Origin of the sequence: Vibrio halioticoli NBRC 102217 (assembly GCF_000496695.1) — a bacterium.
In the GTDB taxonomy this organism is placed as follows: domain Bacteria; phylum Pseudomonadota; class Gammaproteobacteria; order Enterobacterales; family Vibrionaceae; genus Vibrio; species Vibrio halioticoli.
Map to the genome: position 1 here is coordinate 1 of NZ_BAUJ01000024.1, position 57,671 is coordinate 57,671.

General features: G+C 43.3%; 55 protein-coding genes, 2 pseudogenes and 1 riboswitch. Of the genes and pseudogenes, 30 read left to right on the forward strand and 27 right to left on the reverse strand.

The features are described from left to right. The 14 genes from hypD to hypE all read right to left on the reverse strand — a co-directional run. Positions 1 to 1,072, reverse strand: a 1,072-nt coding sequence (hypD, locus tag VHA01S_RS08595) for a hydrogenase formation protein HypD (RefSeq protein ID WP_023403971.1), incomplete at its 3' end; no start/stop codon positions are given. Then, positions 1,059 to 1,307 (reverse strand): HypC/HybG/HupF family hydrogenase formation chaperone, encoded by a 249-nt coding sequence (gene hypC, locus VHA01S_RS08600; RefSeq protein WP_023403972.1) that lies wholly within the window; start codon positions 1,305 to 1,307, stop codon positions 1,059 to 1,061. The genes hypC and hypD, both read right to left, overlap by 14 nt. Before the next feature lies 1 nt (position 1,308). Next, positions 1,309 to 2,418 carry a hydrogenase nickel incorporation protein HypB gene (hypB, locus tag VHA01S_RS08605; protein ID WP_023403973.1) on the reverse strand — a complete coding sequence of 370 codons (1,110 nt, stop codon included), beginning with the start codon at positions 2,416 to 2,418 and terminating at the stop codon, positions 1,309 to 1,311. A 1-nt stretch (position 2,419) separates the two neighbouring features. Continuing rightward, positions 2,420 to 2,770 carry a hydrogenase maturation nickel metallochaperone HypA gene (gene hypA, locus VHA01S_RS08610; RefSeq protein ID WP_205530089.1) on the reverse strand — a complete coding sequence of 117 codons (351 nt, stop codon included), beginning with the start codon at positions 2,768 to 2,770 and terminating at the stop codon, positions 2,420 to 2,422. Further along, entirely contained in the window at positions 2,760 to 3,791 is a 1,032-nt protein-coding gene (locus VHA01S_RS08615) for a hypothetical protein (RefSeq protein ID WP_023403975.1), read from the reverse strand. The genes hypA and VHA01S_RS08615 overlap by 11 nt, the downstream gene beginning before the upstream one ends. Further along, the gene (hypF, locus tag VHA01S_RS08620) at positions 3,791 to 6,163 is read right to left on the reverse strand and encodes a carbamoyltransferase HypF (protein ID WP_023403976.1); all 2,373 of its coding nucleotides are present in this window, start codon (positions 6,161 to 6,163) and stop codon (positions 3,791 to 3,793) included. Before hypF ends, VHA01S_RS08615 begins: the two co-directional genes overlap by 1 nt. A 3-nt stretch (positions 6,164 to 6,166) precedes the next feature. Next, on the reverse strand, positions 6,167 to 6,409 hold the full coding sequence (locus tag VHA01S_RS08625) for a HypC/HybG/HupF family hydrogenase formation chaperone (protein ID WP_023403977.1): 243 nt from the start codon (positions 6,407 to 6,409) through the stop codon (positions 6,167 to 6,169). Between the two features lie 12 nt (positions 6,410 to 6,421). Beyond that, entirely contained in the window at positions 6,422 to 8,164 is a 1,743-nt protein-coding gene (locus VHA01S_RS08630; RefSeq protein WP_023403978.1) for a Kae1-like domain-containing protein, read from the reverse strand. 66 nt (positions 8,165 to 8,230) lie between these two features. Continuing rightward, positions 8,231 to 8,755 carry a HyaD/HybD family hydrogenase maturation endopeptidase gene (locus VHA01S_RS08635; RefSeq protein ID WP_023403979.1) on the reverse strand — a complete coding sequence of 175 codons (525 nt, stop codon included), beginning with the start codon at positions 8,753 to 8,755 and terminating at the stop codon, positions 8,231 to 8,233. Continuing rightward, entirely contained in the window at positions 8,752 to 9,456 is a 705-nt protein-coding gene (gene cybH / locus VHA01S_RS08640) for a Ni/Fe-hydrogenase, b-type cytochrome subunit (protein WP_023403980.1), read from the reverse strand. The genes VHA01S_RS08635 and cybH overlap by 4 nt, the downstream gene beginning before the upstream one ends. A 13-nt stretch (positions 9,457 to 9,469) precedes the next feature. Then, positions 9,470 to 11,173 carry a nickel-dependent hydrogenase large subunit gene (locus VHA01S_RS08645; protein WP_023403981.1) on the reverse strand — a complete coding sequence of 568 codons (1,704 nt, stop codon included), beginning with the start codon at positions 11,171 to 11,173 and terminating at the stop codon, positions 9,470 to 9,472. After that, positions 11,173 to 12,318 (reverse strand): hydrogenase small subunit, encoded by a 1,146-nt coding sequence (locus VHA01S_RS08650; RefSeq protein ID WP_023403982.1) that lies wholly within the window; start codon positions 12,316 to 12,318, stop codon positions 11,173 to 11,175. The genes VHA01S_RS08645 and VHA01S_RS08650 overlap by 1 nt, the downstream gene beginning before the upstream one ends. Positions 12,319 to 12,334: 16 nt before the next feature. Continuing rightward, the gene (locus VHA01S_RS18360) at positions 12,335 to 12,487 is read right to left on the reverse strand and encodes a hypothetical protein (protein WP_023403983.1); all 153 of its coding nucleotides are present in this window, start codon (positions 12,485 to 12,487) and stop codon (positions 12,335 to 12,337) included. Between the two features lie 30 nt (positions 12,488 to 12,517). Beyond that, positions 12,518 to 13,534: a hydrogenase expression/formation protein HypE gene (gene hypE / locus VHA01S_RS08655; protein ID WP_039970504.1), complete on the reverse strand. Its 1,017-nt coding sequence runs from the start codon at positions 13,532 to 13,534 to the stop codon at positions 12,518 to 12,520. A 254-nt stretch (positions 13,535 to 13,788) separates the two neighbouring features. Between hypE and VHA01S_RS08660 the strand changes: the two genes are divergently transcribed. The 9 genes from VHA01S_RS08660 to thiE all read left to right on the forward strand — a co-directional run bounded on the left by VHA01S_RS08660 (position 13,789) and on the right by thiE (position 21,209). Continuing rightward, a complete protein-coding gene (locus VHA01S_RS08660) occupies positions 13,789 to 14,445 on the forward strand; it encodes a cupin domain-containing protein (protein ID WP_023403985.1) in 657 nt (218 codons plus the stop codon). Between the two features lie 53 nt (positions 14,446 to 14,498). Further along, positions 14,499 to 14,596: riboswitch (TPP riboswitch) on the forward strand. Between the two features lie 69 nt (positions 14,597 to 14,665). Continuing rightward, positions 14,666 to 15,487 carry a bifunctional hydroxymethylpyrimidine kinase/phosphomethylpyrimidine kinase gene (gene thiD, locus VHA01S_RS08665; RefSeq protein ID WP_023403986.1) on the forward strand — a complete coding sequence of 274 codons (822 nt, stop codon included), beginning with the start codon at positions 14,666 to 14,668 and terminating at the stop codon, positions 15,485 to 15,487. 7 nt (positions 15,488 to 15,494) lie between these two features. Next, positions 15,495 to 16,298, forward strand: coding sequence for an ABC transporter ATP-binding protein (locus tag VHA01S_RS08670; protein ID WP_023403987.1), 804 nt, complete (start codon positions 15,495 to 15,497; stop codon positions 16,296 to 16,298). Between the two features lie 34 nt (positions 16,299 to 16,332). After that, positions 16,333 to 17,085: an ABC transporter permease gene (locus tag VHA01S_RS08675; RefSeq protein ID WP_373277890.1), complete on the forward strand. Its 753-nt coding sequence runs from the start codon at positions 16,333 to 16,335 to the stop codon at positions 17,083 to 17,085. A 31-nt stretch (positions 17,086 to 17,116) separates the two neighbouring features. Beyond that, complete coding sequence (locus tag VHA01S_RS08680; protein ID WP_023403989.1) at positions 17,117 to 18,070, forward strand: ABC transporter substrate-binding protein; 954 nt, start codon at positions 17,117 to 17,119, stop codon at positions 18,068 to 18,070. Positions 18,071 to 18,104: 34 nt separating this feature from the next. After that, positions 18,105 to 19,076, forward strand: a complete 972-nt coding sequence (locus VHA01S_RS08685; RefSeq protein WP_023403990.1) for an ABC transporter substrate-binding protein — start codon at positions 18,105 to 18,107, stop codon at positions 19,074 to 19,076. Positions 19,077 to 19,085: 9 nt separating this feature from the next. Beyond that, positions 19,086 to 19,751, forward strand: a complete 666-nt coding sequence (tenA, locus tag VHA01S_RS08690) for a thiaminase II (protein ID WP_023403991.1) — start codon at positions 19,086 to 19,088, stop codon at positions 19,749 to 19,751. A gap of 33 nt (positions 19,752 to 19,784) precedes the next feature. Next, positions 19,785 to 20,576: a hydroxyethylthiazole kinase gene (thiM, locus tag VHA01S_RS08695; protein WP_023403992.1), complete on the forward strand. Its 792-nt coding sequence runs from the start codon at positions 19,785 to 19,787 to the stop codon at positions 20,574 to 20,576. A gap of 9 nt (positions 20,577 to 20,585) precedes the next feature. After that, a complete protein-coding gene (gene thiE / locus VHA01S_RS08700; RefSeq protein ID WP_023403993.1) occupies positions 20,586 to 21,209 on the forward strand; it encodes a thiamine phosphate synthase in 624 nt (207 codons plus the stop codon). Between the two features lie 105 nt (positions 21,210 to 21,314). Here thiE and VHA01S_RS08705 read toward each other — a convergent pair whose 3' ends face one another. Continuing rightward, entirely contained in the window at positions 21,315 to 22,865 is a 1,551-nt protein-coding gene (locus tag VHA01S_RS08705; protein ID WP_023403994.1) for a DUF3612 domain-containing protein, read from the reverse strand. A gap of 210 nt (positions 22,866 to 23,075) precedes the next feature. On the opposite strand from VHA01S_RS08705, the gene VHA01S_RS08710 reads away from it, so the two are divergent. The 3 genes from VHA01S_RS08710 (at position 23,076) to VHA01S_RS08720 (ending at position 27,934) form a co-directional block, all read left to right on the forward strand. Continuing rightward, on the forward strand, positions 23,076 to 25,244 hold the full coding sequence (locus tag VHA01S_RS08710) for a malate synthase G (RefSeq protein WP_023403995.1): 2,169 nt from the start codon (positions 23,076 to 23,078) through the stop codon (positions 25,242 to 25,244). A gap of 39 nt (positions 25,245 to 25,283) precedes the next feature. Beyond that, complete coding sequence (locus VHA01S_RS08715; protein WP_023403996.1) at positions 25,284 to 26,882, forward strand: isocitrate lyase; 1,599 nt, start codon at positions 25,284 to 25,286, stop codon at positions 26,880 to 26,882. A gap of 449 nt (positions 26,883 to 27,331) precedes the next feature. After that, positions 27,332 to 27,934: a TetR/AcrR family transcriptional regulator gene (locus VHA01S_RS08720; RefSeq protein WP_023403997.1), complete on the forward strand. Its 603-nt coding sequence runs from the start codon at positions 27,332 to 27,334 to the stop codon at positions 27,932 to 27,934. Positions 27,935 to 28,411: 477 nt separating this feature from the next. Here the strand turns inward: VHA01S_RS08720 and VHA01S_RS08725 are convergent, their stop codons facing one another. Continuing rightward, positions 28,412 to 28,843, reverse strand: coding sequence for a hypothetical protein (locus tag VHA01S_RS08725; RefSeq protein ID WP_023403998.1), 432 nt, complete (start codon positions 28,841 to 28,843; stop codon positions 28,412 to 28,414). A gap of 395 nt (positions 28,844 to 29,238) precedes the next feature. Between VHA01S_RS08725 and VHA01S_RS08730 the strand changes: the two genes are divergently transcribed. Continuing rightward, positions 29,239 to 29,517 carry a hypothetical protein gene (locus tag VHA01S_RS08730; protein WP_023403999.1) on the forward strand — a complete coding sequence of 93 codons (279 nt, stop codon included), beginning with the start codon at positions 29,239 to 29,241 and terminating at the stop codon, positions 29,515 to 29,517. Between the two features lie 199 nt (positions 29,518 to 29,716). Further along, a complete protein-coding gene (locus VHA01S_RS08735; RefSeq protein ID WP_023404000.1) occupies positions 29,717 to 29,932 on the forward strand; it encodes a TIGR02450 family Trp-rich protein in 216 nt (71 codons plus the stop codon). A gap of 79 nt (positions 29,933 to 30,011) precedes the next feature. Here VHA01S_RS08735 and VHA01S_RS08740 read toward each other — a convergent pair whose 3' ends face one another. After that, positions 30,012 to 30,731: an SDR family NAD(P)-dependent oxidoreductase gene (locus VHA01S_RS08740; protein WP_023404001.1), complete on the reverse strand. Its 720-nt coding sequence runs from the start codon at positions 30,729 to 30,731 to the stop codon at positions 30,012 to 30,014. Between the two features lie 257 nt (positions 30,732 to 30,988). Here VHA01S_RS08740 and VHA01S_RS08745 point away from each other — a divergent pair, with 257 nt between their 5' ends. The 3 genes and pseudogenes from VHA01S_RS08745 to VHA01S_RS18790 all read left to right on the forward strand — a co-directional run. Then, entirely contained in the window at positions 30,989 to 32,419 is a 1,431-nt protein-coding gene (locus tag VHA01S_RS08745) for a coniferyl aldehyde dehydrogenase (protein ID WP_023404002.1), read from the forward strand. Positions 32,420 to 32,506: 87 nt separating this feature from the next. Beyond that, positions 32,507 to 33,118: a glutathione S-transferase family protein gene (locus VHA01S_RS08750; RefSeq protein WP_023404003.1), complete on the forward strand. Its 612-nt coding sequence runs from the start codon at positions 32,507 to 32,509 to the stop codon at positions 33,116 to 33,118. 56 nt (positions 33,119 to 33,174) lie between these two features. Beyond that, positions 33,175 to 33,418: pseudogene (locus VHA01S_RS18790) on the forward strand (RNA-binding S4 domain-containing protein); the annotation flags it as partial. A gap of 401 nt (positions 33,419 to 33,819) precedes the next feature. Here VHA01S_RS18790 and VHA01S_RS08760 read toward each other — a convergent pair. The 6 genes from VHA01S_RS08760 to rnb all read right to left on the reverse strand — a co-directional run bounded on the left by VHA01S_RS08760 (position 33,820) and on the right by rnb (position 41,381). Further along, positions 33,820 to 34,545: an amino acid ABC transporter ATP-binding protein gene (locus VHA01S_RS08760; protein ID WP_023404005.1), complete on the reverse strand. Its 726-nt coding sequence runs from the start codon at positions 34,543 to 34,545 to the stop codon at positions 33,820 to 33,822. Further along, positions 34,538 to 35,185 carry an amino acid ABC transporter permease gene (locus tag VHA01S_RS08765; protein WP_023404006.1) on the reverse strand — a complete coding sequence of 216 codons (648 nt, stop codon included), beginning with the start codon at positions 35,183 to 35,185 and terminating at the stop codon, positions 34,538 to 34,540. Before VHA01S_RS08765 ends, VHA01S_RS08760 begins: the two co-directional genes overlap by 8 nt. Before the next feature lie 176 nt (positions 35,186 to 35,361). Then, positions 35,362 to 36,099, reverse strand: a complete 738-nt coding sequence (locus tag VHA01S_RS08770; RefSeq protein ID WP_023404007.1) for a transporter substrate-binding domain-containing protein — start codon at positions 36,097 to 36,099, stop codon at positions 35,362 to 35,364. Between the two features lie 961 nt (positions 36,100 to 37,060). Next, a complete protein-coding gene (locus VHA01S_RS08775) occupies positions 37,061 to 38,209 on the reverse strand; it encodes an iron-containing alcohol dehydrogenase (RefSeq protein ID WP_023404008.1) in 1,149 nt (382 codons plus the stop codon). A gap of 134 nt (positions 38,210 to 38,343) precedes the next feature. Further along, on the reverse strand, positions 38,344 to 39,219 hold the full coding sequence (locus VHA01S_RS18645) for an AraC family transcriptional regulator (protein WP_023404009.1): 876 nt from the start codon (positions 39,217 to 39,219) through the stop codon (positions 38,344 to 38,346). 164 nt (positions 39,220 to 39,383) lie between these two features. Beyond that, the gene (rnb, locus tag VHA01S_RS08785; protein WP_023404010.1) at positions 39,384 to 41,381 is read right to left on the reverse strand and encodes an exoribonuclease II; all 1,998 of its coding nucleotides are present in this window, start codon (positions 41,379 to 41,381) and stop codon (positions 39,384 to 39,386) included. 464 nt (positions 41,382 to 41,845) lie between these two features. Between rnb and VHA01S_RS18370 the strand changes: the two genes are divergently transcribed. The 3 genes from VHA01S_RS18370 to VHA01S_RS08795 all read left to right on the forward strand — a co-directional run bounded on the left by VHA01S_RS18370 (position 41,846) and on the right by VHA01S_RS08795 (position 45,740). Then, positions 41,846 to 41,983, forward strand: a complete 138-nt coding sequence (locus VHA01S_RS18370) for a hypothetical protein (protein WP_156916965.1) — start codon at positions 41,846 to 41,848, stop codon at positions 41,981 to 41,983. Positions 41,984 to 42,283: 300 nt separating this feature from the next. Beyond that, complete coding sequence (locus tag VHA01S_RS08790; protein ID WP_039970513.1) at positions 42,284 to 44,185, forward strand: DEAD/DEAH box helicase; 1,902 nt, start codon at positions 42,284 to 42,286, stop codon at positions 44,183 to 44,185. 361 nt (positions 44,186 to 44,546) lie between these two features. Then, on the forward strand, positions 44,547 to 45,740 hold the full coding sequence (locus tag VHA01S_RS08795; protein WP_023404012.1) for an acetate/propionate family kinase: 1,194 nt from the start codon (positions 44,547 to 44,549) through the stop codon (positions 45,738 to 45,740). A gap of 94 nt (positions 45,741 to 45,834) precedes the next feature. Here the strand turns inward: VHA01S_RS08795 and VHA01S_RS08800 are convergent, their stop codons facing one another. Further along, positions 45,835 to 46,746: a LysR family transcriptional regulator gene (locus VHA01S_RS08800; protein WP_023404013.1), complete on the reverse strand. Its 912-nt coding sequence runs from the start codon at positions 46,744 to 46,746 to the stop codon at positions 45,835 to 45,837. A gap of 157 nt (positions 46,747 to 46,903) precedes the next feature. Between VHA01S_RS08800 and VHA01S_RS08805 the strand changes: the two genes are divergently transcribed. The 5 genes from VHA01S_RS08805 (at position 46,904) to VHA01S_RS08825 (ending at position 52,280) form a co-directional block, all read left to right on the forward strand. After that, entirely contained in the window at positions 46,904 to 48,100 is a 1,197-nt protein-coding gene (locus tag VHA01S_RS08805) for a glycine C-acetyltransferase (RefSeq protein ID WP_023404014.1), read from the forward strand. Beyond that, positions 48,100 to 49,131 carry an L-threonine 3-dehydrogenase gene (gene tdh, locus VHA01S_RS08810; RefSeq protein ID WP_023404015.1) on the forward strand — a complete coding sequence of 344 codons (1,032 nt, stop codon included), beginning with the start codon at positions 48,100 to 48,102 and terminating at the stop codon, positions 49,129 to 49,131. Before VHA01S_RS08805 ends, tdh begins: the two co-directional genes overlap by 1 nt. 296 nt (positions 49,132 to 49,427) lie before the next feature. Then, the gene (locus VHA01S_RS08815; protein ID WP_023404016.1) at positions 49,428 to 49,895 is read left to right on the forward strand and encodes a hypothetical protein; all 468 of its coding nucleotides are present in this window, start codon (positions 49,428 to 49,430) and stop codon (positions 49,893 to 49,895) included. A 236-nt stretch (positions 49,896 to 50,131) separates the two neighbouring features. Next, positions 50,132 to 51,727 (forward strand): DUF4145 domain-containing protein, encoded by a 1,596-nt coding sequence (locus VHA01S_RS08820; RefSeq protein ID WP_084309107.1) that lies wholly within the window; start codon positions 50,132 to 50,134, stop codon positions 51,725 to 51,727. 100 nt (positions 51,728 to 51,827) lie between these two features. Further along, positions 51,828 to 52,280 (forward strand): Xre family toxin-antitoxin system antitoxin, encoded by a 453-nt coding sequence (locus tag VHA01S_RS08825; protein ID WP_023404018.1) that lies wholly within the window; start codon positions 51,828 to 51,830, stop codon positions 52,278 to 52,280. Positions 52,281 to 52,288: 8 nt separating this feature from the next. Here the strand turns inward: VHA01S_RS08825 and VHA01S_RS08830 are convergent, their stop codons facing one another. After that, positions 52,289 to 53,080, reverse strand: a complete 792-nt coding sequence (locus VHA01S_RS08830) for a hypothetical protein (RefSeq protein WP_023404019.1) — start codon at positions 53,078 to 53,080, stop codon at positions 52,289 to 52,291. A gap of 56 nt (positions 53,081 to 53,136) precedes the next feature. Beyond that, entirely contained in the window at positions 53,137 to 53,379 is a 243-nt protein-coding gene (locus VHA01S_RS08835; RefSeq protein WP_023404020.1) for a hypothetical protein, read from the reverse strand. Positions 53,380 to 53,736: 357 nt separating this feature from the next. Here VHA01S_RS08835 and tnpA point away from each other — a divergent pair, with 357 nt between their 5' ends. The 3 genes and pseudogenes from tnpA to VHA01S_RS08850 form a co-directional block, all read left to right on the forward strand. Next, positions 53,737 to 54,048, forward strand: a complete 312-nt coding sequence (gene tnpA, locus VHA01S_RS08840; protein ID WP_023404022.1) for an IS66 family insertion sequence element accessory protein TnpA — start codon at positions 53,737 to 53,739, stop codon at positions 54,046 to 54,048. Further along, the gene (gene tnpB, locus VHA01S_RS08845) at positions 54,045 to 54,398 is read left to right on the forward strand and encodes an IS66 family insertion sequence element accessory protein TnpB (RefSeq protein ID WP_023404023.1); all 354 of its coding nucleotides are present in this window, start codon (positions 54,045 to 54,047) and stop codon (positions 54,396 to 54,398) included. Before tnpA ends, tnpB begins: the two co-directional genes overlap by 4 nt. Before the next feature lie 59 nt (positions 54,399 to 54,457). Next, a pseudogene (locus VHA01S_RS08850) lies at positions 54,458 to 54,817 on the forward strand (IS66 family transposase); the annotation flags it as partial. A gap of 200 nt (positions 54,818 to 55,017) precedes the next feature. Here the strand turns inward: VHA01S_RS08850 and VHA01S_RS08855 are convergent. Further along, positions 55,018 to 55,920: a hypothetical protein gene (locus VHA01S_RS08855; RefSeq protein WP_039970535.1), complete on the reverse strand. Its 903-nt coding sequence runs from the start codon at positions 55,918 to 55,920 to the stop codon at positions 55,018 to 55,020. A gap of 130 nt (positions 55,921 to 56,050) precedes the next feature. Here VHA01S_RS08855 and VHA01S_RS08860 point away from each other — a divergent pair, with 130 nt between their 5' ends. Further along, a complete protein-coding gene (locus VHA01S_RS08860) occupies positions 56,051 to 56,278 on the forward strand; it encodes a DUF3820 family protein (RefSeq protein WP_023404026.1) in 228 nt (75 codons plus the stop codon). A 137-nt stretch (positions 56,279 to 56,415) separates the two neighbouring features. Continuing rightward, positions 56,416 to 57,273, forward strand: a complete 858-nt coding sequence (gene yghU, locus VHA01S_RS08865; protein WP_023404027.1) for a glutathione-dependent disulfide-bond oxidoreductase — start codon at positions 56,416 to 56,418, stop codon at positions 57,271 to 57,273. Positions 57,274 to 57,671 lie beyond the last annotated feature (398 nt).

Genomic DNA, 57,671 nt, shown 5'->3' on the forward strand with positions numbered 1-57,671 from the left:
AAGCACCTTCGCTAGACACCATCAGCGCGCCCACAGGATTTTCCGGCGTACAACCTTTGGCAAATAGCGGGCAATCGGTCGGTTTGGCTAAGCCTTTAATGACGTTGGCACAGCGACATCCTTCAGGCTCTGCAATGCGGTTGGGGTTTAATTGGTATCGCAGTGATGCATCAAAGCTCTGATAAGCCGATTTTAGACTCAGCCCTGAGTGTTCTATATTACCCAATCCGCGCCAATCGCTTGATTCTGATAGAGTGAACACATCATTAATCGCTTGCTGAGCGATTTTATTGCCCGTTTCGGAAACGGCGCGTTGGTAGCAATTAACCACCTTAACTTGATGATTACTCACTTGGTCAACGATAGATTCTAACGCCATTAAAAAGTCCAGCGGTTCAAATCCGGCCGTTGCCACTGGCAACTGATACTCATCATTACAAAACTGATAATGCTGTTGCCCAGTCACAATAGAAACGTGTCCCGGCGCAACAAGACCATCTAGACGAACATTTTCGTCATCCAATACAGAACGCAGTGCTGGCTCAAGCAAAATATGATGGCAGAGTACCGAAAAATTGCTGATGTTTTGGCGTTTGGCTTGTTGCAAAGTCAGTGCAGTTGGGGGAGTGGTCGTTTCAAAGCCGATAGCAAAAAACACTATGTTTTTTTGTGGGTTCTGTTTGGCCAACTCAAGTGCATCGAGCGGTGAGTACACAATGCGAATATCGGCGCCGCGCGCTTTAGCCGCCAATAAGTTACCGTTTTCTCCGGGTACGCGAATGGCATCGCCATAGCTGCAAAAAATCACATCTTCTTGCTCGGCAATTTCAATGGCTTCATTGATGCGTTGACGAGGCAATACACATACAGGGCAGCCGGGTCCATGCACAAACTCAATGCCTTTATTGATTAACTTATCTAAACCAAAACGGAAAATGGTATGCGTATGACCGCCACACACTTCCATGATTTGCAGTGGTCGAGTAGGAGCGAGCTTATCGAGTTTGTCATTGATAGTGCTCACCAGCGCCATGACTTTTTCAGGTTGGCGATATTCACTAATGAATTTCATCGTTGCATCCCATTTGTTGTATGAGTTCAAGGGTTTCATTAGCTTCTTGCTCACTGACAATTGCTAGAGCAAAACCGACATGCACTAGCACCCATTGCTCGAGTAAGGTTTCAGGAGTTTCAGTCCACACACAGGCCGCATTGACGTCACGTTTAAGGCCGTTTAAGGAAACTGTCACCAGTTGTTGCTCTGCATCAGCAATGGCAATGATTTGTGCAGGTACGCCTAAACACATGTTATTTATCCCCTAGGATCCAGTTGATCCAGCGTTCCATTCCCTCGCCAGTTGTAGCTGACAGGCAAATCACTTCAATCTCTGGATTTACTTTACGTGCGTTTTCGATGCACTGAGCTAAGTCAAAATTCACATAAGGTAATAAATCGGTTTTATTGATGATCATAACGTTGGCCGCCGCAAACATATTTGGGTATTTGAGCGGTTTTTCTTCACCTTCTGTCACCGATAAAATGGCAACTTTGGCTTGTTCACCCAAATCAAAATCAGCAGGGCAAACCAAATTGCCGACATTTTCAATAAACAAGATAGAATCGTTCGCCAGTTGCAGTTGGTGATAAGCTTTATCGATCATGCTGGCATCAAGATGGCAGCCTTTGCCCGTATTCACTTGAATGGCTTGCACACCCGTCGCGCGGATACGCTCAGCATCATTGGCCGTTTGTTGGTCACCTTCAATCACCGCAATATTGTGTGCGTGTTGCATCTGTTTAATGGTTTCAGTGAGTAACGTTGTTTTACCTGAACCTGGGCTAGACACTAGGTTTAATACCGTTAGGTTGTCAGCAGTAAAGTGGCTGCGGTTATGCGCCGCAATGTGGTTGTTTTTGCCTAAGATATCTTGCTCGATCTCGATGATTCGTTGCTGAGACAAGCCGGGTACATGCAAATGTGCATCGCCAACACCATAATCTAAGGTATGACCTGCATGATGTGGGGTGTGCTCATGGCTATGTTCATGTTCATGTTCATGGTGATGGTGATGTTCGGCGTTTTGGTGTGAATGATGCTCGTGTGAATGATGAACAGGAGCATTGTGGTGCTCATGTGCATGACTGTGAGTAGGTTGACTCGCATTTGAGTTTGGCGTTATTTGCTCTGAACCCACAGCATTTGGCGCATGATAAATATGTAAGTGCACATCGCCACTATTGTGGTAGTGGTGGTGAACTACAGAGACAGGTTGTGCGCCACTGTCGTTATTGTGGCTGTGGCCATGATTATGATCGTGTGGATGCGCATGATCATGGTTATGATCGTGCGAATGTGAATGGTGGTCATGTTGATGACCCTCAATTTGTTCTGTACCGCAACCGCAGACTGTACACATGTTAGTTTACCTCGATATGTTTTACTTTCATTTCATTACCTTCAATGACCACGTATTGATGCTGTCGGCATTTTGGACAGGGATCTGTGCGTGAATGGTAATCAAATTGCGCCAGACAGTTCATACAAAAGATGCTGCCGGGCACGGTTTCTATAGTTAATATTGCGCCTTGAGCGGCGGTGTTGTTGGTCACTGCGCTAAAGCCAAATTGTAATGCGTCAATTTCGATGCCAGATAACTCACCGACGCTGATCACCACTTGTTCTATACGCTCACCCGCTTGGGTGTGCTCAAGTGCTATCTGGACAATATTTTGCGCAATCGACATTTCATGCATGGAATTATTTACCACTAAATTTCTTGTTACAGTGGCTAGATGAATGAGCCACTTTGTTTAAGGGTGTGTGCGCCTTCGTAGTGCAGTTAGACTGGGCCTCTGACAATTCCAAACTCACCTCCATGCAAGGGAAATGGCTCAGGACCCACAAGGATAAAATGGATAAATCCTTACCGATAGTCGATAAATTAAGCCCAATAACACTGCGACTAAAACTATGGATAATGCCAACTGTAGGCACTTCGATTTGGTATTGTTCCACTTTATCTTGTTGCCAAGTTATGTGATGACGTAAGGCGCCGCGCACTGCATCTACCGTGCCGTCTTTGCGTTGAGTGGGGGCATATGCGGTGGGTGTATTGAGCTCTAAGCGGGCCTGTTGTAATTCAAGCCATAACGCATCAATTCGGTCAATAAGGTTGGGGTTTTGCTGCCCTTGGCGCACGCTAGGGCCACTTTCAAACTGCGTTAGAATCAACTGTGGTGTACATAACAAACTTGCCCATGCTTGCGTCGTTAACGCATTGCGTAATGGCCGATAAATGTGTTTGTCCCATAACGTTAATTGCTCAATAGGCCAATCAATCGCGATAGGCTTGGCTTGGCTGTTATCGTGCCAACAATCGGTTGCCATTTGAGATTTAAAGCTCATGAGTTGCGTGCGGCATTGGCTTAAAAGTGCATTATCTTGCGCTTGCGTTTTGCTTATCATCACAGACTTGTGGTTAACAAGTTGTAGGCCAAAAAAATGTTGATGGATACGCCACAACTGCCAGCCCAACTCTTGGATTTTTTCCAATGCCAAAGCTTGATTTTGCGCCTGCTGCTGCATGATGGATGCACGGTATCCTTGCGCATGAAAGAAAGCGCTATTGTGTGCTTGTCCACATTGCTGATAGATAAGGTTTAGCCGCTTTTGTACCATGTTTGCGCTTTGTTGGCGCAAAATAGCGTCAATATTGGGGTAGTTTATCTTAGGCTCGCAGTGGGTAATGATGCCATTTACATGCTGTAATTTTAGTGTTGCGCTTGGCATTATGTGCGCTCCTGAAGCTGCGCCCATGCCACCAAGGCTTGACCTAAGCTAATACCGCCATCGTTACATGGAACTTTGTGATGGCACAATGGCACTTGCTGTTGTTGCTGTAACCCATGTACAAGCAAGCGCGTTAATAATGCGTTTTGCATCACGCCGCCACTTAATACCACTTTGTTACTGCGCACTTGAACCTGAGCTTGACGCAGCCAAAACAACAGCAGGTGCGCTAAATAGCGATGGAAAAACAATGCAATTGCAGAGGGCGTCTGGTGCGCATAAAGTGACATGATTTGTTGCCACATCTGCTTAATGTTGGGGCTCGGGTAACTCCGTTTAAAATCACTCAGATCAAGGCTATTTTCGGTGAAATCGTGCCATGCTAAGGCTTCCAGTTTCATTGCCGCTTGCCCCTCAAAACTTTGTTCGGCAAAACAGTCGCTAACGAGCGCTGAAACCGCATCAAAAAGGCGGCCTGCGCTACTGGCAAGGGGAGTGTTGAGGTTGTTTTGTATTGCGCTTCTTAATAACGCTATAGGCTGCTGTTGCAACTGCGATAGCGCACATGGTTTGCCTTGGCGATTTTCTTGAGCCTGAGCCTGCCAATCATCCACATGACACTCTAACTGAGCAAATAGATTTCGCCACGGCTGAGTGGCCGCTTTATCACCACCAATTAGCGGGGTAGCAGGCAAACCGCGAAGGTGTTGGCAGTGCTGATAATCGGCAATAAATAGCTCACCGCCAAACAATGAATGCGTCGCCTGAGAGTGACTACCATCGTGCCAACCTAAACCATCAAGCACTAAAGCCAGTACTGGCGGGTGTTCTCTAGCAATGCCATTGTCGGCTAAACAAGCTGCGATATGCGCATGATGATGATTCACTAACTGCAAGTTTTCGCTATTTGCCAGTATCTTAGCTTGTTGATGAGTCACATAGCCTGCATGTTTATCGGCAACAATTAGCTGATTCTGGTGCGCAAACAGCTGTTGATTGTCAGTAAGGCTACGTGACAGTTCATCCAAAATAGCAGGGTTGGATACATCGCCAAGGTGAGGCAGAAGCAAAGCTTTACCTTGCTTGATAAAACACGGCGCATTTTTAATATCTGCGCCAAATGCGGTGACGCTGTCACAAAGCTCAAAGCCTTTGGGCAAATCGAGCATATGTGGCACATAGCCTCGGGCGCGGCGCATAATGCTAGGTTTACCGTCAATGACCTGCACTAAGCTGTCATCTAAACGCCGTAAAATTGAGCGGTTGTGAGTTAAGATACAATCGCAAATAGAACCCAATTGCTCAATAGCCTGCACGTTGTCAATAACAGGCGAACAGCCGCTTAAATTGGCCGATGTCATCACTAAAGGCGAGTGCATACGACTGGCAAGCAAGTGTTGCATGGGCGCATTGGCCAACATTACGCCGATAAATGGCATGTCTAAGGTTATGTTATGGGCAATGTTATGAGCAATGTTATGAGCAAGTTCGGTGTTGGATTGATTTTTGTTTTGGCGCAATAGAACAATGGGAGCTGCAGGGCTTTGCAGTTGTGCTCGCTCTGTTTCATCAGCAAACGCTATGCCTTGTATTGCATTTATGTCACGCGCCATAATCGCGAAAGGCTTGTGTGGTCGATGTTTTTTTAATCGCAATCGATTCACTGCTTCAGTGTTTGTAGCGTCCACGGCAAGATGAAATCCACCGACACCTTTTATCGCGACAATCTTGCCCTGTTTTAGCTGCGTGACGCATTCATCAATGCAAGCCTGTGCATCTTGAGTGATGATTTCTCCGGAATTATTTAATAGAGAGAGAGTCGGACCACACTTATTACAAGCGATAGGTTGCGCGTGAAAGCGTCTATTTTGCGGATCACGGTATTGTATGGCACATGGCTCGCACATAGCAAAGTCGGCCATTGTGGTCGCGGATCTGTCATAGGGCATACGCTCAATAATTGAGTAGCGTGGCCCGCAGTGAATACAGTTGTTCAATGCATAATGATAACGGCGATCCGTTGGCGTATTTAACTCAGTTAAACAGTCTTGGCAGGTTGCCACATCGGTCGGAATTTGTGTGTGCATTTTCCCTAAGCAGGAATGGGCAATTGTAAATGTTTGATAATTCGCCGTGGTAATGGTTTTTTGACTGATATCTGAGATATGCGCCAGTCGCGGAGCACGTTCTTGAATGGCCTCAATAAATGCGCTCATTTGGTGGGTTTTATGCACCTTAATTATGACACCTTGCGCATTATTATACACTTCACCACACAGCTGAAATTCGTTTGCCAATTGCCAAATGAACGGCCGAAAGCCGACCCCTTGCACTTGGCCTGTAATCGTTAATTGAATTCCAACGCCGGACATAGGTTATATCTCTCCGCTCTGCATCTTATCGAAAATAATTTGATACAGCTCCAAGCTTTCTAATGCAGCTTGTTCGGGCATGGTTTGTACAGCGCGACCGGATTGAATCAACACATAATCGCCAACGGCAATCGGCTCGCTGATCAAGTGGGTATCCACTTCTCTGGCAGTACCTAACGTATCCACCACGGCACGTTGATTGGTTTCATCCAAAGTGGTGATTTTTGACGGAATAGAAAAGCACATAAATCCCCCTTATTAATCTCTAATCAATTGCGCATTTTCGGCGACATACATTGCGCCAAATACAAGGTTCATCTCTTTCAAGTCTGAGTCGTTCTCGTGCACTAAGGCCACGTTTTTACTCAGACGTAAGCGCAGCATCTCAGTGAAAATAGGGTTATCAAATTCATTGCCCGCTAGGGTGACTTTTTCAAAGCCAATGTGTTGGTCGAGTTTTTCAATCCATTGACACAGGTAATCGGCAAGGCTGTCTAAAAATCCTGCGATGATTACGGTGTTATCGTCACTCATGGCAGCGCGATAACTGAGCACAGATTGGAACGCTTTTGACCAATCTATACTCAGCGCATCACCTTCGGAAGCTAACTCGAATTGAATGCGAGGGAAGGTGGCAAAGCGGTGGCTCATTACGTGAGCAATGGCGCGATTGCACCCTTGTTGCAAGGTAGATTGGCTGTCAGTTAGGCCCAGTATCATTGCCAGCAATCCAAGCATATCGCTCAAGCTAGCATTGGTAACTGGCGCGTTTTTTATTAGCTCAGGGTTAGACGAGATAAAGTCATCTACCAATAACTGACTGCTTGGATCATTGCCGGTGATGTCATTGAGCAGTTGAGTCAAGCTCAACCCTTGCGCAGGGCGAGGCACTTCAAATAACCATTGATAGCGATTAGAGGAGGTATCGCTGGCACGTTGTAATAACCCTGACGGCTGTTGATTGTCTAAAAACAGCACCGCACACTTTTTACTGAATCGGTCACGTTGACGGATGTTTTCTAGTGCATAAGCTGCGCTAAGCCAAGGGCGAGGTAGGGGCAAGGAATTGTGATCGCGTTTGATGAACAGCTTCCCTTTTTCCCAACTGGCAGAGAGACCCAAGGCGGTGATTGAGGTTTGCACTGCAGGGTGACTAATCAGTGGCTGTGGCTCAGGTGCATTGGCATGCAATAAGACTTGTTGGCCAAATTTAAGCAATTGCGCAGCCTGATCACCACATTGTAAGGCAAACGCGAAAACGCCTTGTTTAGCGCAAGCTTGTGCCAGTACGTAGTCACATTTGCTGGTGGGTAAAGAAACCACATAGCTAGCCAGAGGTAAGTTGTACTGCTGTATAAATTCAGGCTTGATGGCGAGACGTAAACTTGGTTTTTCAAGACTAAGCAGAAGCTGTAGATCGCGCTCATTGACTACGCAGGCTTGTTGCAGATGCGCTATGTTGGCAAAAACTAAGCGTTCATCTTGCAAGCGGATGGCGTTTAACCTTGACCATGCTTGCGTAATATCATCATGTTCTATATGCATCTGCCCATTTTCGATAAACAGGTCGATTTCAGGTCTCAATTCATTCTCAAGTTGAGCGTCACACTTAGAGCTAAGGCTTACATGACGTTTATTGATCACAAGCTCTGTTATCGCTTGAGCATCACATATTTCACAAGGTTGAGTTAATTCATCTTTACAATGTTCGCAGTAATGACGTGCCTTTGACGAGCTTGGGATCTTCAAGGGCGCTTGGCTACCCTTAAACTCGTCAACCGCCACAATGTCAGTGCCAGTTAACCAACAAGAGAGCGGGAAAGATTCACCAATCACGCTTGCAAGTTCAGTGATGTGTTCTTGTTCGCCCACAGCCTCAAGGTGATAGCCCCGTTTATCGCGGTACACAGAATGCACCAGATTGCGTTGCAATAGGGCATTGCATTGCTTGGCATACAGCGCAATGGCTTTAGTGGTAAAGAAGCTAAATCGAATAATCATGCCAAACCTTTGCTAGAGAAAAGAAATACATCGTAGTGTGGGTAAATGTTTGCATCATGGCTGCAATTACAAGGTCGCAATATCAGTAATGGTAAGGTTATTCACTTGAGTGATATTGACTTGATGTTGCTGTAAATGCGAAAGCAGAGCTTGTTCCATAACAGGAACTGCGGCTTGTACTTGTTCAGACAATTCAAAGCTCATTGATTCAAGTACCGTAGGGCTCACGCCAAGTACAAAGGTTTTTGGTCGGTCACCGACAATATCCATCATGTTTAGGGTGGCGAGCATTTCGACTTCGTGAGCACTGCCTTGAAAATCAATATGATTTGGCACAGCATCAAAATCGAAAAAATAGACTTTTCCGGTTTGTTGTTCAGAGGAGTTGATGGTATCTACCACCACCACGTGATCATAACGACTGAGCAAAGGGATCAAGCCATGCGCTAAGGTGCCGCCATCAACAATATCAATGCTATGCACATCACTTTCTAAGCGATATTTCTTCTCTATAAGGCCTGCAAACCTTACGCCGATACCTTCATCGGCGTAAAGAATGTTACCTATTCCAAGGATTAGGATTTTGCTCACTTATTAAAATCCCCATGCTCATGGTGATCGGGATGATAGTAATCAACACCTGAAATCATCGGATCAATAGCACTGACTTTAAAGCGAACTGCAGTGAAAATTACCATGTAGATGTGCACGATAATGAAGACCAAAAATACCCAAGTAAGCTCGTGATGCAAGGTGCGAATAAACGCCAGGCCACCGACATCGGCCAATAGGCTCAATACCCAATTAGCGGCAGGGGCAATAAGCCCACCAAGATTATCGTGATAGACGTTGGCGTATAAAATCAGCCCCGTTATACACATTAAAATAATCAACAGCGTTAGGAAGAAATAGGTGACAAATTGCAATACATTGTAGGCACCGTTTTTCTCTTTTGGTCCTTGATAGGTGTAGGCTTTAATGACCGAAATCCACGCCTTTATCTTAAATAAGTCAAAAAAGGAGCGGCGCTCTATATCGTTGCGACTAAAGAAGAACAAGTAGGTTCTGATCATAGTGATAGAGACTAAGATAAAACCGAATACCTGATGCACAAAACGCACCCAGCCTTGTACAAGCAAATCTGAGCTTCCTAGCGATACTAAAAAAGGCCACGAGATATAGAAACCCGTAATTGCCAATGTGCCAATTGAGACTACGCGTAACCAGTGACAAATGCGGATAGCGGCACTAAAAGTGACCTCTCGCGCATACTGTACTTTGTTATTAGCCATGTTATTGCCCCACTTAAATTGTTGGTTTTACTTCAAATTGGCTCAATTCATTGCCATTGAAATCCATCACGTGTACTGCACAAGCCATACAAGGATCAAATGAGTGGATCACGCGAATGACCTCAAGTGGTTTCTTCGGATCTTCAAGTTTCAAACCAATAAGATCGGCTTCGTAAGGACCAACATTGCCATTGGCGTCAACCGGACCTGAGTTCCATGTCGAAGGTACCACCGCTTGATAATTAGCGACTTTGCCATCTTTGATGCGAATCCAGTGACTGAGCATGCCGCGCGGCGCTTCAAGCATGGCGTAGCCTTCGCTCTCACTCGGTATTTTGCTAAGGTCAGGTTTACGATAGGTCTCTTCATCGACAATGATGTTATCAATCAAAGCTTGCAGAGTTTCAAAAGCGCTATCGGCTACGATGCGAGTTTGCAACATACGTGCGGCAGTGCGTCCTAATGTGGTAAACAGCGCTGTTACAGGCAGTCCGGTAACATTAAGGAAATCGTTAACAGAGTCGACAACGACTTGATTGCCTCGGGCGTAGTTCACGACCATAGAAGCCAATGGACCCACTTCAAACGGTTGACCGTCATAACGTGGTGATTTAACCCAGCTGTATTTACCGTCTTGGTCTAGGGTAGGGAGCTTGCCGTAAACGGTATCGCGCTCTTTCATTCCGGTGTAGTTTGGCTCAGTTTCGCCATCAAACGGATGCAGTGGTTGTTCACCTTTGTACCAAGAGTGGGTGACATCTTCTTTTATTAGCATTGGGTCAAGATCAAACACTTGGCTGAGATCTTTATTCTTAATTACGCCGCTTTGAAAGAGATGCGTTTCACCTTTAGTGAAAAACTCGGAAGTGGTTAAGAAGTTAGGTACGCCCACATCGCCTAATACCGAAGGTTCGGTTTTATAGGCGTCAGCCGCCATCAAAATATCGGGGTAGTAAGCACGTTCAATAAAGTCTTGTACTGTGGTTAGCTTAGCTTTCCATTCTTGCAAGCGCGCAGGGTTTAGTACGTCACGTACTGATGTAATACCGCCGACTACAAGAGATTGTGGGTGAGGGCTTTTACCACCAAAAATGGCCATTAACTCAGCCACAATGCGTTGGATCTCTAGAGCTTTTAAATAGTGTGATAGTGCAATTAGGTTTTGTTCAGGAGTAAACTTATACGTTTTATTCCCCCAGTAAGCGTTAGCAAATGGGCCTAATTTTCCAGTATCCACAAGCTTTTGCACTTTTTGCTGAGTAGCGCGAAGATCGCCTGCACCCGCCGCAATAGGTACGTCAGAATATTGCATCGCCACTTGAGCTGCTTTTTCTGGGCTGGCTGATAGTGCGGCTACCACATCAACCCAATCCAGTGCATGCAGATGATAAAAATGCACGATATGGTCATGGATGTTGAGTGATGCATGAATCAAACTGCGGATATATTTGGCATTTTTGGGGATGGTTAAGCCTAAAGCGTTCTCTACAGCCTCAGTGCCAGCGCGGTAGTGAGAATAAGTACATACCCCACAAATGCGTTGTACCAGTAAACCAACATCAAATACCGAGCGATCTTTTAAGATAACTTCGATTCCACGCCATAGCGAAGAAGAAGAGTACGCTTTTTGCACCACGTTGTTTTCGTCAACCTCGACTTCAATACGTAAGTGACCTTCAATGCGAGTGATTGGGTCTATAACGACACGTTTACTCATTACTCTTCCTCATCCAATTTTTTTGCAAATACACTGGCAACGGCATGCGCGGTAATACCCACGGCCGAAATACCTAACACAGCGGTACCGATATAATCTGATGTTTTATCAAGGCTTGATGTAATGTCTCGGCGACCAAGGGGTTTTTCAAACTCTGACATAGAGTCCCAAAAATCGGGCTCAGAACAACCAATACAGCCGTGACCTGCTAATACAGGCCAACTGGTGCCACTGTTAAAACGTTGCGTTGGGCAGTTGTTGTAGGTGTAAGGTCCTTTACAGCCTACTTTAAATAAGCAATAGCCATTTTTTGCGCCTTCATCGCCAAATTCTTCGACAAATTCACCTGCGTCAAAGTGTCCACGACGTTCACAGTTATCGTGTACACGAGCGCCATAGGCCCAGCGAGGACGGTTGTAAATATCAAGGGGTGGCAACTTGCCGAACATGATGAAATACATCAATGTGCCAACAATATTGCGCTCACTAGGTGGGCACCCGCCAAGGTTCACTACGGGCTTATCAATCACTTTATGAATGCCTTTTGCTCCTGTTGGATTAGGAGCGGCGGCTTGTACTCCGCCAAATGATGAACAAGTTCCGACTGCGACTATGCCAGCGGCACCATCAGCGGCTTCTTTTAAGATAGCCATACCAGTCTTGCCTTTTGCGCCAACGGTAAGGAATGTGCCGTTATTTGCGGTTGGCACAGCGCCTTCTACAGCCAATAGATATTGACCTTTGTAGGTTTCTAAAGCGTGCTCAAGGTTTTCTTCTGCTTGCCAGCCCGCCGCCGCCATAATGGTTTCGTGATACTCAAGGGATAGGTGTTCAAAAATAAGGGTGTCGAGGCTTGGAGTATCGGCGCGCAGTAGTGATTCTGAACATCCGGTACATTCGGCTAAATGTAACCAAACCAGAGGCACACGGTCTGCAAGCTCAGCCGCTTTTGCCACCATTGGAGTAAATTCCATAGGTAAGGCGAGAGCAGCAGCGGTGAGGGATGACCATTTCATAAACTCACGGCGATTAATGCCAGATTGCTCGATATTGTCCACCAGAGGCGTGGATTTTAAAGCCGGCATTTTTGACAGTTTATCTAATCTTTTTTTACATAAATCCATTAGCGCTTGATAATTAAACATCTCGCTCTCCGAATGATTACAGTTTTTTGTATAAGAAGCAGAAAAGCAGCGCGGCAAGAGCGATGGTGGAGAAGCTCATAGGGCCTGTAGTGTGGCTATGGATAAATCCTGTATCGTGCGCGAAAGAGGTGATAGGTAACAACATCAGGCTAACAAGTAGTTTTTTCATTACATTTATATCCTTGAAAAGTGAGAAAAATTAACAGATGCGAGGAAGTTGCTCGCCAGTGGGCATTAATAATTTTTTGCGTGCGCCATAAAGACTTTCAATGAACACCCCTTCAACAGAATCGACAACCTCACCGATAATGGCGGCGTTGTCGCTATACGGTAGGGTGCGCAGGTGTGCCAATAGAGCGTCGGCTTCTGCACTCTCTACAAAAATGACGGCCTTTCCTTCATTCGCCATTAATAATGGGTCTAACCCTAATATTTCAGACACTGCAGTCACTTCTGGGTGCAGGGGTAATGCCGTTTCTTTGATGAGCATGCCCAGTTTGGTCATGTCGGCGATTTCATTACATACCGCCGCTACGCCGCCACGGGTGGCATCACGCATAGCGTGTACACCAGGTTGAGCCAGCAAAGGTTGGGTTAATAAATTCAGTGGCGCGCAATCGCTTTTGATAGAACCAGACAAAGCCAGTTCATTTCTCGCTTGTAAGATAGCGACAGCGTGATCGCCTAAGGTGCCGTTGACGATGATTTTGTCACCGGCTTTTATTTGGCGAGCACCAATTTGCAGAGGTTTTGGAATAACACCGATACCGCTGGTGTTAATAAAGATTTTATCGCAAGCGCCTTTGGCGACCACTTTAGTGTCACCAGTTACTATGGTGACTCCCGCTTCTTTCGCGGTTTGTGCCATTGCGATGACGATCTGTTCTAAGTCTTGAATAGGGAGTCCTTCTTCAAGAATAAAGCCGACACTCAGGTATTTGGGAATGGCGCCACCAACGGCGAGATCGTTCACCGTGCCGCATACGGCGAGTTTGCCAATATTGCCACCGGGAAAGAAAATAGGGTCAATCACAAAACTGTCGGTGGTAAAGGCTAAACGATCGCCTTGCGCAATAAGGGTATCGAATGGAATTCTGGCCTGATCTTCTTGAGAGTTAAGCTGCTCGTTATCGAAGTGGCGTAGAAACAGCTCATGGATAAGAGACTGCATTTTTTTTCCACCGCTACCATGTTCTAGGGTTATTAGGTTTAACATTTTTATCACGCGGGGCTATTAGATTGGTCTGGATAACATCAAATTACAAGCATGATGACAATGGTTGGGAATATAGATTTTAAAAATAGCAAGTCGCTATCGTAATGATTTTGTTGAGCTAAAACATGAAAGGTGTAATTAAAACTCATTTTTCATTACTTTGAGGTCGTATAGCACGAACTTATCAACTATCTAATAACGAGTTGCCAACTATTCTTACAATAGCCTTGTCTTTTAATACGAGAATATTGATTATGTTGAATATGGATGTTAGCCAAACAGTGGTAATAAATACCGAAAACATGGCATGGGTGAGTAGTCCGGCACTAGGCGTTAGCCGAAAGCCGTTAGAGCGCGAAGCAAAAGAGTCTGGGCACGTTACCTCCATCGTCAAATATGAGCCAGGATCGCATTTTGCTACGCATCGACATCCCTTGGGTGAAGAAATTTTGGTACTCGAGGGGGTATTTTCTGATGAATTTGGTGATTATCCGCAAGGCACCTATCTTCGCAATCCTCCTGCAAGTCAACATGCCCCTTTTAGTAAAGAAGGATGCGTATTATTGGTAAAGCTCAATCAGTTTGATGCTCGAGATAGGCTTACAGTGCGCATTGATACCCACAATGCGCAGTGGCATGCCGGAGTAGGCGGATTGCAAGTGATGCCTTTACATGATTTTGAACACGAACATATAGCATTGGTAAAATGGCCCAAGGGTGAGCGGTTCCAACCACATTCTCATTTTGGTGGTGAAGAGATTTTGGTGCTCAGTGGAGAGTTTAGAGATGAGTTTGGTCATTATCCAAAACTCACTTGGATGCGCAGTCCGCACATGAGCCAACACTTTCCGTACGTCGAACAAGAGACCATCATTTATGTCAAGACAGGGCATTTACTGTCAAGGCTCTGAATTTCTTTTATTTCGGGTTCCCTCACCATAGGGACTCTGATAGTATCGCTGCATCGTATTAGTCGGGGAGCCAATAGGCTGAGATCGCAATAGCGAACCCGTTGAACCTGATTCAGTTAGTGCTGACGTAGGGAACTAATCGCCACTCTAGCTATAGATCTCAACTTTTCTAGCGCAGTAGGCATTGGTTTCGTTCGTCTAACGAAAAGGAAATGTCTTCGTGCCTCAAACAAATAAAACACCTATCGTCCTTACTATTGCTGGCTCTGACAGCGGTGGCGGTGCAGGTATTCAAGCCGATATTAAAGCCATCTCTGCCACGGGAAGTTACGCCTGTTCGGTGATTACCGCATTAACTGCGCAAAACACTCAAGGTGTAAGTGGTATCTTGCCGATTTCTGCCGAGTTTATTGAACAACAGCTAGATGCGGTATTTACCGATTTAGATGTGGTTGCGGTAAAAGTGGGCATGTTAGCCGAAGCGGCGCTGATTGAAGCTGTGGTGAAAAAGCTAAAACAATACCAACCTAAATACTTGGTAGTTGATCCTGTGATGGTAGCGACAAGCGGAGATTTGTTACTGCAACAATCGGCTATTGCAACTCTAAAGACTCAGCTACTGCCACTTGCCGATGTAATCACGCCTAATTTGCCCGAAGCGGCCACCCTGTTAAATCAAGAATTACCGACGACAGAGCTGCAAATGAACGCCATGATAGAAGATCTACGTGCGTTAGATTGCAAAGCGGTGCTGCTAAAAGGCGGTCACTTAGAAAGCGAATCCACCAGTACAGATTTGCTCATTACTGCCAATAAAGTAGAGACTTTTACCGTAGAGCGCATTAATACACAAAACACCCACGGCACGGGCTGCACTTTATCATCGGCGATCGCATCGTACTTGGCGCAAACAGGGGACTTAATTGAGTCTGTTTCGTTAGGGAAAGAATATATTTCTAACGCAATTGCGCATGCCGATGAACTTCATATTGGTAAAGGACACGGTCCTGTACATCACTTCTACGCACTAAACACTAAGTAATCGACTCATGCAAAGTCATCCTTCTCAAGATGGTGTTCATCCGGTTGTTGAACCGAACGCACAAGGCATAGTGATTAATAACGGCAGTTTGCAGTTTGCTGATGCCGATGCTCCGTTATTTAGTCAGCTTAATTTGACCTTTAAACAAGGCAGTTGGAGCAGTGTGTTAGGTAAAAGTGGCTGTGGCAAAACCAGTCTACTGCGTCTTATGGCGGGATTGTTACCTGACAACGTACATTGGAGCGGCACTATCCACAGCAGTTTTGCCAATCCGTTGTCTGAATCCATCGCTTATATGGCGCAACAAGACTTGTTGATGCCGTGGCTGACGGTGATAGATAACGTTTGCTTTAGTGACCGATTCGCTTCTACAAAACTGACCAAAGCACAGCAGGCACAGCGAAAACAGCAAGCTAGTGCTTTGCTAGGTAAATTGGGTTTGTCTGGACAAGAGCAAGTATACCCAAGGCAACTATCCGGCGGCATGAAACAGCGCGTGGCCCTTGCGCGCACGCTAATGCAAGACAAGCCCATCGTTTTGATGGACGAACCATTCTCGGCGCTAGATGCGGTAACGCGCTATCGCTTGCAAGATCTGGCCTGTGAAATGTTAGCGGGAAAAACCGTGGTGCTGATCACCCACGACCCTCAAGAAGCGCTTCGTTTGAGCGACCGCATTTATCTGATGCAATCCTCTGAAAATGTAGAAACCGTTGCCGTCCCTGTCGGGGATGCCCCTCGTCTTATTAGCGCTGAAATGGCGCAACTGCAACAAAGCATTATTGAGCAATTAGGAGGCCGAGGTGAGTAAAGCTGTCGTGGTTCAACAAGGCTTAACCAGTCGCGTGAAAGCCAATTCATCTATGGTGTTTCGCTTGGTGGTTTCGTGCTTAGTGGTGCTGGGCATTTGGCAAGCCGTGGTGACGTTTTTTGATTTACCTAGCTTTATTTTGCCAGAGCCACTAGCGGTATTTAACCGCTTAGGCACGCGCAGTGATGTGTTGTGGCAACATACGATTATTACTTCCCAAGAAATCATCTTAGGTTTGATTTTGGGGTTAAGTATGGGGCTGATGTTTGCGTTGCAAATGTTGCTGTTTGAACCTTTGCGCCGCTGGTTATTACCGATTTTGATTGCCTCACAAGCCATTCCCGTATTTGCCATTGCGCCCATTTTGATGCTGTGGTTTGGCTATGGCATTGCCTCAAAAGTGGTGATGGCGGCGCTGATTATCTTTTTCCCCGTCACCACTTGTTGTTACGACGGATTGCGTAATACGCCCAAAGGGTACCTTGATTTAAGCAAAACCATGGGCGCCTCTCGCTGGCAACAACTGACACAAGTAAGACTGCCTGCGGCAATGCCTGCATTAGCATCCGGCATCCGTGTTGCGGTAGTGGTGGCACCGATAGGCGCTGTGGTGGGTGAGTGGGTAGGCTCTAGCGCCGGTTTGGGTTATTTAATGCTGCAAGCCAATGCCCGCATGATGATTGATGAGATGTTTGCCGCGCTGTTTATTTTGGCGCTGATCTCCGTCACCTTGTATTTCATCACTGACCGATTACTCAATAAATTTATCCCGTGGCAGTTCGATTAACTGCTGCTATTTATGTCATTAAGGAAGAGACATGACCTCGTTTAAAACAAAATTCAGCGCAGTGTTAGCAAGCGTTGCGCTTTTATTTAGTAGTGCGGTTTTTGCTAAAGAGAAACAACTGACGTTAATGTTGGACTGGTTTGTAAACCCCAATCATGGGCCAATTGTGATTGCCCAGCAAAAGGGCATGTTTGCCAAAGAAGGCTTAAAAGTCACTATTCAAGAGCCAGCCGATCCGAGCGTTCCATCAAAGCTTGTGGCGGCGAATCAAGTGGATCTTGCTATTTCTTATCAACCCTCATTTTTGATTGATGTGGCATCGGGTTTGCCTTTGGTGTGGAGCGGTACGTTACTCGCCACCCCTTTAAATACCTTGACGGTATTAGACAACGGCAAAATTAATACGCTGGCGGATCTAAAAGGAAAAACCGTCGGCGTATCAGTTTCTGGCTCTGACGAAGCCATTATTGGTCGCATGCTAAAAAATGACGGCGTTGATTTCTCAGACATTAAAATTGTGAATGTGGGTTGGGCGCTGTCGTCATCGTTAGCGTCGGGTCGCGTTGATACTATTTGGGGCGGAATGCGCAACTTTGAATCGCACCAGTTAGAGCTTGAAGGGTATAAATCCAAGAGTTTTTACCCAGAAGAGCACGGCATTCCACCTTACGATGAACTGATGTTTGTAGCCAATGCTAAGCACTACGATAAAGACGCGATTGCTCGCTTTAATAAAGCCCTTGAGTTAGCCACTCAATACATTGTCAATCATCCAGAGCAAGCATGGAAAGAGTTTGTGGCCTACAACCCTGACACTCTGGACAACGAATTAAACCATAGAGCTTGGTTAGATACCTTAACCCGCTTTGCACTGCGTCCTTCGGCGATGAATAAACAGCGCTATGACGACTACAGCCACTTTATGCAACAGCTTAATATTATAAAAACTATTCCGGATAGTAATAGCTATCTTATTGATTTTTAACCCGTAATAATTATTTCAAGGAAAAGGAACCCTAATGAAACGATCTATCTCGACTTTGCTTGCGTTACTGGCAACCACTTCTGTTTTATTTAGCCCATTATCACTTGCCAGTGATAGCGCAAAAGCCAAAGACAAAGAACTCACGTTAATGCTAGATTGGTTTGTGAACCCAAATCACGGTCCAATCGTTATCGCCCAAGAGCGCGGTTTGTTTAAAGCGCAAGGCTTAAAAGTGAATATTCAAGAGCCGGCTGATCCTAGCGTTCCAGCTAAATTGGTGGCGGCGAACAAAATCGACCTTGCGGTATCTTATCAGCCAACGCTGACCATTGATGTAGCGGCAGGGCTGCCTTTGATTCGCAGCGGTACTTTGGTTTCAACGCCGCTAAACACTATGATGGTGATCGACAACGGTAAAATTAACTCACTCAAAGATCTGAAAGGCAAAAAAGTGGGTATTGCCATTGCCGGCAACGAAGAGGCGAGCATTGGCACTATGTTGCGCTCTGCAGGTTTGAAATTCTCAGACGTTGAAATTGTTAACGTAGGTTGGGCACTGTCGTCGTCGGTAGCTTCTGGCAAAGTAGACGCTATTTGGGGCGGTTTCAGAAACTTTGAAACCAACCAATTGGCTATAGAAGGCTTTAAAGCCAAAGCGTTCTTCCCTGAAGAGCATGGCGTACCGGCTTATGATGAATTGGTTTTCGTGGCTAATGCCAACAGCTATGACGCAGATGCGTTAAAACGTTTTAACCACGCAATCGAGTTGGCGACACAATATATTGTCAATCACCCAGAGCGAGCGTGGAAAGAGTTTGTTGCATACAAACCAGATACGCTAAACAACGAGCTTAACCGCCGCGCTTGGGAAGATACTTTAACTCGATTTGCACTGCGTCCAGCAGCAGTTGATCGCCAGCGTTATGACAACTATGCACAGTTTATGTTTGATAACAAAATTATTGGTAGCGTGCCAAACAGTGCCAACTACCTACCTAGTTTTTAAGGCAGTCCAATGAATACAGAGCAACTAATTCAAGCTTGTCAGCAAGAGTGGCAAGGTTATATTGAGCATGATTTTGTACATCAGCTTGCTGACAGCACTCTTGAGCATGACGTGTTTTTACACTATTTAAAACAAGACTTTTTGTTCTTAGTCCAATACTCAAGAGCCTATGCACTCGCCATTTATAAAGCCAAAAATTTGACTCAGATGCGCAATGCATTATCCAGTTTGCACGCACTGCTGGATGCTGAAATTGGTCATCATGTGGATTTTTGTGCTAAATGGGGTATCAGTGAGCAAGAGATGGAAGCGGAAACCGAAGATTTCGGTACGGTCGCTTACACTCGCTACGTACTGGATACTGGCAGTGCGGGCGATCTAACGGATTTGTACACAGCATTAGCACCTTGTGCCATCGGTTACGGAGTGATTGGCAAGAACTTGATTGGTCGCGAGAGCACCAAACTAGAAGGCAACCCGTATCGCAGTTGGCTGGAAATGTATTCTGACCAAGAGTTTCAGCAATCAGTGGTAGAATGCACGGCCAATCTTGATGATCTTATCAAAGATATTGCGCTTGATAGTGCTCGTGGCAAAGAGCTTATAGAGATATTTAGAACTGCGACTCGTATGGAAATTGCGTTTTGGGAGCAAGGTTACAACGTCCTCAAATAAGGTTGTAACGCCATTACATAAGGTGATGAGACAATGGATAAAAATCAAATAGCAGCCAGTTTACAAACTCTGCGTGACAGTAAACCACTGGTGGTAAACATCACCAACTATGTGGTAATGAACAACACCGCAAACGCCTTGTTGTCTATTGGCGCTTCGCCAATTATGGCGCATTCGGCGCAAGAAATGGCCGAAATGATGAGCTTTGCAGGCAGTTTAGTGATCAATATTGGTACGCTAGACAGTGTGTGGATCCCACGTATGTTGTTTGCGGTAGAGCAAGCCAATATCAACGGCAAAACGGTAATACTTGATCCTGTCGGTTGCGGGGCAAGTACGCTTCGCACTGAAGTGTCGCGTCAAATTGCCGAGCAAGCCGACCAATTGATTATCCGTGGCAACGCCTCAGAAATCATTGCTTTGGCCGGTGAACAAGCGCAATCAAAAGGTGTGGATGCACTGGATAGCAGTGACTCTGCGGTCAACGCCGCCAAGTTCTGCGTTGAGCAGTATGGCGCAAACGTGGTGATCTCTGGCGCGAGTGATTATGTCGTGACTAAACAAGCCACTTATAAGCTCGATAATGGTCATCAAATGATGCCTTATGTAACGGGTATGGGCTGTTCGCACACCGCGATCACGGGTGCATTTGCCGCTATTGGCGAAGTGACCGGTGTTGCCGCTACCGCTATTTTAGGCGTTGCAGGTGAAATCGCCGCTGAGAAATCAGCCGGTCCAGGGTCACTGCAAATGAACTTGTTAGATACCTTGTATCAGCTAGACACAGACACGGTCTTATCTCGTTTAAAACTGCAAACGGTATAAGGACGCAGTATGAACCCTTATGAACTCTACTTTGTGACCGATGATCACCAAGATCTTAAAACCCTGTGCACTGTGGTCAAGCAAGCTATTGCCGGTGGCGTCACTATGGTGCAAATTCGTGAAAAACACGGCGATGTGCGTGCATTTATTGAGCGCGCCCGCGCGGTAAAAGAGGTGATGGCGGGCAGTGGTGTACCGCTTATTATCAATGATCGCGTTGATGTTGCACTTGCTGTTGATGCCTGCGGAGTTCATTTGGGGCAGTCTGATATGCCAGTAGAAGATGCCAGACGTTTACTGGGTAAAGACAAGTTGTTGGGCTTATCAGTGGAAAGCGAGCAGCAACTGCTAGAAGCGCAGTCTTTGCCTGTTGATTATCTGGGTGTCAGCGCTATTTTTGCCACGCCAACTAAAACCAACACCATTAAACATTGGGGTTTAGCAGGGCTACAAAGCGCGGTTGAAACGTCAACCAAACCGCTGGTGGCGATTGGCGGCATTAACGAGAGCAATATCCAAAGTGTGGCAAAAACAGGTGTTGACGGTGTCGCACTTGTGTCGGCCATTTCGGCGGCCAGCGATCCTACTTTGGCGAGTCAGCAGTTGTTGTCAAAGATGCGTTCAGTCTCATAGTTCACAGAGAAATGTCGTCTGGCGTAAAATAAGCTATTCACGAAAATAAAAAAGAGGGTTGCCTAGTTATACTTGGCAACCCTCTTTGTTTTTATCTGATTGAGGTTATTCTTGTACGACTTTAATCGGTTTTTTCTGACGGCGTTTACATTGTGGCACTCTAGGACAGACTGAGCCTCTTGAGCAGATGAGCCTAGCTCTGTTGTCTATGCCGCGTTCAATCCAGTTAATATTTAAAATTCTGCCCACGGTGAGTAACAACTCTTTAATGTCTTTAGGAATCGGTCCTGTGCCGCCGTTATCTATGCAAGATTGCTTAAGCCTTTGCGCCACATCAATGGCGTTAAATCCTTGTGCGGCGATGGCTGGGTTTAAATCAAGGCCGCTACATAGTACATGCGAGTTGCCGGCAAAATCTTTAACCTTAACGGATTCACAGCAGTAAATATGTGGTACATCGTTTTGCATCAAAATGGAGATTTGCGCCACGCTAACATTAAAGTCGGTGTCTTTCGTTGTCATGCGAAAAACCGCCCAGTGCTGACACGGATCTTCGACCATCTTCATGTTTCCCCAAGGCAGAGGTATTCCATTACCGCGATACACCGCTTTGAGTGTTCCCGGATAATAAGCGTCGAAATAATGCCAGTGAGGGTAGGGTGAGACCGCAGTCATGCGTCGCATTGCTATAGATTCGGAAACACCCGCGAGGTTGCAAACGCTGATGTCGTAGCCGTTTCTATCGAGCAGTTGGCGGAAAGGTACTCTAGGGCAAAGCAATGCACCGGCAAAGAAGGAACATTCAAAGTCGCGCCATGCATGCAAAATTTTGGTGGAGTCCAATTCAGCGGAACTGGTGGGCTGATTTTCATCTCTTACGCCGTAGCTTGGCTTGCTATCAGACATGAGTTTACTTTTTTCACCATCCCCTTGGTGCAGCACTTTATGCCCAATATTTACCGCAAGATCGTATTTAAGGCGAATAGGATCTTTTTTCAAAATGCTGTTGACGTGCACAGTATTGGGCGCTTCAAAATAGGAGCGAACCACTCGCTGCTTTTTGTCACCGCTCTCTTCAATAACGCTTTGCGGCAGTTCTTTAAACCACTTTACGCTAAGTCCAATATCAGTGCAGATTTCAAGCAGATTATCTACAGACAAGGGCATTTTCTTTTGCCCAATTTCCTCAGCGGCACGCTCTAAATCGGGAAAGTGATTTTGATTGTGCTCTTGGTGAGCACGAATTAATAGATGGGCAAATTGCCGCCCCGTCGTGCCTGTTTGCGCCAACATTTCAGGGATGGCAATTTGTAAAATCTCATGAGAAAACAAAAAGCTAGGTTCAAGCGCCATGCCCGTTACGCCGCCTCTCGTGCCTTTTTCGGGAACCAGTTCACTTTGTTCATTAGCATCATCTAAAAACCAATTTATTGGCTTTTGAAACACATCCGCCACCACTTCAAGCATGTCCTCACTTGGAACACGTTTGCCTCTTTCTATCATCGAAAGATATGAAACCGAAGGGGCCGATTCTGGATTTAATTTGACGCACCGTGAGGAAAGATCTTCAAGGGTCAGGTGGTTTCTTTTACGCAGATTACGGATTTTAGTACCGAGAAAATGCGACTGTCTGAACAAACTGGTTTTACTCTTCATTTTTGTAAAATTTACACTGTGTAATTTCTATTGTGAAATTTTAGTTAAATCTTAGTTAAAGTAAAAGCATGTAGAGTAAATATTCGACTTCAGTAACAGATTGAATGTTTAGTTTGCAACAGCAGCAAGTGAAAAGCGCTTCAAAACGAAGTTATAGAAACAACGTTGAGTGAAAAAAGCACTTCAATAATGATCACGAGGAATAGAGCCATGAATCTACCAATGACTAAGGAATGCCAGATACAACAAAGCTTTTGCCAATTTGTTAATACTGAAGTGCTGCCACTTGTGGGTTTGAATGTCGAACAGTTTTGGAATGACTTTACACAACTGGTGACAGAGCTAACGCCTATTAACCAAGCGCTACTCAATACCCGCATGCAGATGCAACAGCAAATCGATACTTTCCATGCCCAGCACCGTTCGTTTAATGCTGAGCAGTATCGAATCTTTCTCACTCAAATAGGTTACTTAAAACCTGAGGGTGGCGATTTTTCAATCGAAACTAGCAACGTAGACCAAGAAATTGCCAGCATCTCAGGTCCGCAACTGGTAGTGCCTATCAAAAACGCACGCTTTGCACTAAATGCTGCCAACGCGCGTTGGGGAAGTTTGTACGATGCGCTGTATGGCACGGATGTGATTGCACAAACAGAGCCAGGAATGAAAGCGGGCAAAAAATACAACCCTGCACGTGGCAAACACGTGATTGCATACGCTAAAGATTTTCTAGACAGAGTGTTTACGTTAGACCAAGGATCGCACCACGATGTGGAAAGTTACACCATCTATTTCAATAGCTTGCTAGCACATTTCCCTGATGGGACACACACCGGACTTAAGCAGCCATGTCAGTTTGTAGGTGCCAGTGATCCAGAAAGAGAGCCAACCTCAATCCTACTTAAAAACAATGGCTTGCACGTTGAAATTATCATTAACCGTCAAGGGAAAATCGGTAAGCACGATTTAGCACATATTGATGATATCAACATCGAATCAGCGGTTTCCACCATCATGGATTTGGAAGACTCGATTGCCGCTGTGGATAGCGCGGACAAAATCGATGCCTACCGTAATTGGCTAGGCTTGATGACGGGTTCATTGAGTGCATCTTTTGAGAAAAACGGCGTAACACAAATCCGCCGCTTGGAAGGGGATAAAAGCTATAACGGTCGCAGCGGTGAAGATTACAACCTGCACGGTCGCTCGCTACTGCTGATTCGCAACGTAGGGCACTTGATGACCAGTGACTTAATCACCCTAGCCAATGGTGAGCAAGCGCCGGAAGGAATTATCGATGCGGTAGTAACGGCTTTGATAGCTTCTATCGAAATCAAAAACCCTTCGCAGTGCCGCATGAAAAATAGCCGTACCGGGAGCATTTATATCGTAAAACCGAAAATGCATGGCCCGGAAGAAGTGGCGTTTTCTTGTGAGTTGTTTGACCGCGTTGAACGTATGTTGGGGCTTGAGCCAAACACCATCAAAATTGGCATTATGGATGAAGAGCGCCGCACTTCATTGAATTTAAAAGAGTGTATTCGCGCCGCAAAATCACGCGTGTTCTTTATCAATACTGGCTTTTTAGACCGCACTGGGGATGAAATTCATACCAGCATGCAAGCCGGACCATTTTTACCTAAGCAAGAGCTTAAACATCAAACTTGGATTGATGCATACGAGAAAAACAATGTCTCTACCGGTTTAAATACTGGGTTTGCGGGTAAAGCGCAAATTGGCAAAGGCATGTGGGCAATGCCTGATGAAATGGCGCAAATGATGGAGCAAAAAACTGCTCACCTTGAAGCGGGCGCAACTACTGCTTGGGTGCCATCACCAACGGCGGCCACTTTGCACGCTTTGCACTATTTGGAGATAGACGTAAAACAGCAGCAACAACGTTTGTCTGCCAATAACGAAGACTACCAGCGTGGCATGTTAAACATTCCTCTTATGGCGCAAGAAAACGAACTAACTGAACAAGACGTGATTCGTGAACTAGAGAACAACATTCAAGGCATTCTTGGTTATGTCGTGCGCTGGATAGAGATGGGCGTGGGCTGTTCTAAAGTGCCAGATATTAACAATACGGCGTTAATGGAAGACAGAGCGACTTTAAGAATTTCCAGTCAACATATCGCCAACTGGTTAAAACACGGCATTTGCACCTCAAATCAAGTTAACGATGTCCTTGAGCAGATGGCGACCACCGTCGATGGGCAAAACCAAGGCACATCGGGGTACTTACCTATGACGCCAAATACAGACACTAGCCATGCATTTCAATGTGCAAAAGCCTTAATTTTTCAAGGTGCTGAGCAGCCAAATGGCTACACAGAACCACTACTTCATGAGTACCGCCTACAAGCAAAACGATAATTCAACACACAGCTAACTGAATAACTGGAGAGAACCATTATGGATAATTACAAATCAGTAATAGAGACAGCAAAAGGCACTATTGAGCAGCAAGGACAAACGTGGGCGGCAATCAATCCTGAATATGTCGCGCGCATGAGGCTACAAAATCGCTTTACCTGTGGGTTGGATATCGCACGCTTTACCGCCAAAATCATGCGTGAAGACATGCAAGCGTACGATGAAAATAACGCTAATTACACCCAATCTTTAGGCTGCTGGCATGGCTTCATTGGTCAACAAAAAATGATCTCAGTGAAAAAGCATTTTGAGACCACTCGCGGTCGTTATTTATACCTATCCGGTTGGATGGTGGCGGCCATGCGCTCAGAGCTAGGTCCGCTGCCAGATCAATCTATGCACGAGAAAACCTCCGTGCCAATGCTAATCGAAGAGCTGTATACCTTTTTAAAGCAAGCCGACGCTCGCGAGCTTAACCACCTTTATAAAGCACTCGACAAAGCACGTGCAGAAGGTGACGCTGTCACGGCGCAATCAGTGCAAAATCAAATCGATAACTTTGAAACTCACGTGGTGCCTATTATTGCGGACATTGATGCAGGCTTTGGTAACGAAGAAGCAACCTATTTGCTAGCGAAGAAAATGATCGAGGCAGGTGCGTGTTGTATTCAGATTGAAAATCAGGTGTCTGATGCTAAGCAATGTGGTCACCAAGATGGCAAAGTAACCGTTCCACATGAAGACTTTTTAGCAAAAATCAATGCAGTTCGATACGCATTCTTGGAACTTGGCGTAGATGATGGCGTTATCGTAGCAAGAACAGATTCCCTTGGCGCAGGCTTAACTCAGAAAATCCCTGTGAGTCAGAGCGAAGGTGATCTTGCCGATGTGTACAACTCATTCATTGATGGCGAAGAAGTGACAAAACTTGAAGAGCTAGCCAGTGGTGAGATGGTGATCAAGCAAGGCGACAAGTACATTAAACCAACACGTCTACCGAATGGTCTAGTGCGCTTTAAACCCAATACAGGTGAAGATCGCGTAGTGTTAGATTGCATTACCTCGCTACAAAATGGCGCTGATCTATTATGGATTGAAACAGAAAAACCGCACGTTCAACAAATTGCAGGCATGGTTAACCGAATTCGAGAAGTGATTCCGAATGCCAAACTGGTGTACAACAACAGCCCATCGTTTAACTGGACGCTAAACTTCCGTCAGCAAGTGTTTGATATGTGGCAAGAGCAGGGCATGGATGTGACCGCTTATGAGCGTGAAAAACTGATGAACAGCGTCTACGACGAGTCGGAGTTGGCAAGAGAAGCGGACATCAAAATCCAAAACTTCCAGCAAGACGCAGCCCGAGATGCAGGTATCTTCCATCACTTGATCACTCTGCCAACATACCACACAGCGGCATTGTCTACTGACAATCTAGCCAAAGATTACTTCGGTGAAATGGGCATGTTAGCGTACGTTAAAGGGGTACAACGTAAAGAGATTCGTCAAGGACTGGCTTCGGTGAAACACCAAGACATGTCTGGCTCGAACATAGGTGATGATCACAAAGAGTACTTCTCTGGTGACCAAGCACTGAAAGCATCGGGTGAAAACAACACCATGAATCAGTTTGCTTAGCGTCGGAAAGTAATGAAGTACATGTAACGAAAGATTAGAAGCTCTGCTCATAACAGAGCTTCTAACTTAATATCTATTACAAAGTCAAAGAGAGCCACGGCACTCATGTGCTAACAAACGTGTCCTGCTTCGGCTATTTCCATTGGCTCGGGACAGCCTTGAATAACATTTCTTAGCGCCATCATCGCCAGTTCGCCTAGTACCGAATCCTTCATTCCTATCGCCATAAAGCTGTCGCCTTCCCAAGTGTTCGGTCAGAACTTGATAGTACGAATGCCGTATTTAACGGTGTCATCATTTGCATCATTTGCATCATTTGCATCAGTTGGAATTTATGCGTGCATTCTGTACCGATCGATAAGTAATATTGACAATGAAATTGACATTTTTTTAGTGAGTGCTACAGAATATGTGTCAGTACGCTATTTTAGGTAGGAGCACCATAGGCAATGGCCGGAAGAAAGAGATCATTTGACAGAGATATCGCACTCGATAAGGCAATGCGCATATTTTGGAACAACGGTTATGCCGCTACATCTGTTGCGAATCTAACCTCAGAGCTTGGCATCAATACGCCTAGCTTATATGCCGCTTTTGGCAATAAAGAACAGCTATTCAAAGAAGTGGTTGCGCACTACATCAAACAATACAGTGAGCCGTGTTATCGCCATATCACTGAACCCTCTGATGCGCATTTCATAGAAAGACTACGAGCGTGTTTCTATGAGCTGATTCAAAAGTTTTCGGATGCTGATACTCCGTTAGGATGCTTATTAGTAAAAAGCGTGAACGAGTATGACAGCGTTGCCTTTCCTGAGGAAGCCACGGTGTACATTAAACAATTTGGATTGAAAACCAAAAACTTGCTCACAACCTTGATCGAATCTGAGGGAGTAATCACTGAGACTGCGACCGCAGAACTGCAAGCAAAATACTTGTTATCAGTTGTTTATGGCCTCTCTACTCAGGTACGAGCGGGAGAGTCACAACAGGTTGCAGAATCAGTCATGGACTATGCAATCAATACGATACCGACTTGTAGCGGTCAGTAGCACAGGCTAAAAAGCTTTATAATCACTATACGAAAAAGCGGGGTGCCCATAGTGGGTTTACCCCTTTTTTGTATCTTATGATTCAAGATAAGGTTGATCTTGATGATGGGGTCGGTTGGTAATTAAGTTTGATCGTGAATACGTTAAGTTAACATACCATTACGCTACGCAAGGCAGGTTGTTGCGCTTACCTTAAGAAAAGTACCAAGGTGAAGTTCACTTCAAAATCTATCGTACAATTTACATAATAAAGTCGCGCTGGGCTTGTTCAACAACCAGGATAGATATCGGATGGGCGACATCTATCCTTATTTGTTATAAATCAGGCTGCAGATTGACCTATTGATAACTGTAATAAGTAATGTTCAAGTTCAGAGTTTGTAACAATTTCAAAGTCTGTAAATAGAGCAACCGGTTTTACTGATTTACCGCTACCTTGTTCTAAACGCGCGAAACCTTTTTCACTTTTAAAGATGCTTATTTTATAGGATGAGCTTTTTCCAGGTTTATAGTTTCTTGTTGGGCTGACATAATTCTAAGAGTTGTGTTGATATCCTTAACTACGTTAGACAACCAAGTCTGGGTGCATGGCGGTCTTCGGTTTGATCTCTTAGGTCTTGAGCCTGGAGTGTGTATAAGCTTACCTTGACTGATAGTTATTGCTTCATTGGTAAAAGAAATCTTTAAATTACATCTATCTAGAGACATGTCAAAAGAGTCTAAAGTCGGGTTAATAATATTCCATTGACGCAAAGATACGAGTTCTATGAGCTTAAGCTTTGTATTTAACCGACTTTGAGTTACCTCTGGAAGCGTTATCGTTTTGTATGTATGCCATGTTAATGCTGTCTCAGATGCTTGTGTTGTACAGCACATTATTAAGCCAAATAGAGCGATAAACTTTTTCATATTCTTGGTCTTTGGTCATTAAAAAACGAAGAATCGTAACATTGTGTAAGGGCGTGTCAATTACACATGTTGTATAGAAAGAGAAGATTGTAGGTATATCAATATGCTTCGCTACATTTGATCTTGTATCTGGTATCAAAATAGTATGTTAAATCCCTCAAATGCCAGCTTTGTGTATTCAGTTAGACGCACATCGTGAGATAATGTCGCTCTTTGTTAGTGTGTATCGCAAATTTTCGTAAGCTTTTTGTATTACCCGTTCTTCGTTGGGGTTCGAGTTTATAGTAAAAAGGTTTAGTATTATGGCAAGCGTTGCTTGCTTCTTTATTTAGTGTGAAACGACACAAGTGAAACGCACTGAATTAAGTACAGAAATAATCAAGTTAGGTAAATATATGAACGATAAAGTGTTTCAAATTTGGCATCAGAAACGAGAGCAAGGTTTCTTGAATTGGCTTTCTAAGAGCACTCTTGGCTCTTTTGCTTTCTATTTAGTGTTTAGTATCGCTTTTCAATATTCTTCTATCGGTGAGCAGGGTATTGCATCATTTGTGAAGAGCCAGTGGGTGAACTATGTATTGTTTGCCGCGCTAATGATTATTGCAAATGGGTTGCTTTGGCTTTATCGCGAGTCCAGTTATAAGAAAGAAGCTCGTCGTAGAAATATCATGTAATAAATATGGGTTAAGCGTTGTGTAGGCAAGGCTTAACCCAGTAATACTTGAAAATGAATGCAGTTCTCGAACCTTTGACGTTGTCACATCTCTTCGTAATACGCCACCGCTAATAATACAAACGATCGCTGAACTTAAAGCGGTTCATCTTCGTAAAATGACAAGTGTATCAATTTGACGAGTCAGATATGGAGACAGCATGAATCGAATAAATCCAGCCAAATTACACCATAGCAAATGGACTGCTGTAGCGCCGATGAATCGCGAGAAGCATTTTTTAGTGTCGGAGGTTAAGTTTGATGAGGATGGCGCTGTTGCTTTGTGTAAATTGGAAGCGGTGTTATCTAAAAATGAGTACTCAATAGATTGGAACGAATTGAAACGTACACAAAAATGGATTCAAGGTTGGACATAATAACTCGCTTGAAACATTTAAACATAGAGACATTGAACGCATTGACTAACGCATTGACTAACGCATTGACTAACGCATGTTACCAAGGGATTTCATCACCGGTAAAACTATAAAATTTACCTGTATCTTTGGCTTGCACCGTATTGATTAACTTAAATAATTGTTGGCTCACGTAATCTGTAGTGAACAGCTTATCTTGCGGCACGTTTTTCTGAAATGGTTGTGATAGCGAGGTATCGGTTGTTCCTGGATGAAAAGCAAAAACGCAACAGTTAGGAAGTTTTACTTGCCATTCTATGCTGATGGTTTTTATCGCCATATTCAGCGCTGCTTTTGAACAACGGTAGCTTATCCATCCTCCTATGTGGTTGTCTTCTATGCTTCCAATTCTCGCTGATAGGGCAACGAAATACGTATTTTTTTTGCCTTTTAGGTGAGTCGAAAAATGTTTGCCAAGTAACAATGTTGGCAAGGTGTTTGAAGTAAGATTGCGGTTAAATTGCTCGACCGTAAATTCAGAGATTGATTTTTCAGGTCTTTGGCCCGGCGCATGTAAAAAACCGACGGCATTGATCAGAATATCCAGATGCTCTATTTCTTCAGATAAGTGCTTTATGTCCTCGTCTAATGAGGCATCTACCTTAAACCAAATAATGTTATTGAGTGGCGCTTCAATTTGTATTTGAGGTTTTGAAGAGCGGTAAGTTGCGTACAAATTGGCGGTAGGGAATGCGCGCTGTGCTTGTTTAATAATCGCTGTTCCTATACCTCCAGAAGCCCCAATAATGAGAATGTTCAATGGCTTGCTCTCTATGCATTGTGATCATTAGAGAATAGTCAAAAAATGACAACTCGGTAGCCATTATGCGTAATTTTGTGTGCAAGTAAGCATGACGTATGTCTATTATTAACTAGTATTTTTTGCCTTAATGAGCCTTGTTTTTGCTACAGGTAAAACTTTTGTATGACAGAGTTAGGTGTAATGCTTTTCATCACCTACAATCGATTGCACAGTAACAATCCTGATGACAGTAAAAGTTTTGATGAGAGGCAGTAATGGCGCGACTTAATTTGGTTTCAAGTGACACTTTAAAACAAAGTGAAGATTTAGGCTTGAAATTAGTGGCTTTAAAAAAGAGTTACGCCGATGCACCAAACCCAAGTTTAGAGCAACGAAAACAGCGCTTATTGTTACTTAAGCAGTCAATATTAGAGCAGCAGGCGCAACTGGTCTCGGCATTGGCAAAAGACTTTGGCAATCGCTCAGAGTTTGATTCTGTTCTGTCCGATATTATTCCAACCATCAATCACATCAAATACACTTTAAAAAACCTCAATCGATGGGCAAAACCGTCGAAGCGCCATGCAGGATTAATGCTGTTTCCTTCAAAAGTAAAAGTTGAGTATCAGCCTCTTGGGGTAGTGGGAATAATTTCGCCGTGGAACTTCCCGGTAATGCTGAGCCTACCGCCGGTAGCAACTGCCATTGCCGCGGGAAATAAAGTGATGCTAAAGCTGAGTGAATTTACTCCTGCGACCAATGAGGTACTCACTAACATCTTGTCGGTTTTAGATGAAGAAGTGGTAGTGATACAAGGCGGAGCGACTATCGCCGCGAATTTTAGTGCGTTGCCTTTTGACCATTTGCTGTTTACTGGCTCAACATCGGTTGGGCGTATGGTCGCGCAAGCAGCCGCTAAAAATTTAACCCCAGTCACGCTTGAATTAGGTGGTAAATCGCCAGTAATTATCGCGCCTGACGCGCAGTTAGAGAAAATTGTTGATTCAATTGTATTTGGCAAATGTGTCAACGCAGGTCAAATTTGTGTGGCTCCAGATTATGTGCTGATTGATCAAAACAGAGCCGATGAATTTGCCGAACTATTTGCCCAGCGTTTTAACCGCTATTTCGCCAAAGATCTTAGCCAGTTCAGTCATATAATCAATAGCCAACAATACCAGCGTTTACAGCAATATATAGAGCAAGCTAAAGCGACTGATGGCGTACGTGTAATAGAAGTCACTGCCGGTAATAGCACCACAGAACAAAATCAATTATTGCCACATCTTATTTTTAATCCAAGCGATGATTTAGCGGTAATGAAGGAAGAAATCTTTGGGCCTATTTTACCCATCATCACCTATCAAAAAGTTGAAGAAGCGATTGAGTATGTGAATGCTCATGAGCGCCCTTTAGCGCTATATGTTATGAGTAATGAACAACCGACAGTTGACTATATTTTGGCAAATACTCATTCTGGAGGAGTAGCGGTCAATGACACCATTTTTCATGTGGCAGCCGAAGATGCACCGTTTGGCGGAATAGGGCATTCGGGAATGGGGCGTTATCATGGTGAAGAAGGGTTTAGAACCTTTAGTCATGCCAAAACAGTGTTGTATACGCCGAGCTATTTACCCAGAGCTCGGTTAATTTTGAAATATCGAAAGTTTGTATTGTCTGTTATGAGGAAGTGGTTTGTCAGGTAATTGATGGATACATTACCTAAAATTGCGATGCCTTATCGGACTGATTCAAAAGCGCTTTAAAGCGAAATTTTAATAAGGAAATATGAAATGAAATTGTATGAGTCGGCGGCAACGCCAAGCTGTAGACGTGTTTCGATTTTTCTCAAGCTGATTGGGGCTGAGGTTGAGCGTGTTCAAGTGGACTTGAAGGGCGGTGAAAATATTACCCCTGAATTCCAAAATAAGAGCGCTAGCGGCACAGTGCCTGCATTGGAGTTAGACGATGGTACTTACATCAGTGAGTCTGTCGCGATTTGTCGTTACCTTGATCATATTGTGCCTAATCAAGCGAATCTATTTGGCGCGCCAGGCTTGCAGAGTGCGCAAGTTGAAATGTGGCACCGCATTGTTGAGTTTCAAGGGCTTATCGCAGGCTTCCAAGCATTTAGAAACATCACGGGCTTTTATTCCGACCGAGAAAATTGCGTAAGTGAGTGGGGCGAGGAGTCAAAAGGTCGTGCAGTGGCATTTCTCACAAAACTTGATAACCGATTAGCCCATTCGACCTATCTTGCTGGTGATGAGCTATCGGTTGCTGATATCACCGGATTCTTGTTCATCAATCTAATGAAAGGCGCGTTTAAAGTCGACATTGACGAGCAATACTCCCATATCCAAGTTTGGCACAATAAACTTGGTGCTATGCCTGAGTTCCAATAGCAGTTAGAATGTCGCCAATTAACGAGCATAGCTCGAAAACTTAAGTTGGAAATGCAGTGGATCACTTAGAAGAAGAAATCGAAATTGAAGCAATTGGTGTTGAGGTGTCAACTCAACCGGTTGAACTTTACAAGGTACTAAAGATTGCTGATGCAGTTAGTGGTGGCGGTGAAGCGAAACAAGCGATAAGCCAAGGCTTTGTCGCCGTAAATGGTGAAATTGAAACCCGCAAACGTCGTAAATTGGTTGACGGTGATTTGGTTCAATTTAATGAAGAATTCTACCTAGTGATCTATGTTGATCCTGCTGACGTTGTTGAAGCAGATTATGCAGACGACAGCGTGGCAACGGATTACGATGCTGGCGATCAAGGTTATGATGATGAGCCTGAATATGTTGAAGAGCATGTTGCCGATACCTACTCTCGCTCTAAAGTGCAGAGTCAAGTAACAGACAACAATGAAGTTGATAACAGTGATAAAAACGCTAAAACAGGGCGTAAATCTATCAACTTCTTCTAATTTCGGCGATAATCTCGAAAAAGATAAGTCGTAAAATTAACGATTGATTAAGGACCTAAATAGCATTTAGGTCCTTTTTTATTGCCCAAAACTAATGTCACTAGCTCCAGATAAAAAAATGGGAACTGATTAAAATCAGCTCCCAAACTTTTAGATGGATAACGGGTAAAGCGAAAACGCTTACAAAACTTTAGATAAGAAGTCTTGAGTACGTTCGTTTTGCGGATTATCGAAGATTTCACAAGGCTTACCTTGTTCAACGATTTTACCGTCAGCCATAAAGACAACGCGATCACACACTTCACGAGCAAAGCCCATTTCGTGAGTTACAACAACCATCGTCATGCCGTGTGAATTGGCTAGATCTTGCATTACTTGCAGAACTTCGCCGACCATTTCTGGGTCAAGTGCCGAAGTTGGCTCATCAAAAAGCAAGATATCTGGGTTCATTGCCAGAGCGCGAGCAATTGCAATACGCTGCTTTTGACCGCCGGATAAGCTTTTCGGATACGCATCTGCTTTGTCACGTAGGCCTACTTTGTCCAACAATTCAAAGGCAGTCGCTTGTGCTTCTGCTTTGTTGGCTTTTTTCAGCGTTAATGGCGCAAGCGTAATATTTTCCATTACCGTTAGGTGCGGGAACAAATTGAAAGATTGGAATACCATGCCAACATGCTCACGGAACTTGTTGATGTCCAAATCTTTGTTCGCTAGGTCATCACCATCAATAATGATGTGACCACCATTAAGTTCTTCCAAACCATTTAGGCAGCGAAGTAGGGTAGATTTACCAGAGCCTGAAGGGCCGATAAGAGAAACTACTTCATTTTCGCCAACATTGAAGTCGATACCATTTAGAACAACGTTATTGCCATAAGCTTTTACTAGTTTTGATACTTTAATCATTGTTCAAACGCGCCTCAATTTGTCTAAAGATAGTGCTCAAAATATAGATAAGAACAAAATACAAAATGCCGACCATTGTCCACACCTCAAACGAACGATACGTTGAAGAAATGATGATTTGACCTGATTGTGTCAATTCACTAACACCAATAACGGTAAGGATTGATGTATCTTTCAATGAAATAATGAACTGGTTCAAAATGGCAGGAATCATATGACGGAAAGCTTGTGGAAGTACCACTTTCAGCATTGCTTGAGTCGATGATAAACCAAGGCTACGTGCCGCTTCCATTTGACCTTTATCAATGGCTTGAATACCGCCACGGAAGATTTCAGCCATGTAAGCACCAGCGTTAATACTGATAACAATGGTACCTGCAACTTCAGCTGTCATATGAAAGCCAAGGTAACCTGTCATGCCAAAGTATAAGAAGAAGGCTTGAACGATAAGAGGTGTACCACGGACTATATCGATATAAATTTTGGCAATCGCGCGTAAAATCTTGTTTTTGCCAATATTAATAAGGCCTAATACTAGACCAATGCCAGTTGCCAAGAACAGCGAACATACCGTTATGATCAGGGTGATTCTCATCCCTTCGATAAAGGCAGGTAGGCTATCCATGAATAGCTCAAACATACGAATTTCCTTTTAAAACTACTTAACCTCGTCGCGAAGATGTTAACCTCAAAATAAGGCGCTCATCTAAGAGGCTATTTAGAAAAGAAAGAAGGAGCTTATGCAATAAACTCCTTCCTGAGTAAATATTTTTATTTTAAAGCAATGTTTCTAAAACCAAGTTTTGACACTAGGTTTTACTGGTATTTGTTAAGAATCTTCTCGTAAGTACCGTTTGCTTTGATTTTTGCTAGACCTTCGTTGAACTTCTGAAGAAGCTCAGCATTTTGACCTTTCTTAACACCAAAACCGAATTCAGCAGTATTCAATTTATCGCCAACAAGTTTTAGAGTTGGTGCTTTATCTAGAGAAATTTTGTACGCAATAACAGGGTAGTCTTCGAAAGCGATATCAGCGTTGCCGTTCATCACTTCTTGGAACATAGATGCAGAATCGTCAAAGTAACGGATGCTTGAATTTAGGTCTTTACGGTTAGCACTTGCCCAATCCGCAGAAGTTGTACCTTTCTTAACTGCAAAACGTTTGTTTTTGAAGTCAGCGATTGATGCAATTTTGCTATCAACAGTCACAACAGGGATAACACCAGATTCGTAGTAACCGTTAGAGAAGTCTAAAACGTTTGCGCGCTTCTCTGTGATTGTCATACCAGCGATAGCACCATCAAGTTGACCAGATACTACGCCTGGGATAATGCCATTGAAGTTCATTGGGCTTAGTTGGTATTCGAAGCCTTCGATTTTTGCGATAGCGTCTAGTACTTCAACATCGATACCAGTATATGCACCATCTATTTTGAACGAGAAAGGAGCGTAAGCTGCATCAGTCGCGATCTTATAAACTTTGTCTTTTGCAAATGCTGTAGTGGTTGTCAGAGCAGCCAAAAGCATTGCAAATGTAATTGAAATCTTTTTCATGTTTGCGAGTTTCCTTATTTTTAAGTCTCAATGAAGAGACGAAAGCAAGGTTCGAAAATAAAGGCATTAGACGAAAAGATCAAGTAATGCGACAAAATGCCCCCAATTATATATGCATTTATGTCGATATTTTATGTTTATTAATCCAAATTTTCACAAAAGTTAACGGATTTTTATGCGAGCAGTTGCATGTGTGAAAAATATCGTCTTGGATTATTTTTTAAACATTTAATTGATATTAATTGACCAGTTGATGTTCTTATATTATTGATTTCTGGTGCGTTAATTTATAACACTAAAGAAAATAGAGTTAGTACACAAGAGTTTCTATTTAAAAAAACGCCATTAAATCAATGGCTTGACCGCGTCTTGTTGTTTGAAGTACAACTTGGTTGCCTATTGGTCTAAATAATAAACACTTCGTGAAGTAATAAATTCACCTTATGAATATTATCATATGTAAAAGGTAAAAGATTTTTTATAGTGATTAATTATTTCTGGTAAATGCGTATTTTTCTTTTGTTTAGGTTGGCGTGGTTCTACATCTGAATTACATATTTATTGCTATTACCGATATTTATACAACAACACATTATATTAATTAAAATATACAAATTGTATTATTTCTCGCTTTATTGTTGATTATTGTGGTGCAATTGTTGTGGTTATGTTTTGTGATTGTCGTTCTTATAGTGCCTTGTTAACTTATTTATATAATAGCGAAGAAACAAAAAGATAATTATGTGCAGTTGGCTTAAAAGTTTTATTTTAAATTGTGATGAGCTTCATAACTTTGAGTGGCATTTACTGTTAAGTGTCTGGTCTTGACAGGATGGATTTTTCCGTTGTTGCTTTTGGATGGCAGTTAAAGGTTTCCGTTTTACTCCATTATTTATCTGAGGAGACCTATTGGTCTCCTCAGTGTCTCAGCACTCAACAAGTAAAGAGTGCTGTAATAAGTTTAAGCAATCGCGCTTTGTAAAATTTCATCGATCTTTTTAAGAGTAATCGATTGATTCTCTCCTAATGTGACCATGTTATGTGTTTGCAATTGATTTAGGACTGCTTGCACCGCTGCTGGTTTATCGGTGCCGTGTTCGGTTAATTGAGTTGCGACCTGTAAGTTATGGTAAAAGCTTTCTATTTGGTCGATAGTGCGTTCGGCAAGATCAGGCCCTTGTGCGAGTTCAAATACGTTTTGCCCCATTTGCTCCAACTTAGCGCGTTTAAACTCTATTTGATTGCGCAGCAATGAAGGTTGGATGATAGCTAATGAGCGAGCATGATCAACGCCGTACAAGGCGGTAAGCTCATGCCCAATCATATGTGTTGCCCAGTCTTGTGGGACGCCTGCGCCAATAAGGCCGTTTAATGCTTGGTTAGCATTCCACATTAAATTAGCGCGCCATGCATTGTTGTCGTGATTAGCAAAGTCTTCACCCAGTGTTTTGAGGTTTTTAAGAATCGCTTCCGCAAATCCATCTTGCACCATACCTTCAGCCGGCTTAGTGATGTACTGCTCACACACGTGTACCCATGCGTCCACAAGACCGTTGATCAATTGACGTTGCGGCAGTGTTTTCATTGCATCTGGATCAAGGACAGCAAATTTTGGCTGTACGTGAGGAGATAAGAAGCTCAATTTATCTTGAGTAGATTTTTTGGTGACTACTGCGCCTTTGTTCGATTCAGAACCTGTTGCAGGAAGCGTTAATACAGCACCGAGTGGAATAGCGCTTTTTACTTTGTGTTTGCCAGTGAGAATATCCCAACCGTCTCCCTCGTAATGTGAAGCGGCGGCCACGTATTTAGTACCGTCAATTACCGAACCGCCGCCCACGGCGAGTAAATAGGTAATGTTGTCTTTTTTGGCAATTTCGACGGCTTTGTTTAAGGTTTCGACGGATGGATTTGGCTCTACGCCAGAAAATTCTTGCCACTGGTGATCAGATAGGGCGTTGGCAACTTGATCGTACACGCCATTCTTTTTAATAGAACCGCCACCGTAAATCACCAATACTTTGCTATCACTTGGGATAGCGCGAGTAATCGCGGCGATTTGAGACTGTCCAAAATAGATATTGGTTGGATTTGAATAGCTAAACTGCATGTCATCGTTCCTTTTCGTTGCTGTCATCATGTGCGCAAGATGTCGGTAGCGTCCATGTTTGAAGTTGCTTAGTTGCTTAGTTGCTTAGTTGCTTAATTACTTAGTTGCTTTGGCTCTGGGTTGAGTTCGTATCGTTATGGCGTTCTGCGCTCTTTACGAAATACTTTTGGCGTACAGCCATAAACACTTTTAAAGGCGTTGGTAAATTGAGTGGCGCTATTGAAGCCGCATAGGCTTGCTATAGCATTTATATTAGTACGCCCAGCGCGCAAAATAGTGGCACCTTTGTAAGTTCTTTTCTGTTTAAGCATTTGTGAAAAAGAGAGTCCTTCATCGGCCAGTTTTCGTTTTACGCTCGAAATAGAAAGTTTCAAGTGTTGTGCAAGCATAGGCAGGCTTATCTCTTTATCCAATCTCATATCAAGAAAGAAAGACACTTTTTCGGAAAAACGTGCACTTTCTGAAAGGTAAGTCCCTGTTGCTTCTTTTATAGTATTGATAACTCTGGGATTGCAGTGCGTAACTTGCAGCAAAAAACTGTTTAATAATCCGTATTGCACTTGTGCTAGATAATCAGAGCTTTGTGTGCAAGTCACTAGAGCATCAAACAATTGTTGTTCGAGTACATCCCATTCAATTGATGTTTCCATCCTAGCAAGTGCACTGGGCTTTATGTCAGGGCCCTGTTTTTCATTATCTTCTAATTGCAGATATTGAGATGAATCGTGCTCTAGTAAATGAGGAGACTCAAGAAATGCTTCTAAGCTGGCAAATTCCAATAGCACAGTGTCTATTGCCACAGCCTTTTGCCTAGTTGAGGATAAAAAGTGAGTGAGATCTTTAGTTAGGCAACAATGCAGTTGAATAGAGTTTGCCGCTGGTGGTACGTCTTTTATATGAGGCGTTGTCGTGCCAGTTTGCACACGCAAAAATGCCAGTGGCATTGCCAATGAGTCATGCTGTTGTGCAGAAGGTAAGTGAGACAGCGATAAGTATACTAACGGCGACACAAGAAAGCCTTTTTAAGTGAGTGTTATTATCTTATCTAACTGCTCAGTTAAGTGAAGCAATGATTGTGTAGATTTTGCTATGTACATTCTAAAAAGAATAAAAAACCCTGCAGAGCTTTATCAGCATTCTGCAGGGTGGTCATTTTATAGCTTAACGTTTGTGTCTAATCTTGCTTTTGATCTTCTTCAGCAGGAAGATCCGCAAAAACGTCAGTAGGTTTACCCACTATATTACGTTTATCAATATCGACATCAGTTAGAACAATTTCAACGGTATCGCTGAGTTTATACACTTGCTCTTTATCGATAGAAATTGTGCCTTGCTCAGTGCTAGATTCGATGCGCTCTTTGTTATCCATAATTAAAGAGTTTGGTATAAATGCCGCTGCGCCGTTTTCAATTAAGCGTACTCGCATACCGCCACGGCCAATATCAAAAATCTCAGCTTTAAATTTAGTTTGCGCCGCAACATCTTTTTTCAAAGTGCGAGCGTACAGCCAATCACTGACTTTTCGTTCTGCCATTCGGTGATGTTTACGATGCAAAGCCAATTCGTCGCCCACTTCGTCATCTGGCGTTTGTACTGGTGCTTTATCTAAAATGATCGATTTAAGTAGGCGATGGTTAACCATATCGCTGTATTTACGAATCGGGGAAGTCCAAGTGGCGTAGATATCTAACCCCATTGCAAAATGTGGAGCAGGGGTGTTACCCATTTCGCCGTAGCTTTGGTGTTTGCGGATGCGATTATCTAAATACTGGGTGGGTTGATTGTTCAACCAACGACGCAGAGCAGTAAAGCCTTCAAGAGTGGTGACGTTTTGCGCATTAAAATCCTGTGCGCCGTATTCGGTCACCAAGTCGATTACGTTATTGACTTTGTCGTCTTTTAAACCGGCATGAGTATTAAAGATGCCCATTCCTAATTTATTACTAAGAACACGACCGGCACAGATGTTGGCAGTAATCATAGCTTCTTCAACCAATTTATTGGCTGTTCTACGCATATCGGCATGAATCGCAATCACGTCGTTATCGTCGCTTAATTCAAAACGATAATCTGGTCGATCAGGGAAGATAACTGCGTTCGTCTCTCTCCAAGCACTGCGTGCTTTTGCCATATCTGAAAGAGCATTGACTACGGTAGCAATTTCGTCGCTTGGTGCCCATTGTTCACTGGTACCTGTTTCTAAGTAATCAGAGACATAATTGTAGGCTAGACGAGCGTGCGATTTGATATTTGCGGCAAAGAAGCGAATATCATCTTGTATAGTGCCATCGCTATCAATGGTCACAGTACAGCATAGTGCAACTCGCTCTTGGTCTTGAATTAACGAACAAAGATTATCAGCCAAATCTCTAGGTAGCATAGGAATATTGCGACCAGGAAGGTAGATGGTAAATCCACGTTCACGAGCCACTTTATCCATTTCATCATCCGGTGTGATGTATGCGGTAGGGTCTGCAATGGCGATAGTCAGTTCAAACTGACCATTTTCTGTTTTACGAGCGTATAGCGCGTCATCCATATCTTTTGTGGATTCACCGTCAATGGTGACAAAAGGGATGTGGGTAAGATCTTCACGGACAAGATCGGCATCGTCATGCAATTGCCACTGTTCGATGCCTGCAGGTTCGGTTTTTGGCAGATCGTTTTCTGCCAGCGTTACCCACCAAGGGGCAATTTTGTCGTTAGCGTCGGTGATTTTTTCGGTGATTTCCACCATGAAACCGGCGTCACCCTTGAGAGGGTGTTGAATAACCTGCGCTACAACCCAGTCGCCTTCGGCAAACATATCATGCTTAAGCCCTTTAGCCGTTTTAGCTTTAAGAGAAAGATTACGTAACTGTGGTTGATCAGGAACCACATTTAAGCGTCCTTTAAACAGTTTAATTCGACCAATAAAACGGGTAACAGCTTGTTCAAGCAGTTGATCCGGTTCGGCCTGCTCTTTATCGTTTTCAGTGCGAATCAATGCTACAACTCGGTCGCCGTGCATACACTTTTTCATATAAGGAGGCGGAATGAAGTAACTGGTTTTGTTGTCTACTTCTAGAAAACCAAACTTTTTATCTGTCGCTTTAATTGTCCCTTCTTTAGTAGGGATCTTTTCTTTAATTTGCTGTTTTAGTTGAGCAAGCAACGGGTTATCTGCAAACATTGAATACTTTATAATCTTTGACAATTGTGGGGGCTAATTTATGCCTTTATTGTCGTAATCCTTGGGCAAGACAGACACGAAAGGCAGTGATTTACGCGCCATCTTACCGACTCTTACTACAAATGTATAATATCAATCGTGGCAATTTTCGGGTCAGGCTAGCTTGTCAAAATGTTTGATAAGCGCCTGATTATTTTTGATTGTAAAATACTGACCTAATTACATGATTAATTTTAGAATTAAGCCTTGTTTTCAGACGTTTCCGCTAAGCTATTACTGATCATTCAATGGCTATGATAGGTAGAGTCGTTTATAAAAACGGGGGATGTGAATTTTTTATTTCATCGAAATTCAGCGAGAAAATTGTATATAAAATCGACGATATTCGATCCATATTCTGAGTTTGCTCGTAAACGTATTCAACATAACAAAAGTTGTGTGGAAACAGATGAAGAGGAAACGTCATGAAATACGTAATCATTATGCTGTGCGTGGGTTTTGTTGCAGGTTGTGCTCATTCTGGGTCTGATAATATGTCGCAAGAGGACCGACAAAATTTAGTCAAATACACCCACTCAGATATGCAGGGACGTAAAGGGTAATCAGTGTTTTAAATAGTGTGCTGATGAGAAAATGCACAGCCCAGAATAGGGGATTAAAGCGTGCTTTGGAAGACCTTTGAGGGGCGGATTTGCTTGAATTTGTGATCTATTTCAATATTTTCTTGTAATTGTCTGATTTTTAGGGCAGAATTCGCCACCTTATTTTGTCCCTAGCGGCTTGATGCGTTTTATATACTTTTCCTTCCGAATGGATTTAGTGTGTATTGCTGGATCGGTGTATGAATTTAGAGAGCACCTGGGACCGTATTAATGAACACACTGACTTATAGTGGGATCCCGATGCAAGAATCTGAAATTAAATTCAGCGATTTAGAACTAAACCAACAAATCCTTTCTGCCCTTGATGAAATGGGTTTTGTTTCTCCAACACCAATCCAATCAGCGTCAATTCCTTTCCTTCTTCAAGGTAAAGATGCGCTAGGTAAAGCACAAACAGGTACTGGTAAAACAGCAGCTTTCTCTCTTCCTCTTCTTAATAAATTAGATTTGGATCAGCGTAAACCTCAAGCAATCATTCTAGCACCAACACGTGAGCTAGCGATTCAGGTAGCGGCTGAAATCAAAAACCTTGGCCGCAACATCCGTGGTCTTAAAGTTCTTGAAATCTACGGTGGTACTTCTATCGTCGATCAAATGCGCGCGCTTAAAAATGGTACTCACATCGTTGTAGGTACTCCTGGCCGTGTTCAAGATTTGATTAACCGTGACCGTTTGCACCTAGACGAAGTGAAAACTTTCGTTCTTGATGAAGCTGACGAAATGCTAAACATGGGCTTTGTAGAAGACGTAACAGCAATCCTTGAGCACGCTCCTGCGACCGCTCAACGCGTACTGTTCTCTGCAACTATGCCTCCTATGCTTAAGAAAATTGTTGAGCGCTTCTTGCGTGATCCTGCGTTTGTTGACGTTGCGGGTAAAAACCACACGGTTGATAAAGTAGAACAAAACTTCTGGGTAGTAAAAGGTATTGAGAAAGACGAAGCTATGACTCGTCTTCTTGAAACTGAAGAAATTGATGCGTCTATCGTATTCGTACGTACTCGCCAAGATACTGAGCGTGTAGCAAGCTACCTTGCTGACCGTGGCTTCAAAGTTTCTGCTTTGCACGGTGATATCCCTCAGTCTCAACGTGAGCGCACTGTAGATAACATTAAACGTGGCGTAATCGACATTCTAGTTGCAACTGACGTTGTAGCTCGTGGTCTTGACGTGCCTCGTATCACTCACGTATTCAACTACGACATTCCATTTGATGTTGAGTCTTACATTCACCGTATCGGTCGTACTGGCCGTGCAGGACGTAAGGGTAAAGCGATCCTATTGGTTCGTACTAACCAAATGCGTATGCTTCGCACTATTGAGCGTGTGACTAAGTCATCTATGGAAGAAATTCAACTTCCATTACGTGACCAAGTAGCTGCTGCTCGCGTTACTAAACTGGGTCTTGAGCTTGCTGCTGATAAAGAACACAGCTCTGTAGAGAAATTTGCTGAACTTGTTGAAACTCTACAAAATGATTTAGAAATTGACGCAGCAACACTTGCGGCAATCCTACTACGTCGTCAACAAGGCAAACGTCCTTTGTTCTACGTTGGTGATGACCCAATGATCGCTGCTATCGAACGTGATAAGAAACGTCGCACTGAACGTCGTGAAGGCGGTCGTGACGGTGGCCGCGATGGTCGTCGTGAAGGTGGTCGTAGCTACGGTGGCGAAACTAAAGATTGGGATACATACCAACTGCAAGTGGGTCGTGACCAAGGCGTTCAAGTTAAAGACATCGTTGGCGCTCTAGCAAACGAACTAGGTTTAACTAAAGGTTCTATTGGTGCAATCAAACTGGCTCAAGGCCATACGTTTGTTCAGCTACCAAAAGCAATGAACTCTGAAACTGCGGGTAAACTGCGTAAACTGCGTATTCGTCAAAAAGAAACTGCAGCTGTAGTGTGTGACTTTGATGACTTCCGTGAGTCTCGTGGTCCACGTCGCGATGGCGGTCCTCGTCGTGACGGTGGTAACCGTCGTGGTGGCGAAGGTCATCGTGGAAACCGTGAAGGCGGTGGCTACCGTGGTAACCGTGACGGTGAGCGTCGTTTCGACCGTAACCGTAGCAGTGACAGCCGTGGTGCTGGTGCTCCACGCGGTGAACGTGGTCAATCTCGTCGTAACTCAGGCGAGTAAGCAAAATTAGAGAACCGGGATACGTAAGTGTCCCGGTTTTTTTTCGTCAGAACAAAACGGATCGACGCATTTAGATACATTTGTATGATTTATTCTTCGTGATCTAGACGGTTACATTTACTCTTTCTAAGAGTGTTTAGATGGGAATGTTGTGTTTAACTCATTAACAGCACTATAAATGGTTTTAAACTTTTAATTTTTATAAAAATTTTTATGGTTAAAAAAATTTGCAGAATGATCTAGATCAAAGTATCTTATTTTGTATGACTATTCGGTTAAAAAAAATTTGAATAATTTTCAAATTATTTGATAATCGTTACTAAAGATTGAATGCCCCTCATCTAATTTTAGGATTTAACTCATGTCAAACAAGAACGTACTCGTTATCAACTCAGGCAGCTCTTCTCTGAAGTTCGCTGTTATCGATTCTGAAACTGGTGAAGCGCTAGTAAGTGGACTAGGTGAGTGTTTCGGCCTTCCAGAAGCTACTATCGCTTGGAAATTCAACGGTGAGAAAACCGAAGAAGCTATCACTGCGCCAACGAACCATCACCAAGAAGCAATCAACCGTATTGTTAAGTTGATGGAAGAGTTAAGCCTTAAAGAAACCATCGTTGCAGTTGGTCACCGTATTGTTCACGGTGGTGAGAAATTTACTAGTACTGTACGTATCGATGATGCTGTACTTGCAGAAATCGAAAGCATTTCAGATTTAGCTCCACTGCATAACCCTGCTGGCGCTAAAGGCATTAAAGCCGCAATGGAAGCTTATCCTTCTCTTCCTCAATTTGCTGTATTTGATACTGCGTTCCACCAAACAATGCCTAAGAAAGCATTTACGGGTTCTATCTCTCACGAACTATACGACGAATACCGCATCCGTCGTTACGGTTTCCACGGAACTAGCCACTACTTTGTTAGCCGCGAAGCTGCAAAAGTGATTGGTAAACCTGTAGAAGAGACTAACTTCATCACAGTTCACCTAGGTAACGGCGCATCAGTATGTGCAGTTGCAAACGGTCAATCAGTTGATACTTCAATGGGCTTCACTCCACAAGCTGGCCTAATGATGGGTACTCGTTGTGGTGACCTTGACCCAGGCGTTATCGAGTTCCTACTTAAGAAAGGTTGGACTCAAGAGAAAGTATTCGAAACTCTATACAAAAAATCTGGTTTCCTAGGTGTGTCTGGCCTAACTTCTGATGCTCGTGGCATCCTTGAAGCAATGGCTGAAGGTCACGAAGGTGCAACTCTTGCATTCCAAGTGTTCACTTACCGTGTAGCGAAATACATCGCTTCTTACCTAGTACCACTTAACGCTCTAGACGCTGTTATCTTCACTGGTGGTATCGGTGAAAATGCATTAGATATCCGTCGTGAAATTATCGAAAACCTAAGCCTACTTGGCTTCACTGAAGACAAAGCAGGTAACGAAGCGGCACGCTTTGGCGCTGCTGGTCAAATCGGTGAGTCTGCACTTCTTGGTGCTAAAGTATTGGTTATCCCAACAAACGAAGAGTTTGTTATTGCTAAGCAATCTGTAGAACGTATCTAGTCTACGCTGGATTACCGCATAAAAGAAAGCGAGCCTATCTAGGCTCGCTTTTTTCGTCTATGAGAAGCTTTTAATACTGCAAATAGCTGAAGAACTAAGCCCCAAGCGCTTCAGTGATAAAATCGATAAATAAACGCAATCGCGCCGGAACGTATTTCGTTTGCGGGTACTGCATTAAGATATTGCCGTGATAATTGCCTGTTAACGTCCAATCTTGTAAAACTTGTACAACCTCTCCGTGTTCTAATGCATCTTCGACCACAAAGTCGTGAAACAACCCAATTCCTAAATGCGATTTCACCCCTTCAAATCGCAGTTGTGCTTGGTTGACGGCATATCGGCCAGACACGTTTACCGATTGAGATTCATCGTCTTTATGAAACGTCCAGAGGTTATCGTGCTCAGTTTCGGCTAAGTATAAGCAGTTGTGATTTACAAGATCGCTTGGTTGCTGTGGTGTACCGTTTTTCATCAAGTAGGGCTTGGATGCGCACAATAAAAGATGCGTTTGTCCCAACTCTTTTAGCACTAAGTGTTCATCGGGATGTTTTGAAAGGCGAAAGGCGACGTCAATACCTTGTTTTTGAATATCAACCGCGCCATCAATGGCGCGTGCTTTGATTTGGATTTGCGGATATTTCTTCAAAAATTCAATAATCAAAGGCTGCAATACAATACTTAGCAGCGCTTCTGGCGCAGAGATCATAATACTACCTTGCGGCTTTAAATGACGGTTTGACGAAAGCTCGACCGCTTGCTCCGCCGCATACAGCATTTGCACCGCTTGCTCATAGACTTTTTGTCCTTCTTCGGTAATGCGAAGGTTACGTGTAGTACGTTCAATGAGCTTCACTTCTAACGCTTTTTCTAAGCGCGATATCGTTTTTGAAACCGCAGACGGCGTCATAGATAAACTATTGGCAGCATTGGTGAAATTGCCTTGCTGCACCACTAGAGTGTAGGTAGCAAGATCGGGAAGCAGTGCCACAAGCTGAGTTGTCTTCATTATATGTGCCTATGATTCACAAATGATTTTCCATGGAGGGGATTATACTCGCACAGGGTTTCAACTAAAATCTATTTACAGTGTAAATAATAACAATAACCTTAATTTAAGCGGGCCAATTTCCCTGCTTACCTCTACTGAAAGGATCGATAGCATTATGTCTTCTGCGTTTTATAATCAAATCAAACAACAAATCGAAGAAGTGAAATCTGAAGGCTTGTATAAGTCTGAGCGAATCATTACCTCTCAACAGCAAGCTTCAGTGTCTATTTCTACTGGCGAAGATGTACTTAACTTCTGTGCAAACAACTACTTAGGTCTTGCAAACCATCCTGAACTTATCCAAGCAGCACAATCAGGTATGGATGAGTACGGTTTTGGTATGGCTTCTGTACGTTTTATCTGTGGTACACAAGATATTCATAAACAATTAGAAGACAAACTCTCTACCTTCTTAGGTATGGAAGATACGATTCTTTATACGTCTTGTTTTGATGCTAATGCGGGCTTGTTTGAAACCATCCTTGGTAAAGAAGACGCCATCATTTCTGATGCCCTTAACCACGCATCTATCATTGATGGTGTGCGTTTGTGTAAGGCGATGCGTTTCCGCTATGCCAACAACAACATGAGTGAGCTTGAGCAGCAACTTATTGATGCTGATGCAGCCGGTGCTCGTCACAAGCTTATCGTTACTGACGGCGTGTTCTCAATGGACGGCGTTGTTGCTAACCTACCTGCTATCTGTGATTTGGCAGATAAATACAACGCATTAGTGATGGTTGATGATTCTCATGCTGTAGGCTTTATGGGCGAAACAGGCGCAGGTACTCACGATTATCACAATGTTATGGATCGCATTGATATCATTACCGGTACTCTTGGTAAAGCAATGGGTGGCGCGTCAGGCGGTTACACCTCAGGCAAAAAAGAAGTGATTGACTGGTTACGTCAGCGTTCTCGTCCGTACTTATTCTCTAACTCAGTGGCACCTGCGATTGTATCGGCGTCATTGCGCGTTATCGATCTTCTACAAGAAAGTGGCGATCTTCGTACTCAACTGTGGGACAACGCGGCACATTTCCGTACTCGTATGGAAGCGGCAGGCTTTACTATGGGTGGCGCAGATCACGCTATCATTCCTATCATGCTAGGTGATGCGAAAGTGGCTGCTGAATTTGCAGAGCGCGCACTAGAAAAAGGCATCTACGTGGTTGGGTTCTCATTCCCTGTAGTACCAAAAGGCCAAGCACGTATTCGTACTCAAATGTCAGCGGCGCACTCACGTGAACAGCTAGACCGTGCTATCGATGTATTTATCGAAGTAGGTCGTGATATGGAGCTGATTAAATAATGAAAATCAAAGCTTTATCTAAATTAAAGCCTGAAGAAGGCATTTGGATGAACGAAGTCGATATGCCAGAAATGGGGCATAACGATCTTCTGATCAAAATTAAGAAAACCGCAATTTGTGGCACTGACGTGCACATCTACAACTGGGATGAATGGTCACAAAACACCATTCCTGTGCCTATGGTTGTGGGCCATGAATATGTGGGTGAAATTGTCGCGATTGGTCAAGAAGTTCGCGGCTTTGAAATAGGCGATCGCGTATCAGGCGAAGGACACATCACTTGTGGTCACTGTCGTAACTGTCGCGGCGGTCGTACGCACCTTTGTCGTAATACTATCGGTGTGGGTGTTAACCGCACTGGCTCTTTCTCTGAATACCTAGTGATCCCAGCGTTTAACGCCTTTAAGATCCCTGATGGTATTTCTGATGATCTTGCGGCAATCTTTGACCCATTCGGTAACGCGGTACACTCAGCATTGTCATTTGACTTGGTGGGTGAAGATGTTCTGATCACAGGCGCAGGCCCAATTGGTATCATGGCTGCTGCAGTTGCCAAACACGTTGGCGCACGCCACGTAGTCATTACTGATGTAAACGAATATCGCCTTGATTTAGCGCGTCAAATGGGCGTTACTCGCGCTGTGAACGTGGCTAAAGAAGACCTAAAAGACGTAATGGCTGAGCTTAACATGACCGAAGGGTTTGACGTAGGCTTGGAAATGTCAGGTGTTCAAATGGCGTTTAAGAGCATGCTAGAAGCTATGAACCACGGCGGTCGTGTGGCATTGCTCGGCATTCCACCATCAGACATGGGCATTGATTGGAACCAAGTGATCTTTAAAGGTCTAGTGATCAAAGGGATTTACGGAAGAGAAATGTTTGAAACTTGGTATAAGATGGCAAGCTTGATTCAATCAGGTTTAGATTTGACGCCAATCATTACTCACAATTTCAAGATTGACGACTTCCAAAAAGGCTTTGACGCTATGCGTAGCGGGGCTTCCGGTAAAGTTATCCTTGATTGGGAATAAGACACATCAATCTTTTGCTGTGTGGTTTCATCACTGACACAGTCTAAGATTTCAGTGACTTCAAAATGGCCCCAAATATTTTTTGGGGCCATTTTTCGTTTTACCGCTACATTTCTTGCCTTAGCGACGAGATACCTTCTCACACCGATCTTCTGATAGCCCAGTTTTTTCTTTCTTACATTACACACCTTCAAACGGTAATTAATTGAATTTTATCTGGAAATACAAACTATATTTGAGTGATGATGTTTTACAATTGTTATTAATCTATTGTTTTTGTAATTAAGGGAGTAATTATGAGCACAGAAGGAAAGAGCTATAATTTTAATACACCGCAACGCTTGTTTGTCGGTTATACATTGGCTGTGCTAGTGGATTTAACCGTACTGAATTTCTTTGACGAATATTGCCAGTACGTCAACATAGAGTCGTTTACCATCTCTTTTATCGCTGCAATCTTGCTTCAGCTATTGCTTAAATTATCCATAGGATTGGAACATAAGCTCGCAAACTATTTTAAATCTAAGCCCGGCACGGCTCCAAAAATCTACCGAGGCGTTTCTACCTATATCATCCTTGTAGGCTCTAAATTTGTAATGCTGGAAGCCATCAACATTATTTTTGGTGAAAAAGTACAGTTCTCCGGCCCATTTAATGGCGTTGTGGCCTTTTTCGCGGTGGTCTTTGTCATACTGATTGCTGAGGTAACGGTGTCCAAGATCTACTTTGCATTAGACAATACTGAGAAAGCGCAAACAAAATAGAAGGGATTTAAGCGCTGTGAGAAGGGCGCTTTTTGATGTTTCTATTGCCTAGAAGTATAAAAACCATCGCTGAATATTGCCTGTCGTGAGAGGTGAGTATCCAGTGATGGTTTATTTGATCGTCAGCTAACAAATTATCTGATTATTTTTCCATCTTTCCACAAATATTGCATTAGAGACATAATTTGTCGCTTGCAAGGTTAACATAAGCTCCAGATGGCGAAATTAGGAGCGTTATGATGCAAGTTCAGACAGATATTGAGTACAATAAATACGATAATTTTGAGTTTTTGAAACAAGGTCTAGGTGAGCTTTATAATCAAGCGACCTTGGCTGAGCGTTATTACTTTACTGATCCGCAGTCGAGTATGGTCAAAATTCGTTTATTTGTAGAACTTGCCTGTCATGAGCTGGGTAAGCACTTTAAGTTGCGACCGCCAGTGCATGGAGAATTATCAAACAAAATCAAAATGCTGCAATCGTCAGGATGTATAGAGTCTTGGGTGATTGAGGAGATGAACGCCCTGCGTCACGATGGCAACCGTTCAGTACATATGACAGAGGTAAACGGTGAGTATATCGCTAAGTTGTCTATCTCTCGCTCTCGCATGCAAAAGCACATGAACGCTTTGTATGAAATCGCTCACTATGTTGGTCGCACGATTTTAGAAACTCCTTCGCAATGCTCATACACTTGGCAAGAGCCAATGTCTTGTGAGTTAACCTCATTTGTTACTGATGCTCTAAAAGGCTGCAAAGAAGCCAGTTTTTATCTCGCCAATCACTTTTATAGTGAACTGCTCGATATGAGCAAGCAGACAGGCGAGTCACGAGCATGGAGTAAGGACGAGTATTATAATAAACAGACTGATGTCAGCTATTGGTTAGAGAAAACTCATCGCCAAGGTCATCCACAAAGTTGGCTGTTGTTTGCTAAATGCTACTCCAATAAATTACTGCAACAGCAAGGTAATCGTGATGCTAAATACTGTTTTAAACAAGCCTTAACCACCGATGAAGAAGGGGAGGCGGCCTTTGAATTTGGTGCGCATCTTATTAAAAATGAAGAACCTAAATTAGGCATAAATCATATTCATCAAGCGGCAAAAAAGGGTTACTCCAAAGCAATGTCGTTTGCTTTGAGCAACGCATTTAGCAGCGACTCCGAAAAAGAACAGTGGTTAGCTTGTGCGCTAGAGCAGCGCTTACCTGAAGCGTTTACCGTGGATACCCTTACCAAGTTGGAAGCGTATGAAACAGAGCAAACGGACGAGTCTTTAAAAGCACTACGTTCGGCAATTGTCGCAGGACAAGCACGTCGTGCTCCGGCTATGGCATTCTTTAAATCCTATATCGACATTACCGTGTACCAGACGCAGGATACTGATAAATCGATTCAGGAAATGGTCGATAGCTACAAATGCATGCCACATTACTTAGATGTTGAGTTACGCCTATTTAAACAAATCGCAAATGAAAAACAGCATTTCAGTTTGATGCGTGAGATTTATAAAGAAGCACTAAGACAATCAGTCAGCGAACTGGAAGAGGCGGATGTAAAGTATCGCTTGGCAAAACTTGCGCTAGATGTTGCTGCGGACAAATCAAAAGTCCGCCGTGGCGTTAAAACGCCTAGCCCAATCCCAACTCTACTAACGGAAGCTGCAGACGCAGGTCATGTCGAGGCGCGTATCTATATAAATAGCCCAGAGGGCAAAGCCGTATTGAAAAAAATAGGTTACACCACTCTTGGAAATAGCCACAAAAGCGGCGTAGACAAACAGAAGAACAAACGTAAGCGCAAACTGGCTAGGAAGATGAGACGTAAGTAGGGAATAGCTATTAATTGGTAATTTATGGCATAAATAGCTCATTTATAGCTCATTTGATCTGATATGTTGAGGTCATATGAGCTTAGGTGGGAGGACTGCTATGGCGACTGCTGAATTTAAACGTTTTAAGCCAAAACGTGCTAATAAAACTAATTTTTGGGTTAACCTCGGGATAGAGGATGTAACTATTGGGCTAGCAGACGCTGTGCACCAAGGATTTAAACCAAAGGTGTACTACAGCATTATAGAAAGAACGAAGCTCTCTCAAAATGAGCTTCATCATGTAACCCATATACCGATTGGCAGTATTAAACGTCGTCTTAAAAATGAAGAGCGTTTTAACACTCAAGAAAGTGATGCTATTTATAGATTAGCGATGCTTGTTAAGTTAGCAACTGAGCTATTTAATGATGAAAAAAGAGCTTTAGAATGGATGCGTGAAAGCGTCTATGGTTTAGGTGGGAAGAGACCGCTAGATATGGTATCAACCACCATCGATTTTGAGGTGGTAAAGGATTTTATCGGTCGAGTTGAGCATGGTGTTTTTTCATAATGCACTTGTTAGAAGAATATGCCGTATACACCTAAGCCAATGCTGATAAGACTTCCTAGAAGGGAGAAAATCCAATGTTTTGTAATGTACTCAAGTATGATTTTTGGATGAACTCCGTGAGTATCTTGCCATGTTGCATTAGTTTTGATACTTCGATCAATAACCCTGCCGAGAATATTAGCAAGTACATCGACCTTTCTTAGTGTTGATTGATGCAACTTAACAAATTCTTTATTTTCAAAAGCGGTTGCCTCGCCGGGGCCATCTAAAAGGTCTAATGCGGTAATGTGATTGGCTTCCATAAGCTTTATTAACCTTGGATGGCCTATGTACTTGTTCCCAAAAATTGAAACTAGTGCTCTAGAAAGATCGAATTTTCGAGATTCATCAAGTTCAACTGGTTTTCCCTTCAGAACACGAAACCTGTGTTCAAGTGCTGGAAAACCGTAATTGATATCACGCATATTCCAGTGAACCCAATCGTAGTTTTTATGTTTCTCTAGGAAAACGTAGAACTCTTTCAACATCTCTTTTTCTAGTTTGTCGTACTCTCTATCAATATCAGGAAATGCTACGCCCTTGAGTTCGGCGACCTTATGAATAGAAAAGGAAGCAGTTTGACCGCTAGCATAGTTTCTTACTGCGATTGAAGTAACCCTTGGAGTCTGTCCTTCAGGCCTGTTGTAAAAACTCTCACACGAATAATGAATAACTAATACATGTTCTTCATGACCTGAAATTTTATCTAGGTGGTTTTGAGCTTTTCTTCTTCTGTCTAATTTTTTTAGTTCAGATGGCATGGCTATTCTTCTAAAGCTTGTTACGTGTCTGATTGAACAACTTTGATATTTTTAGATTAAAGAGCATTAATTTCACTAAACCATTCTTGTGTCGACCAGTTACTTGTATTCTGACTCGTCCTTACTTCTACATTTTGTCCTTTAAGGGTTAATGCCTTATCGTAAATATTTAAGGCGGATTCTTTATATCTACCGATACTCATTTTTAAATATCTACCATCTGAATTTTTAATATATACATATGAATTATCTTTAGTGACTTCAGATAAAATACCAAAACTATGCCAAACAAATGCCATTACTATTCCCTTGTAAATATATAAATTAAAAATTGTACGAACTATAATATAATATTGTTAATAACAGGCTAGTTCGTTTTGTAGTCTGCCTAACCGTCAATAAACCTACCATAAGTCATTAAAAGATAAAGCCGGTACATCATAATTTGTGCTTTGACATCACATAAAAATAAGCCTTTGTGTTATCCCTCATTCGTATTGCTCGTTATGATAGGGTATGTACTGTTAATCTATTGATTTGTTTGATTTATCATCGAGAAAATAGACTTGTTTAATGGTAAGCGAGTCATAAACCCCGCATTCTAATCTCCTAAAACGAATAATAAGATCAAGTCTCCAACCATGAGGAGATTTGAAATGGGTATACGACGCACCACCCAAGAATGGCAAATGCTTATCGAGCAATCTGAATCGAACTCATTGTCTACACTTGCATTTTGTAAGCTCAAGGAAGTCAATCCTTCAACGTTTTATGCCAAACTTAAACAACTCAACAAAACTGAGGTTTATCAAGGCTTCGTTAGAGCTGAAGTCGTCGAAAAGACGACGAAGTATCAAGCTCAAATTGCAACGGCTAACATGACACTGCTTGTCAATGATGTTGAGCTGAGCATTCCGCAAGGCACGCCAGTGGCCTATCTCGCAGAGCTTATCGGTGCGTTATCATGAAACGTATGCTCAGCGCACCAGAGGTTTACCTGTATCGTGAGAGTGTCGATTTTAGAAAGTCCATTAACGGCCTCGCTGCGATTATTGAAAGTGACACCGACTTATCTTTGGGGAGTGGTGCACTGTTCCTGTTCACCAACAAACAGCGCGATAAAATCAAAGTATTGTACTGGGATAAAACAGGCTTTGCTCTTTGGTACAAGCGCCTCGAAAAAGCCAAGTACAAGTGGCCTACACAAGAGAAAAATGAGGTGTTTACCCTCACTCAATTCGAGCTTGATAGACTGCTTTCTGGCTTCACGATTATCGGCCATAAACCCGTTAAAATAAACAATTTTACAATGACTTAAACGATAATAAAGCCTTATCCACCAAGCATTAACGGCATAATTTTAGTATAATAAATGCCATGAAAAAGACGCCAAATATCAACCCAGAAAGTCAAGATGTTGCCGAGCTACAAGCGATGGTGAAAACGCTGATGGCGTCAGAAACCCAATTGAAACAAGAGCGTCAATCGCTACTTGAACAACTCAAGCTTGCCTTCGACCGCCAGTTCGCTAAACGCTCGGAGGCGTTAAAGCCTTACGATGAATCTCAAGGTGACCTCTTCAACGAAGTGGAATGTGAAGCCGCTAAGGAAGAAGAGGTTGAGGTCACGACGACCACCACAACGAAGAAGCGCGGTAAACGCAAACCACTTCCAAAGACCTTGCCCCGTGAGGTTATCGAACTTGATTTAGACGACCATGAAAAGCAATGCGCTTGCGTTTAATGGGACTAATTTGAAGAAAGTAGTTGTTCAGTCGGTGCTAACTGATTTTGGAAAACGAGCTAGGTTTATCCATACAGAGTAAGCTAATCCGATTGTCTACTTCCGATCTTAAAACTTAAAATAATTTGATAGCTAAAACAGAATACTACTTGAATAATAACTTGGCTTATTCATCCCTAATAAAACAAACACCTCTAAAAATTATCAAATCGAACCTCCAACCTAAGCCGAATACTCGCTTCTTTCTCAAAGCTTTGCTGATATTCCCGATACCAGTTGTATTCGGGGGTGATTTCGTAATAGAACCAATCAAAAAAGATATTTTGGCGATAGGTGAGGCTGATTAGGGTGTTATCTATAAAAGAGTGTGGAGTGTCGGTTGCTGTGGTGCTGATGGTGTAGTTAATGGCTTGGGTTGGGGAGATATATTGGTACAGAATAAATCCGGTTCCCATATTCCAAATGCTAGTGTCATCGGCATGATCTCTTTCAAATTCGGCGAAAGATGTCCAGCGCAGTAGAAAGTTTGTGTTTATGGCGTGATCGATATCAAACTGGGTCGATTCGCCGGTTAACTCCGTTTGTTGGTAAAGCTTTTGCGTAATACGGCTTACCGTATTGACGGTGATTGGGTAGGTAAAGCGATAACGTGCTTCGATTTTGGGTTTAAATGTGGCTTTGATATTAAAACTACTGTTACCCTTGGCGTAGATGTCGTATCTCAGGCCGACGTTGTTTTCTACTTCGTCAGAATTTTTTGGAAACAGGTCGAAAAGAGAATCTTCCCCCTCTGATTCAATGATGAGTTTTAGTCGCTTGGTTACTTTTGGCAGGTTAAATTTCGCATCAATTTTGCTTTTGTATTTAAAGCCGTCTTGTTCAAAGTATGAAAAATCGTTTTTCCAACGCACGGAAGTACCTGCACGAGCGTCTTCAGTGACGCGATCGTCGGCGAAGAAGTCATCAAACCATACGGCAGGTTGACAAAACTTGGTGTTGAGGAAGTGATAAACGCGCGAAATTGGCCTATTATCGTCAGGTTTGCTTAAGCATTTTTCTTCGCTGTCCTGCGCTTGTATTGGCAGAGAGAAACTCATCAGCAAAGTAAACAGAAACAGGTAAATGGAAGTGGTGATGTGCAAAAACGATCCTTTGTTTGTTTCACTCACTTCTATTATGGTAGATGCATTTCACAATGTCACAAAGTGTTTGATTTGGTTTTAAAAAGTGTTTGATAAAGAAAATATACTTAAACTTGCGCACATGAAAATGCCGTTTGGGAAGTACGCTGGTCGTGTACTGATTGATCTTCCTGAAGAGTATTTATTATGGTTTCAAAACAAAGCGCAATGGCCAGAAGGTGAGCTTGGGCGATTACTGCAACTTTGCTTAGCACTTAAGGTGGAAGGGTTAGATTCAGTAATAAAGCCGCTGAAAGACACCCGTCGATATTAGGCTAATACCGACAAATACTATGGACACTTTGAACCTATAAGCTCAAGTCTAAGGGTGATAGAGTGTAGATAAGTTTATAAGTGGTAAGGGATATCGATTGATGTTCCTAAATGATCGGATAGGCAAAAGGAGAGACCATGAGCGAGCAATACGTACCACCTAAAGTCTGGGTTAATGATAGTAGTGGCGGCAACAAATGGGCCAATATCAATAGCCCCGAAGCAGGCGCGAGATTTGAAAAAGTATTGCCTGAGGGGGAACATTCGTTACAGCTTTATTCTTTAGGCACTCCTAACGGGCAAAAAGTCACTATTATGCTTGAAGAGCTGTTGTCTGCTGGTGTTAAAGAAGCAGAATACGATGCTTACTTAATTAATATCGGTGAATCCGATCAGTTTTCTTCAGGGTTTGTGGGCGTTAACCCAAATTCGAAAATTCCGGCTCTTGTGGATAAAAGTGGTGATCAGGCGGTTAACGTATTTGAATCTGCTTCTATTTTGGTTCATTTGGCAGAAAAGTTTGGCCATTTTTTACCAAGCAGTGGCGCCGCACGCACCCAAACGTTTAATTGGCTATTTTGGGCACAAGGTTCAGCGCCTTTCTTAGGTGGTGGCTTTGGACACTTCTTTGCTTACGCAGACGAAAAACAAGAATATCCAATCAATCGATTTGCAATGGAAGCTAAGCGTCAATTAGATGTGTTAGACAAGCAATTGGCGAATAATGTGTTTATTACGGGCGATGAGTATACGATTGCTGACATCGCAATTTGGCCTTGGTATGGCAATCTTGTACTGGGCAAGCTATATGATGCAGCTGAGTTTTTGCAAGTTGAGTCATACACTAATGTGCTGCGCTGGGCGAAACAAGTTGCTGAGCGAGAAGGGGTGCAGCGTGGTCGCATCGTGAATCGTGCTTTTGGCGAAAAATGGGAGCAACTGCCAGAAAGACATTGCGCAGAAGATATCGATAAAGTGTTAAAACTGCGTCCTTAACTCTTAGTTAAATCGGTTAGCAAAATTGCTTGAATATGAATCAAGGTGACCATCTGTTTTGCTAATGATGTCAATATTTATAGGGCTTTGTTGCTACAGAGCCCTAATTGATGCTTAATTTTCATGCAGCCAAATTGCAAAAATAAGTATGCGAATGAAAAATGTTTATATTAAAGCGTCATAAAGCTAAACTATAGGGGCAGGCAATCTCCGAAAACAAGTCGGAGATTTTTTTTGCCTATAGATTGCAATTATTCACTGTGAAAATGTGACAAATTATTTAAATTCGCCTTATTCGGTGTAGAATTCTTTTCATGGTGCATTGTGAACCATTCGTACGTGGATTCCCCCGCGACACGATGGATGTATGCAACCCTTAAAGGCACTTGAAGGACAAA

What these genes read in the sequence shown, in the direction of transcription:
- hypC (WP_023403972.1), bottom strand. Translation starts at nt 1,307, where the DNA reads ATGTGTTTAGGCGTACCTGCACAAATCATTGCCATTGCTGATGCAGAG.
- hypB (WP_023403973.1), bottom strand. Translation starts at nt 2,418, where the DNA reads ATGTGTACAGTCTGCGGTTGCGGTACAGAACAAATTGAGGGTCATCAA.
- VHA01S_RS08615 (WP_023403975.1), bottom strand. Translation starts at nt 3,791, where the DNA reads ATGCCAAGCGCAACACTAAAATTACAGCATGTAAATGGCATCATTACC.
- hypF (WP_023403976.1), bottom strand. Translation starts at nt 6,163, where the DNA reads ATGTCCGGCGTTGGAATTCAATTAACGATTACAGGCCAAGTGCAAGGG.
- VHA01S_RS08625 (WP_023403977.1), bottom strand. Translation starts at nt 6,409, where the DNA reads ATGTGCTTTTCTATTCCGTCAAAAATCACCACTTTGGATGAAACCAAT.
- VHA01S_RS08630 (WP_023403978.1), bottom strand. Translation starts at nt 8,164, where the DNA reads ATGATTATTCGATTTAGCTTCTTTACCACTAAAGCCATTGCGCTGTAT.
- cybH (WP_023403980.1), bottom strand. Translation starts at nt 9,456, where the DNA reads ATGGCTAATAACAAAGTACAGTATGCGCGAGAGGTCACTTTTAGTGCC.
- VHA01S_RS08645 (WP_023403981.1), bottom strand. Translation starts at nt 11,173, where the DNA reads ATGAGTAAACGTGTCGTTATAGACCCAATCACTCGCATTGAAGGTCAC.
- VHA01S_RS08650 (WP_023403982.1), bottom strand. Translation starts at nt 12,318, where the DNA reads ATGTTTAATTATCAAGCGCTAATGGATTTATGTAAAAAAAGATTAGAT.
- VHA01S_RS18360 (WP_023403983.1), bottom strand. Translation starts at nt 12,487, where the DNA reads ATGAAAAAACTACTTGTTAGCCTGATGTTGTTACCTATCACCTCTTTC.
- hypE (WP_039970504.1), bottom strand. Translation starts at nt 13,534, where the DNA reads ATGTTAAACCTAATAACCCTAGAACATGGTAGCGGTGGAAAAAAAATG.
- VHA01S_RS08660 (WP_023403985.1), top strand. Translation starts at nt 13,789, where the DNA reads ATGTTGAATATGGATGTTAGCCAAACAGTGGTAATAAATACCGAAAAC.
- VHA01S_RS08670 (WP_023403987.1), top strand. Translation starts at nt 15,495, where the DNA reads ATGCAAAGTCATCCTTCTCAAGATGGTGTTCATCCGGTTGTTGAACCG.
- VHA01S_RS08680 (WP_023403989.1), top strand. Translation starts at nt 17,117, where the DNA reads ATGACCTCGTTTAAAACAAAATTCAGCGCAGTGTTAGCAAGCGTTGCG.
- VHA01S_RS08685 (WP_023403990.1), top strand. Translation starts at nt 18,105, where the DNA reads ATGAAACGATCTATCTCGACTTTGCTTGCGTTACTGGCAACCACTTCT.
- tenA (WP_023403991.1), top strand. Translation starts at nt 19,086, where the DNA reads ATGAATACAGAGCAACTAATTCAAGCTTGTCAGCAAGAGTGGCAAGGT.
- thiM (WP_023403992.1), top strand. Translation starts at nt 19,785, where the DNA reads ATGGATAAAAATCAAATAGCAGCCAGTTTACAAACTCTGCGTGACAGT.
- thiE (WP_023403993.1), top strand. Translation starts at nt 20,586, where the DNA reads ATGAACCCTTATGAACTCTACTTTGTGACCGATGATCACCAAGATCTT.
- VHA01S_RS08705 (WP_023403994.1), bottom strand. Translation starts at nt 22,865, where the DNA reads ATGAAGAGTAAAACCAGTTTGTTCAGACAGTCGCATTTTCTCGGTACT.
- VHA01S_RS08710 (WP_023403995.1), top strand. Translation starts at nt 23,076, where the DNA reads ATGAATCTACCAATGACTAAGGAATGCCAGATACAACAAAGCTTTTGC.
- VHA01S_RS08715 (WP_023403996.1), top strand. Translation starts at nt 25,284, where the DNA reads ATGGATAATTACAAATCAGTAATAGAGACAGCAAAAGGCACTATTGAG.
- VHA01S_RS08720 (WP_023403997.1), top strand. Translation starts at nt 27,332, where the DNA reads ATGGCCGGAAGAAAGAGATCATTTGACAGAGATATCGCACTCGATAAG.
- VHA01S_RS08725 (WP_023403998.1), bottom strand. Translation starts at nt 28,843, where the DNA reads ATGAAAAAGTTTATCGCTCTATTTGGCTTAATAATGTGCTGTACAACA.
- VHA01S_RS08730 (WP_023403999.1), top strand. Translation starts at nt 29,239, where the DNA reads ATGAACGATAAAGTGTTTCAAATTTGGCATCAGAAACGAGAGCAAGGT.
- VHA01S_RS08735 (WP_023404000.1), top strand. Translation starts at nt 29,717, where the DNA reads ATGAATCGAATAAATCCAGCCAAATTACACCATAGCAAATGGACTGCT.
- VHA01S_RS08745 (WP_023404002.1), top strand. Translation starts at nt 30,989, where the DNA reads ATGGCGCGACTTAATTTGGTTTCAAGTGACACTTTAAAACAAAGTGAA.
- VHA01S_RS08750 (WP_023404003.1), top strand. Translation starts at nt 32,507, where the DNA reads ATGAAATTGTATGAGTCGGCGGCAACGCCAAGCTGTAGACGTGTTTCG.
- VHA01S_RS08760 (WP_023404005.1), bottom strand. Translation starts at nt 34,545, where the DNA reads ATGATTAAAGTATCAAAACTAGTAAAAGCTTATGGCAATAACGTTGTT.
- VHA01S_RS08765 (WP_023404006.1), bottom strand. Translation starts at nt 35,185, where the DNA reads ATGTTTGAGCTATTCATGGATAGCCTACCTGCCTTTATCGAAGGGATG.
- VHA01S_RS08770 (WP_023404007.1), bottom strand. Translation starts at nt 36,099, where the DNA reads ATGAAAAAGATTTCAATTACATTTGCAATGCTTTTGGCTGCTCTGACA.
- VHA01S_RS08775 (WP_023404008.1), bottom strand. Translation starts at nt 38,209, where the DNA reads ATGCAGTTTAGCTATTCAAATCCAACCAATATCTATTTTGGACAGTCT.
- rnb (WP_023404010.1), bottom strand. Translation starts at nt 41,381, where the DNA reads ATGTTTGCAGATAACCCGTTGCTTGCTCAACTAAAACAGCAAATTAAA.
- VHA01S_RS18370 (WP_156916965.1), top strand. Translation starts at nt 41,846, where the DNA reads ATGAAATACGTAATCATTATGCTGTGCGTGGGTTTTGTTGCAGGTTGT.
- VHA01S_RS08790 (WP_039970513.1), top strand. Translation starts at nt 42,284, where the DNA reads ATGCAAGAATCTGAAATTAAATTCAGCGATTTAGAACTAAACCAACAA.
- VHA01S_RS08795 (WP_023404012.1), top strand. Translation starts at nt 44,547, where the DNA reads ATGTCAAACAAGAACGTACTCGTTATCAACTCAGGCAGCTCTTCTCTG.
- VHA01S_RS08800 (WP_023404013.1), bottom strand. Translation starts at nt 46,746, where the DNA reads ATGAAGACAACTCAGCTTGTGGCACTGCTTCCCGATCTTGCTACCTAC.
- VHA01S_RS08805 (WP_023404014.1), top strand. Translation starts at nt 46,904, where the DNA reads ATGTCTTCTGCGTTTTATAATCAAATCAAACAACAAATCGAAGAAGTG.
- tdh (WP_023404015.1), top strand. Translation starts at nt 48,100, where the DNA reads ATGAAAATCAAAGCTTTATCTAAATTAAAGCCTGAAGAAGGCATTTGG.
- VHA01S_RS08815 (WP_023404016.1), top strand. Translation starts at nt 49,428, where the DNA reads ATGAGCACAGAAGGAAAGAGCTATAATTTTAATACACCGCAACGCTTG.
- VHA01S_RS08820 (WP_084309107.1), top strand. Translation starts at nt 50,132, where the DNA reads ATGATGCAAGTTCAGACAGATATTGAGTACAATAAATACGATAATTTT.
- VHA01S_RS08825 (WP_023404018.1), top strand. Translation starts at nt 51,828, where the DNA reads ATGGCGACTGCTGAATTTAAACGTTTTAAGCCAAAACGTGCTAATAAA.
- VHA01S_RS08830 (WP_023404019.1), bottom strand. Translation starts at nt 53,080, where the DNA reads ATGCCATCTGAACTAAAAAAATTAGACAGAAGAAGAAAAGCTCAAAAC.
- VHA01S_RS08835 (WP_023404020.1), bottom strand. Translation starts at nt 53,379, where the DNA reads ATGGCATTTGTTTGGCATAGTTTTGGTATTTTATCTGAAGTCACTAAA.
- tnpA (WP_023404022.1), top strand. Translation starts at nt 53,737, where the DNA reads ATGGGTATACGACGCACCACCCAAGAATGGCAAATGCTTATCGAGCAA.
- tnpB (WP_023404023.1), top strand. Translation starts at nt 54,045, where the DNA reads ATGAAACGTATGCTCAGCGCACCAGAGGTTTACCTGTATCGTGAGAGT.
- VHA01S_RS08855 (WP_039970535.1), bottom strand. Translation starts at nt 55,920, where the DNA reads ATGAGTTTCTCTCTGCCAATACAAGCGCAGGACAGCGAAGAAAAATGC.
- yghU (WP_023404027.1), top strand. Translation starts at nt 56,416, where the DNA reads ATGAGCGAGCAATACGTACCACCTAAAGTCTGGGTTAATGATAGTAGT.